Below are 45,295 nucleotides of genomic sequence, written 5' to 3'. Positions count from 1 at the left end.
ACCAAAGCCCTTTTACCCATAGACCAAGGCGAGCCTCACCGCGGGTCGTACTTGTAAGACTTTCGTACGCCTGCCGGCGCCCGAAACCCTTCGACGAAGCCGCCATTCTCCGCTCGTCGCTTGAATGACGGCTTGCGGCAAGAGCAGCCGCTTGAGGCTACTTCGAATATCATTTTTGGTAGACTGAAGTTGGTCTCACTGCCACTAGCGGCACCGCCGACATGGCATCATCCGTGCCGACGCTAAAACGCGCCTCTTCGTCGACCATCATCTGGGGCATGATCCTATAGCCATAGCCGGCAAAGATGCCGCCGACCAAAGAGTCTAGCTCCCTGCCCGAACTTATCGTTGGATGGTCACTAGGCATTCCCTCGTTTGTGCCGCGTCACCCAATAAATGGCCAACAGGCCCACGACAGCCGATGCGAGCGAGGCAAGAAGAATTCCCAGCTTCGCCGCAACCAGCAGCGTCGAAGGATAAGCGAGGTTCGCAATGAAAAAGGACATAGTGAAGCCTATCCCGGTCAATAAGCTGCCGGCTGTGAGGAAAGACCAGTTCAGGCCTGCTCCGAGCGTTGCAAGGTCCGAACGCAGCGCCAGCCAGCTGAAGAGCAGAACGCCTATGGGCTTGCCGAAGACCAGCGCGACAAAGATCGCGACTGTGACAGGTTGGATGTCGGACGTCGAAAACGCGACCCCCGCATTGGCCAGGGCGAAGAGAGGCATGATCGCGAACCCCACCCAGGGGTGCAGCATCATTTCCAACCGCTCCAACGGCGATAGGGACTCGCTGATAGCTCGGCCCGCTTCTACAAGTTCGCGGCGATCTGATGTGTCGCCACTCCACTCATGATCGCGCGGTTCCAGGACGTTCCCGAGGATGGCGCGCAGACGCGGCACACCCACCCAGATTCGCGCCGGGGTCATTAGCCCGAGTATGACACCGGCGATCGTCGCGTGGATGCCGGAGGCGTCAAGGCACAGCCAAAACGCGGCTCCGAAGAAAAAGTATATCGGGATGCTTCGGATGCCCAGACGAGCGGCGATGACGATTACACTCAGGACCATAAACGCAAGACCGATTGCGACGAAATTCAAGGCGTTTCCGTAACCAATCGCCACGACCAGGATGGCGCCGATGTCATCAAAGATCGCCAAGGCTATGAGAAACAGGCGCAAGCTGTGGGGAACGCGCGAACCAAAGAGCGCAAGTCCCCCGATGACGAACGCCGTATCGGTCGCCATCACCGTTCCCCAGCCGTGCGTGCCGGCTTTTCCGGCCAGAATCGCAATGTAGATCGAAGCAGGCACTATCATGCCGCCCAGCGCAGCTGCGAAAGGAAGGGCCGCCGTTCGCAGGTTTCGCAATTCGCCCAGAGCGAACTCGCGCTTCATCTCCAGGGACACCACGAAGAAAAAGAAGGTCATCAATCCGTCGTTGATCCAGTGCCCCGTTGAACGGGTAAAGTCCAACGAGCCGATCTGCAGGCCGATCTGCATCTCCCAGAAGGCCAGGAATTGCCCAGACCAAGTCGTATTCGCGAGGCTCAATGCGACTATCGTAGCGACCAGCAACAATCCCCCGGCTGCGGCCTCGACCCTGAGGAACTGCGTGAACGGCTTTGTTATTCGGTCGGCAAACTCGTGCGGCAGGCCTGGATTTGCGGGATCGATCATCTCGCTCTCTTCACACTGCGGCCTAAGGGTTGTAGTATCCAGGAACGGCATGCCTGCATGCCGTGATGGCCGGGCACAGGATGCTAACGTACAAGCGATAGATCTCCTCCGATTTTTGGTGGCTCAATTCAGCGGCTTTCGAACCCCCTGTCCGGGTTTTCGCTGAGCAGCCTGTCCTCTTCGCTGGGTATCCTCTCATTTTGAAGAGCGGCCATGTCCGCAATGATGCGCGTTCGTTCGCGACAAGCTTCGCGTTGTTCGGCGGCAAGGGCCACGGCGCCCCATGCGTTGGCCGCTTTCTCGGCCACGCGGCGGATGTTCTCCAACACCGCATTGGTCGCGCGATCGCGCTGGACATTCTCCTGCATCCGGCAAAAGGTCGATGAAAGCTCCATGGAACGTCCTTTCAAAAGCTTCGATGCCTTGGTGGCCAAGATCAGGAGGGCTTCCCGTCACGTCTGGCCTGAGCAATTGCGTCGCTCAGCTTCGAGTAGCGATAATCCTTGTAACGATACTGATCGACCGGAACGCGAGTGATCTCGTAATGAGCCATCTGCTCGGCCGCAGCGACTCCCTCCAGTTCAGAAGGATCGTTCATCCTGGTTGCTCCTGCGACTGAACACTGGCCCACCCTGCTTCAAGCTTGGCCTTTTGCTGGCGAAGGACGCGTGAGCGATGTGCATAGGTGTTGTAACGCGTCCCTACCCGCCCATCGGCAAAATCGCTGGCCAGCTTGCTTTCCATGCAACGAACCTGAGCTTCGAGCGTCTCGACATCGCTGGCGGAAAGCGCGGGGGTTGCGGTCGGGAACTTCGCTCCGGCGACGTGACCGCCCTCATTCTCCCAATTGTCCTCACGCAGGGATCGCGCGGCGTCACCCTGCGCACCACTGGATTGCGGGATCATGGGAAGATTGAGTGGAAGTTCCGCTCTGTCCGTACTCGTTATGCTACTGGATAAAAAGGACATCGTTCGTCTCCGTCAATGAGCGGGAGCGCGAACTGTCTCTCGGCCGCATTCGAGCCCTGGGCATTTGGAGTGCGGTAAGTTCGATATGGGGTGTGCAAAGGCGAAATACCATAGGTGGAGAGCCCATTTGGCAAGCTACGCTCTTATCCACTGCGCATGGCTGGTCAGCGCAGTTCGACTTCCACGCTCATATGGTCCAGCATTTTCGCTGGCCCCGCATAGCTGCCGCTGACCGGTGCGATCTGGTGCATGGCGCGACCGGTCGCGACAGGCACAAGGTTGAAACCACCAACGCTGCGGTTGGTTGGGTCGAAGGTGATCCAGCCAGCACCGGGTACAAAGACCTCCGCCCAGGCGTGCGTGGACCCGGCCGCATCCTGGCCGACGAGGGTTTCCGCCCGGTTGTCGAGATAGCCCGAGACGATCCGCGCGCCGAAGCCGAGGCTGCGCGCAGCCTCGACGAAAAGCACCGCGAAATCGCGGCAGGATCCCCCGCCGCGATTCAGCGTCTCCACGGGGGACTGGGTGCCTTCATCGTCTCGCGCCTGATAGGCGATCCAGCTGGGAACACCCGCGCTCAGGTCCTTGAGCAGGGCCAGCGTGTCGGTCGGGTTCCCGCGCACGAACCCTTGCGCCCAGTCGTGCAGCCGGTGGTTCGCGTCCGGATACTGCATGACGGCCAGGCTGCCGAGGTCCGTCCATTCGTCGTCGCTGTATCGAAACGGATAGGCGATCGCCGACGCGGAAATGGCGAACACCGGCCACGCCACCGCGCCGACGCGGAGAACCGACCGGCTTTCGATGACCAGGCGGTCGGTGATGGATGGAAAGATCGCCGTCGCAACCGCATTGCCCGCCACGTCACGCGCCCAGGAAATGCCGGCATCGGGCGTGATGTCTAGATCGAAGGACGCAAGGTCGATGTCATGCCCTTCGCGCGGGCGCAACATCAGCCGGTGGGGACCAAGTTGCACCGGCTGCCGGTAATAATAGGACGTGCGATGCCGGATGGTGAGCGTGCTCAAAGGACTTCAACGCCGGCGCCGCATCGCCGCGACAGCCCCATGGATGAGAAGCTCAGCGTAGCGATCCGCGGCGGATCAGGTTGACGATCGCGAGCAGTACGATGGCCCCGGCGAGCGAGACCAGGAACGTCGTGACGGTGAGCGGCGCGTTGTTGATGTCGCCCTTGGCGAAAATCAGGCCGCCGATGAAGGAGCCGACGATGCCCACCACGATATTGAGGATGATGCCCTGCTGGCCGTCCGTGCGCATGATCACGCTGGCGAGCCAGCCGATCACGCCGCCGACGATGAGCCACATGATAATTCCCATAATCATTCTCCTGTGATCCAGAAGACGATCGGGCCTTATCGACATATCGCAACCGGAATTATGCGAACGGTCGATCCGATATAATCGTTCCACAACTCGTTAAATATTTAACATATGAAATATTTATCCTAATATTTGTCGCGGCTGTCAGATGTAAGCAGATATTTCTGAAAATATTGAAGGGATGGATGCAACGATATCCACTTTTGATCGTTGCCAGATAGCTCCAAGCGATACCTGTCCATCTTGGAAGGTGCGTTTCCTGCCAAAGAGCGGGCGTGGCTTTTCTACCGGCATGACTGGTGGGATTGCGCCTGCAAGGAACACTACCATGAAACTGACAATGATCTCCCTCCTGCTCGGCACGGCGATGCTCGCCGTCCCCGCAGTCACCTCCGCCCAGTCCACCACACCTGCCATGACCGGCAGCTATTCCAGCGTGAATGTAGGCGTCGGGCCGGTCCATGGCCTTGATGCTCCGGCCTTCTCGGCTGCCGCATCCGATGCCAACCAGTTTCAGATCGCGGCAAGCCGGCTCAGCCTCGCACGCTCACAGCGCAGCGATGTAAAAGCCTATGCCCAGCGCATCATCTCGGAGTCGCAAACCTCCCAGCAGACGCTGCTCGCCTCGCTGAACAACGATCAGCGCAAGATCGCCAAGCCCACTACGCGCTTGTCGGCCGAGCGCGCCTCGATGCTCAAAATGCTTCGCAGCACGCCGCGCAGCTCGTTCGACAACCTGTACCTCACCCAGTGCGCCCAGGTTCAGCAGGGCAATTGGGCCACGTACAAGGGATATGCCAAAGATGGCGCCGACCAGTCGTTGAAACAGGTCGCCGGCAATGGCGTGCCCATCATCGAGCAGCAGCTGCAGCAGGGCGGCGCGCTGCTGCCTTCGGCGCTCTCGGGAAACTGACCGTCACAACGGGCCGGGAGATGCAGATCTCCCGGCTCCTGACGCTATCGGAAAGGATACGGACATGAACGACCAGCATGACATCTCGGTTCTGAACGGACTGATCACCACGACCCTCGACAGCCTGAAAGGCTTCGAGGACGCCGCCGAAGACGCGAAGAGCACGCGCTTTGCGACGCTGTTCACCAGTTTCGTCCATGATCGCGGACAGATCGTCGCTACCCTGCAGGCGGAAGTGCGCAACCTTGGTGGAGAGCCGGAGGATAGCTCCAGCCTCCTGGGCGCGGCGCATCGCAGCTTCATGGACCTCAAGCAGGCCCTCACCGGCAAGAACGACAAGGCGATCATCGACGAAGTTGAACGCGGCGAGGATCATATCAAGGCGAAGTTCGAAAAGGCGTCGAAGGACGCCGAGCTTCAACCCGCGACGCGTGACGTCATTCGCGACGCTTTCGTGTCGGTGAAGGCCGGGCACGACCAGATGCGCGATTTGAAGCACAGCCTTGCCTGAGAATGCATTTCCGGGGGCGGCGGCCGCATGGGCTTGCCGCCCCTTTTTATTACCGAAAGGAGCCAGGCCATGGCCACCAATGCAGAAGCACCGGCCGCGCCTGTGGGCGCTGTTGTCCTGACCTCCGCCGACGACATTCGCGGCAAGGCCGTCCTGGGCCGCGATGGCGACAAGCTGGGCACGATCGCCAAGCTAATTCTGGATGAACGGACCGGACAGCTCGCCTATGTCATCCTGTCCACCGGGGGATTTCTCGGATTGGGGCAGAGCTATCACCCCATTCCCTGGTCGGCGTTTCACTACAGCGAGACGGAGGGCGGATATGTGGCGGCCATAGACAAGCGCCTGCTGGAAGGCGCGCCCAGCTTCCGGCCGGATTCGGCGCCCGTGTTCGACGAAACCTATGGTCGGCGCGTGACCGACTATTATGGGACAGCGCCGGCAACCAATGGCTGATCCGGACCGGCCTTGTCCGGGTTCAGGGACGGCGACATCTGCCCGGCGTCGAATAGATGCCGGGCTTGCGCGCAATCGTGCTATGATGCGGTTTCGAGTTCATGCGCTCCTCAAAGAAGCGCGCTGTTCGCGATTGCCGGATACAGCCCTCATCACCGCGGGCTTTCTGGTTTCCCCGGAAAGGGGGCCTTCATCATGAATCCGCCCGTCCACCCTGATGTCGCTTACGGCCTCGCGCTGGCAATTCTGACATCTTCCGCCGCGCCCGCGTTGTTGCTCGACGGGGACTTCACCGTCATCGCCGGAAGCACATCCTTTTACCGCGCTTTCGGTCTCGATCCGTCGCGTGTCAGCGGGCAGTCGGTGTTTGCGCTCGGCGCGGGGGAGTGGAACGTACCCCAGCTTCGTTCGCTGCTCGGCACTACCCTCTCGGGCCATGCCAGGATCGAAGCCTACGAAATGGATCTCAAGGGTGAGGCGCCGCCGCGGCGCCTCGTTCTGGGCGCCCAGAAGCTCGACTATGGCGAGGCGGATCATGTCCGCCTGCTCCTGACCATTTCCGACGTCACCGAAGCCCGGCTCAGCGTGAAGCTCAAGGATGACTTGCTCCGCGAGAAGGCGATCCTGCTCCAGGAGCTTCAGCACCGCGTTGCCAACAGCCTCCAGATCATTGCGAGCGTGCTCATGCAGAGCGCGCGCCGGGTGCAATCGGACGAAGCGCGCGGGCATCTCCACGATGCGCACAATCGGGTGATGTCGATCGCGACCTTGCAGCAGCAACTCGCGGCATCAAGGTTGGGCGAGGTAGAACTGCGTGAATATCTGACCCAGTTGTGCAAAAGCCTGGGCGCCTCGATGATCCACGATCATGACAAGGTGTTGATCGTGGTCACCGCCGACGGCACTAGCGTGAATGCCGACATCTCGGTCAGCCTGGGGCTGATCGTCACCGAGCTGGTCATCAATGCACTCAAGCATGCGTTTCCCGGAGGGCGCGATGGCAGGATTCTCGTCGATTATCACATGCACGATGTCGGCTGGACCTTGTCGGTCAGCGACAACGGCATTGGCACGCCCGAGACGCTGGCCGATGCGAAGCCGGGCCTGGGCACCAGCATCGTCGAAGCTTTGGCCAGTCAGTTGCATGCGACCGTTGAGACCGAGGGTGGATACCCAGGGACGACCGTTTCGGTTACGCATACAAAATCTCCATCGTCCTAAGACAGCCCTCGCAACGCAGGTTGAGATCGCACAACATGAGATCACCTACGGCAAGCCGGCCCTGTTCGATGACACGTTGACGTCCCCCGGTTGGAGGTGAAGCCGCGCGGGTGTCGACCGCCGGTCCGACTTGTCAGCGTCGGAAACTCGGACGATTCTTCGCAACCGGACTGAAAGAAGTACTTGGGTGCCTTGCATCAATGGCCTGACACCCCATTCATTGTGCGGTGCGGCAAGATGGTCATAACCACGCCTTCGCAGGCTATCTTCATCCAAGGTGATTATCATGCGCAAACTCTCCGACACTATAGCACGGCTTGCTTCACTGCGTAATGCGGCCGATATGAGTGCAGTGCCCCGCGGCCGCCTCGAAAGCCTTCCGAATTTCGGCTCGAACCCTGGGGCTCTCCAAGCCCATATCTATGTACCGCCAACTCTCTGCGATGGAGCAGCCCTCGTCGTCGTCATGCATGGTTGTACCCAGACGGCGGCTGGCTACGACGTGGGGGCGGGCTGGTCCGAGATGGCCGATCGGTACGGCTTTGCCCTCCTGTTTCCTGAGCAGCAGCGGCGTAACAACCCGAATCTGTGTTTCAACTGGTTCTCGCCGGAGGACAGCCGCCGTGGTTCCGGCGAGGCGCTTTCGATCCGTAAGATGATCGACGCCGTCGCCGGTGCCCACCCGATCGATCCGGCGCGCATCTTCGTCACAGGCCTCTCCGCGGGAGGGGCGATGGCCTCGGTCATGCTGGCGACCTATCCGGAGGTGTTCGCCGGCGGCGCGATCATCGCCGGCCTGCCCTACGGCTGCGCGAGCACGATCCCGCAAGCTTTTGATCGCATGCGCGGGCACAGCGTCCCGCGTGAGGCGGAGCTTGCGGCGCTGGTTCGCGGCGCCTCCGATCATCCGGGTCCATGGCCTACCCTCTCGATCTGGCATGGCAGCGGCGACCCAACGGTGAACCCCAACAACGCCGACGCCATCATAGCCCAGTGGCGTGCTCTGCATGGGGTCGGTGTCGATCCCGCGCGGACCGAGGCCGTCGATGGATATCCCAGGCGCGTCTGGTGCAACGCCACTGGCCATGAGGTAATCGAGGAATACACCATCACCGGCATGGGCCATGGTACGCCGCTCGACACAGCGGGCGAGAACGGCTGCGGCAAGAGCGGTGCCTACATGCTCGAAGCCAGCATTTGCTCCACACGACACATCTGCCGATTCTGGGGCTTAGTGGGTAGCGATAAGCATGCTGTTCATGTTAGACCTGCCGAAGCGGCACCTACGAGACAAAGCCTTGCTCTCACATTTGGATCGAACGCGGTGAATGAGACCCCAGGTGCCGGTGTCCCGACGGCGCGCCCGCTGATCGACGTGCCCGCAATCGGCGGAGTGGGCAAAGTAATTGAGGATGCACTTCGGGCAGCCGGGCTCATGCGTTAGCGGCTCGCAAAACTCAACGCACGCCATGACCCACTGGATCTGTGACGGTTTCGTGCCGGTCATCCACTCAAGCGGGAACGGGAACGGCTTCAGGGGGGCGCTAGGCGCCGTGGGTCTTCCTGTTTATCGAGCGCCAAAGCGTTCTTCGAGCGGCCACTGTGGCCATCGGAGAACGATCATGGAATCGCCTGAAACTGAACTCACCGCCACCAAGCGCCAGGTCTGGAATGCCGGAAGGGCCGTTGGCGCTAAGCGTGCACTGAAACCGAAGCAGATTTGGGAGATCCGATTTTACTTAAATCAGCGCCGCCGTTTGCGAGATCGAGCGCTGTTCGATCTGGCGATCGACAGCAAACTCAGGGGCTGCGACTTGGTGCAGATGAAGATCGGCGACCTTGTCAGCGGCGGACAAATTCGAACGCGTGCGATCGTGATGCAGCAGAAAACAGGTCGGCCTGTTCAATTCGAGCTGCTTCCAGACGCTAGGGCCAGTCTACTGGCCTGGCTTGAGCGGCGGGGCGGCACGGTGGACGACTATGTCTTTCCGAGCAGGGTTGATCATAATGGGCATCTCAGCACCCGACAGTATGCCAGGCTCGTCGATGAATGGGTGACAGGGGTCGGTCTGATGCGAAACGAGTACGGCACGCACTCACTTCGCCGGACGAAGGCATCAATAATCTACCGGGCAACCGGCAACCTTCGCGCCGTCCAGATCCTCCTCGGTCATAGCAAGATCGAGAATACGGTGCGCTATCTCGGGATCGACGTGGAAGACGCGCTCACCTTAGCCGAAAACACCGAAATCTGACTCGATGGCTCCTCGCGTCCCGCGAGGGGCCATTTTAACGCGCTTGGGAAAATTGCTGCCCTTCCCAAGCCGCTTATCGAACGGCAGAGTTGGTCAAAAGCCGTCCTCACTGGAAGATCTGCGGAAGTCCGACTTTGGTCGCGAGCCGCCGATTTGAGCGTCGCCTTGCTGCCTGCCGCGATCGCCGCAAACCCGGACGTTCCTACCCGCTTTTGAGATCATCGATTCTGCCGTTCATTCACCCGCTGCGGCAAGGGACGAAAAATTTGACCGGGGACGTTTCTTCCCTGCCCACGTGGACCGATGAACGTCGGCTCGAGGCAGAAGCCGACGTTCACGCGTTCGGCGTCGCTATGCCTTGGAACAAGTTAGGTTGAGCCGATTGTGGAGCGGCAGGTTCCAAGTTCAAAATTGGGCTAGGCTGCCGTTCAGCCGGCCCACCGTCGGCGCCATCTTGCCTCGTCACCATGACAGGCGGACGCTCAGGGTCCCGTTTATGCCCTCGCCAATGTTGGTCTGGGTCCAGTATTTGGCGTTGAACAGATTGTTGACGTTGCCGGTGAAAGTCACCTTGCGTCCATCGAGCAGCGTGTCGAACTGGAAGCCCGCGTTCGCCGTAGTATAGGCGGGAACGTAGAGGCTGTTGCTGTCATTGGTGGGTGCTTTGCCGGTATGGCGGACATTGCCGTGCAGGCTGAGGCCGGGAATGGCGGGAACATGATATTCGGCATTGCTGGTGAGTTGCCATCTGGCCGCGCCTGCCGGCACGTTGCCGCGCAGATCCTCGTTGCCGGCTGACACATTACGAATGCTCGAATCGAGATAAACCACGCCCGCCCCCAGCTTGAGATCGTCGCTGAGCCGATAGCTCCCGATCGCCTCGCCCCCCTTGTACAGCGTCAGGCCGTCCTGCGTCAGCCGGCGCGCGCCATCGACGATGCGATCGATCGTGGCGGCGCGCTCGATCCGAAAACCTGCCAACGTCAGGCTCAACCGCTGATGCTCATATTTGGCACCGACTTCATATTGACGGCTGAGCGTCGCTTTCAGCACCTCGCCCGCATTGGCATATTCGCCCCCGACCCGGCTGCCCGGCTCCATCGCCTCGACATAGCTGCCATAGACCGAGACATAGGGCGCGGGTTTGTAGATCAGTGCGAGCGTCGGCGTCACCGCCGTTGTCCGATAACCGGAATCGACCGACGGATCCCCGTCCAGATCAAACAGCCTGTATTGCGTATGGCGCACACCGAGCATCGCCTGGAGATTCTCGCCAATATGCAGCGTGTCACTCAGGAACAAGGCCTCCTGCCGCTCCCGTGTCGGCCAGCCATCGGTTCCGAAGCTGATCGGACGCGTCACACGAAACGGTTGATCCTGGTAGATGTTACCATTGAAGTCGTTGCCCCAGTAATAATCCTTGTCGCTATAGCCAAAGGCGCTGTCCATGAGCTGGAAGGATGCCCCAGCCACGATCTCATGCCGGATCGGGCCCGTCACGACGTTGCCCTGCATTATCGCTTGCACGAAATGGTTCTTGTCCAGCTCGGCAAAATTATAGGCATAGCCATCATAGTCGCCAGCTTGATTGCGCATATAGACGAACATCTTGTTCGAGCGATGGAATTTGCTCGTGTAGCCATAGGTCAGCCGTGCGGACCAGCCATCGGCAAACGCCCAGTCGAACCCGGTGGCTGTGGCCAGCGTCCGCGCCTTGTAATAGCTATTGTCGACGTTGAGCTTAGAATAATCATAGGTCGGGCGGGGCAATTCGCTCCCGACATAGTCTGCCCAGTAGAACTGGAACGGCTCGTGCTGAAGATTGCTGTCCTCATATGTCGCGGTAGCGTGCCATTTGAGGTTGGGATTGATCGCATAGTCCAGCGCCAGCGACCCGACCAGCCGGTTCACCCCGGCCTGGTTATATGCGGTCCCCTTTTCTCCGCCCAAATTGACCCGATAGCCAAGTCTGCCGTCGCGGGTGAGCGGGCCACCCACATCAGCCCGGGCATAAAAGACGCTGTTGGTGCGATAGCCGATCTCGGTCGTCAGCATCGGCTCGCTGGTCGGCCGCTTGGTGCGATAGCTGATCACACCGCCCGGGGCGCCGAAGCCGTACATGAAGCCGGTCAGGCCCTTCAACGCAGTGACGCTTTCGATCGGCTCCAGCGGGAAGTCGCCGCCCCAGTACAGCAGCAACGGTACATCATCGATATAATAGTTGCGCACGCCTAGCCCGCGAATCTGAGTACCCCACCAGTTGGTCGATCCCGCCGGTGCCGAGGAGAAAACAGACGGATCGTTGGCAAAGATCTGCGCGATGCTGTTGGCCTGCCGCCGGGCAATGTCCTCTGCATCGACGACGGTCAGGGAATAGGGCGTGTCAAGTAAGACTTTCGAGCCCATCGCGCCATTCTCGCCGATCCTGTTCTGGCCCTCATCGGGCTTGAGGCCGGCGACGATGATCTCCTCATCGACACGCCTCTTATCCGCTGTCTGTTCGACCTCCTGCGCAGAGGCAACAGAACAAGCAGCACCTCCTGTCAGCATCGTAGCGGACAAGAACGGCAGGAAGAATTTATGCGTCATGGAACCCCCTCTTCATCACGGCGGGGCCTCCTATGCAAAAACGATATTGCGAGTCAATCGCATTTTAGGTGTGGAGAGGAGTTATACCACACCGCGCGGTGACTGACTCACGGAGGATGCCCAAGACCGCGGAAATCTGACTCAATGGCGCCGGCAGATTGGAGATCGGCACCATGGGGACAGCGATTGGTTTACGGGACGATTTTGACGGTGCGTCACTGCGCCGATTGGCGCGGACGACCAAGCACGCGAACCCAGCGCGCCGCCTTCTGGCTCTATCGGTGGTGTCGGACTTCAGTTTGGCGGGGCTGGGTGCTCCGGTTCAATGCCCGTGGTCCCGACGGCTTGCTTGATGGAAAGGCACTCGGGGCCCGTTCACGACTTAACAATGCTCAGCGCCAGGCATTAGTCGATATTGTCGAGCGCGGCCCGTTCCCGGCAGTCCATGGCGTCGTGCGTTGGCACCTGATCGATCTGGTCCAGTGGCTCCATGGTCGAGAAGGACCCTGGTGTCTGACGCCATGAGCAGTGTGACACAGTAGATCTCCACGAGCTTGTTGTGGGCGTCCTCGTCGGCACGCGGTTCCTGCGTCAGGTGGACTGCGCTGTGCGCGAGCGTCTTCAGGTGGGGGATAGCCGCCATGCTTGGTGCCCCTGTCGTCGTGGTGGCAGGAGGATAAAACTCGGTCCACGCATCGCCGCGTTTGCGGGTGGATTAGGCGGCGTGGGCAAATTCGCTGTTGCGCGGGATTAGGATTTTCTTTGGGCCGCCTCCAGTCGGGCCATCAGATCAGCCGGAGATAGATCATATCCTGTTGCGCGTGCGCCGGTCCAATTAAGCCCACAATAGAGGCCGTCCTTTTGCAAGCCGGGTAGCCACCGTTCGACGAACGTCGGTAACGAGATCGGCTCCGGGGTGAAGTCGCAGTACGCGGGGACGCTTTTGATGATCGACATGGCCCGATTTTCCGACGACCAAAAGGGCATTGCGGTTTCGCCGGACGCGTTTGTCGAGGTCGGGAAGCCATCCCTATCCTTGATGCCCCATACTTGTGCGCTGTTCAGTACTTCGGAGACGAAGACATCGGCGTTGATTGCAGAAATGCTCATGGTTCAAAATTGAGCATCAAACCCTGATTCCCGCAAGTAGGCGGACTTCGAGCGTCATGTGCGCGGAGGAAGCTTGACGCGAGCCGAGCGGGTTGATTCAAGGCTGCTTTTTGGAGGCAGGCTTGAGCAGGGGTGACCTGAGTGAGGCGGAATGGCGCATTTTGAAAGGCTTGCTGCCGATTGAACCTGAGAACCGTGGTCGCGGCAGGCCGCCCGAGCAGAACCGTTCAATCATCAACGGCATCCTCTGGCGGCTCCGCTGCGGCGCTCCGTGGCGCGACGTGCCGCCAAAATATGGTAGCTGGAACACCATCTGTCGCAGGTTCAGGCGATGGAGCGAAGCCGGGGTCTGGGAGACCGTGGCAGTCACGCTGGCTGAGATCATGGCGGACAGCGGTCACTACAGCATCGACAGTACCACCGTTCGCGCCCACGTCTCGGCAGCGGGCGGAAAAGGGGGACTCATCGACGCGCTCTTGGTCGCTCGCGGGGCGGGTTCACCAGTAAACTTCACTGCTTGGCTGATGCGCTCGGACGACCGCTCGCCTTCCATCTGACAGTCGGTGAGGCGGCAGATTGCAAGGCCTATGACGCCTTGATCGGCCTACCCGAGCGCGCACCCGACGCTTTGCTCGCCGACAAGGGCTACGACGCCGACGCAATCCGTGCCGACCTTGCCAAACGGGAAATCGAGGCCGTCATCCCTGGCCGGTCAAACCGCCGCGTGAAAATCGGGCATGATCGGACGCTCTACAAGCTGCGCAACCGCATCGAGCGCATGTTCGGACAACTCAAGATCAACCGCGCCATCGCAACCCGCTACGACCAGCTTGCCAATAGTTTCCTCGGAATGGTCTATCTCGCCACCGCCAGATACTGGCTCAAATTTGTCCACGCCGCCTAGGCTGCTTCAGTCTGCGGATGGCCGCTGTGCATTTCGACCGCCGCGGCGAAGCTCTGCCTGCGCATGCCAGGGCCGGCGCACTTTCCACGACTCTCCCTCAACCTTGGATAGCGACAGCACCGAAAGATCTTCGAAAAGCTGCTTGGGCGAGCGTGAAGTCTGTTAGTCTGCTCTCCTCGACCGCTCCCAGCCTTCCTCGGACTGGTTCAAAACTGCTCCGCCGCCCCCGGATTTTCGATTGCGAGACCTTGGAGCTATGACCGAAGCCGCCCAGTGTAACGGACTTTCCACCAAGGGCGCGGCTGACCGGCTCGCGGAGGAGGGCGCCAACGAGTTCCCCCGCCCCGATCGGCGCTCGGCGCTGCGAATTGCGCTGGAGGTACTGCGCGAACCCATGCTCGCGCTGCTGCTTCTCGGCGGGATTGCCTATTTGCTTCTCGGCAATCGCACCGAGGCAGTGATCCTGCTGGCATTTGCCACCTTCTCTATCGTCGTCACCGTGATCCAAGAGGCGCGCACCGAACATGTACTCGAGGCGCTGCGAGGTCTCGCCGCGCCGCGGGCGCTGGTGATCCGCGACGGAGCGCGCCAACACATTCCGGGGCGGGAGGTGGTGCGCGACGATCTGCTGGTGCTGGAACAAGGCGATCGGATCGCCGCCGATGCGGTGCTGGTCGAAGCCGCTGATCTCCAGGCCGACGAGTCGCTGCTGACCGGAGAATCTCTGCCCGTCGGCAAGGTAGTCGCGCGTGAACCTGGCGCCGAAGCGCCCGCCAGTGCAGGCGGCGAGGACCAGCCCTTTGTCTACGCCGGCACGCTCGTCGCCCGAGGGAGCGGCATCGCACGCGTGACGGCCACCGGGCCGCACAGTGCGATGGGCCGCATCGGACAGTCTCTCGCGACGATGGATACCCAGACGCCGCGCCTCCAACGCGAAACAACCCGGATCGTCACCTGGTGCGGGATCGGCGGCGGCGCAGTCGCGCTGCTGGTCGTGCTGCTCTACGGCGTGCTGCGCGGTGGCTGGATCGAGGCGGTGTTGGCGGGAATCGCCATCGGCATGTCGATGCTGCCCGAAGAATTTCCCGTCGTGCTGACGGTGTTCCTGGCGATGGGCGCATGGCGGATCGGCAAGGCCGGGGTACTGACCCGGCGCTCGACAGCCATTGAAACGCTTGGCTCGGCGACGATTTTGTGCACCGACAAGACGGGCACGCTGACCGAGAACCGCATGGCACTCGCCACGCTCTGGCTGCCGTCGGGCGATACGTTCGCGCTGGCACCGGACGTGCCGCTTCCCGATGCATATCACCCTCTGTTGACCACGGCGGCGCTCGCCAGCGCGGTCGAACCGTCCGATCCGATGGAGATCGCGATCCACCAGGCTCGGTCGGCGGTGGCTGCCATCCCGGTGCCGACCGGGTCTGTCACGCACGCCTATGCCCTGCGGCCCGAGTTGCTGGCGATGTCGAATGTCTGGGAAAATGGAGACGCTCTCACCCTTTCGGCGAAGGGCGCGCCGGAAGCGATTGCCCGCCTCTGTCGATTACCCTCCGACCAAAGCGCCGCGCTCACCGCTGCCGTCGAGGCGATGGCGGTGCGCGGCATGCGCGTGCTGGCCGTCGCAACGGCAACCCCGCCGGACCGTAACTGGGCAGAAACGCAGCAGGACTATGCCTATGCGCTAACCGGGCTCGTAGGGTTGGCCGATCCTCTTCGCGCCAGCGTGCCGGCTGCCGTCGCCGAATGCCGGCGCGCGGGCATTCGCGTGGTGATGATCACCGGCGATTATGCCGCAACCGCCCGCTCGATCGCGACGCAGGCAGGGATCGCCGCGGGCGCCGTGCTCACCGGGGACGAACTGGCACAGCTCGACGATGCCGCGCTGGCAGCGCGCCTACCAACCATCACCGTCTTCGCCCGGATCATGCCCGAACAGAAGCTGCGCATCGTCCAGGCGCTGAAGGCAACGGGCGAGGTCGTCGCGATGACAGGCGACGGCGTGAACGACGCCCCGTCGCTCAAGGCGGCTGATATCGGCGTCGCGATGGGCAAGCGCGGCACCGATGTCGCGCGCGAGGCCGCCGCGATTGTGCTGATCGACGATAATTTCGGCTCGATCGTGCAGGCGGTTCGGCTCGGGCGGCGGATCTACGACAATATCCGCAAGGCGATGGCCTTCATCTTCGCGGTCCATGTGCCGATCGCGGGACTGGCGCTGCTGCCGCTGTTCCTGGGGTTGCCGATCCTGTTCGGGCCGATCCACATCGCGCTCCTCGAAATGGTGATCGATCCGGTCTGTGCGCTGGTGTTCGAAGCCGAACGCGAGGAGGCAGACACCATGCGACGTCCGCCGCGCGATCCGGCCGAGGCGCTGTTCTCGCTACCGATGATCGTCTGGAGTGTATTCCAGGGCGGGCTTGCCTTCGGGATGGTCGCGATCATGCTGCTCGTGGAGCATCACTCGGGGATGCCCGAGCCCGAGTTGCGCGCGCTGGTCTTCTTTGCGCTGGTCGCCGAGATCGTTGCGCTGATCCTCGTGAACCGGTCGTTCAATGCCTCGCTGCGCGATGCGCTGGTTCGCCACAACGCGGCGCTGCGGTACGTCGTCGCCGCGATCGTTGCGGTGGCGGCAGCGATCCTGTTCCTGCCATGGGCGCAGTCGCTGCTGACGTTCGGATCGATCGCCTGGGATGACATGGGGCTGGCGGCAGGCCTGGGCGTCGTGCTGCTCGTCCTGCTCGAAGGGTGCAAGCCGCTGGTCCGACGGGCGATCGCCGGCAAGGCGCCGGCCTTCGCCCCCACGCCCGAACGCGCGCAATGACGGCACCTTTGCATCCCGGCGCCGCCCCCTCGCGGTTCTTCCTCATCGCGTTGGTCGGCGCGATCACACTCATCTTCTTCTGGCTCATCGCCCCGTTTTCCGGTGCAATTCTATGGGCGATCATCGCCGCGGTGCTGTTCGATCCGCTAAACCGCCGCCTGTTGCGGGCAATGCCGCAACGCCAAAATCTAGCCGCCCTCGCAACGCTGTGCGTCATCACCCTCGTTGTTGTCGGCCCGGCGCTGCTGCTCGGCGGCGCACTGCTCCGCGAGGCGACAGCTTTCTACGCGCGACTGCATAGCGGCGAGATCGATCTGGCGCGGATGTTCGTCGAAACAGAGGCGCGCCTGCCGGCATGGGTGCAGACATGGCTGGCTGATCTGGGACTGAGCGATGTGGTCGGGATCCAGACGAGAATCGGACAAGGCCTGGCGAACAGCATCAAGCCCGTCGCGGCGCAGATGCTGGGTATCGGCCAGGATGCCTTCGCCTTCTTCCTGTCGCTGGGCGTGATGCTCTACATTACCTTCTTCCTGCTGCGCGACGGGCGCAGGCTGGCCCCGCGGATTGAAAGCGCGATCCCGCTGGCGCCGGACCAGCGAGCGATGCTTGCCGCCAAGTTCCTTGCGGTGATCCGCGCGACGATCAAGGGCAGCCTGATCGTCGCCATCCTGCAGGGCGCGACGGGTGGGCTGGTGTTCTGGGCGCTGGGTCTTCCCGGTGCCTTGCTGTGGGGCGTGGCGATGGGCGTGTTCTCGTTGTTCCCGGCGATCGGCACGGGGCTGATCTGGGTACCGGTAACCCTCTACCTGTTCGCGACCGGCGCGATCTGGCAGGGCGCGGTCCTGTTCCTTTGCGGGTTCTTCATCGTCAGCAGCGTCGACAACGTGGTCCGCCCGATCCTGGTCGGTCGCGAGGCGCGGATGCCGGACTATCTGGTGCTGGTGGCGACGCTGGGTGGGTTCGAGTTGATGGGCTTCAACGGTTTCGTCGTCGGCCCGGTGATCGCCGCGTTGTTCCTGACTCTGTGGCAGATCCAGAGCCTCGCAGCACCTTCTGCGGCGATCGACCGCGCCGAATAGGTGCTGCTGCGATTGCAGCGGCGCCTCCGGCAGGCTTGTTCGGCCCCGCGATACTTTGCCGGCGGCGCGTGGGGTCTGGCCTGAAAGACCGAAAGATGCGCACTGCTGCCGAACCGCTGAATTGGATGGCTTTGGCGGCTTCCGGGAGGAATGCCGTTCACGCACGCCGGGAAACGGCTTCAGTTGGTCGGGATCTGCCGGTGCCGAACTTCGCATTCTGGTCGTGTGCTGTCCCCTGGGCTTTTGCGTATCCGAATGGCGGCTATCCTGTTTCGCGCGCTTCAAGCTGCCGTTCCGGACCGTCCGCCGCCCTGGGCATCCTGGCGCCGATGTTTGAGCCGATGAACGAAGGTCGGTTCGGGTCAATCCGCGTCCCAGAGGGGACTTTCCGGATCGTCCGCAACATCTGCCGTTGGGACTTACGCCCGAAAGGGTTTCAGCAAGGGTAATCTGGGGCAGACTCCCGTGCTAAGCGCAACCGGAGCAGGACAGCCGCTATGAAGCGGAATGGACTTTAACTGCCGCAGACTCGACGCCCGTCTGCCCCCCGCCGCCATCCGCGATCGCCATCGCGGCCATGAGGTCATCTACAAGGCGATCTTCCGCCGCAATCCTGGCAGTCGTTGTGGCGGAGGCGAGCGCCTCGCGCTGCTCATCGCTGATTTCCGCGACGATCGCGGTCAGCAAAGCCCGCAGCAAGATGGGATGGATGCTCATAGCCGACCTCCTTCTCGAGCATCGGCAATCAGCCGCTTCAGGCTCTCGAAGGGGATAAGCGTCATGCCGCCGACCTTGACGATCTCGATGCTGCCGTCGGTAATGAGCTCGTAGAGCTTCGAACGGCCGATGCCGGTGAGGCGGCACGCCTCGGGAATTCGGACCGTCAGCGGCTCGGTTCTGTAGGGCTCGGGCTTGGCCTGCCCGAAGGGAATGCTCATGGCTCGTTCTCCTGGCTGTCGGATGGGGCGGCCTCGGCCTTCGGTTTGGCCTTTCGCGCAGCCAATTGGCCTGCCGTCCGGACGAACTGGTCGTAGCGGCGCTGGCCCAGGCGCTGGGTCTCGGCATCGAAGGCGGGATGGTGCGCGGTCAGCGTCAGCTGGTGCCGCACGAACAGGCCCAGCACTTCGGTCAGGTAATCGAGCCGTTGCTCGAGCCGCTCGACGGCGCGCACCTGCCGGGAAAGCGCCTTGCCGAATTGTGCGCCGGTCTGTTCATCGTCGGCTCGCTGGAACCACGCGCCGAGCGCCGCGCTCAGGATCGTTGTCTTCGACGCCCCTGGCTCTGCCGCCATGGCATCGAGCCGCGCCGAAAGATGGTCGGGCAAGTAGAACTGGTGGCGGGTCTTGCGGGTTTGCATGCCGCCGATGATGCGCGGCGAATGGACTTGGCAACAGAGCCTCTCCGGTATCCCCGGCGTGCTTTGGTTGCGTCACCCGATCTGCGGCCCCGACCGGTGCCGTCCGAAGGTCCAGTCGATGCCGCCGCCGCGCTCGATGGTCCCGGTGACCTGACGGCCCAGTTGCTTCTCCAGTACCGGCCGCCACGGGACCAGCGTGAACTCGCGTGATTTGGCGATCACGGCATACTTCGCGCCGGCCACGTCGACGGCGCGACGATAGGTGCCTTCGACATGGTTGCCCCGCACGAGCGTGAACTCCAGCCCAAGCTCCTGCGAGAGCTGGGCTCCGACGCGGTTCAGTTCGCGCTGGCGGAGCGTCGCCAGCAAGTTGGCGCGATAGCGGATCGTATCCCCTTCTTGGGCCGCGAGGCCCTGCTCAATCAGCCATTGCCGTCGCTGCTGCAGCGACTGGCCCATCGTGGTGCCGATGCGCCCCTGCAACCGCTCCGGGTTGGTCGCGACGCACTGGCGGTCGAGCCAGGTCTCGCCATCGTGATGGACCAGCTGTTCGAGCGGCCGATCGGTCAGCACCGCGATGGTGGCCGGGCGCCGGAGCGCTTGCCGCTCTTCATGGTGCAGCGCTTCGCTGAGGTAATCCGGGCCAACCATCCATGTGCCATTGGGTTCGCGCTGCACAGCCGCGCCATCGCGGCGCAGGGCTTCGAGACGGCGCACGTGGGCCTGGGCAAAGCGATCGGTAGCGGAAGGATCATGCGCCAGGTGAAGGTCCACGCTGTAACGCCCACCGTTCGCGCCCGCGACGTCGGCGATGGCCTTGTCGGCAGGCCGCACCTCCACCGCTGCTGGAGAAACCCGGACCAGCCGATCCTTCATCGCCCCATCTGCCAGATCGTGCCCGAGATCGACGAAGTGCGTGCGTCCATCGGTCGCCTCGACGATCAGGTAATGGCGATCGCCATGCTCGTCGGCGAGCCCCCGGTCGAGCACGCGACCAACGATGGCTTGACGCGCGGCAGGGGCGTAGACCGCATAGTCCTGCGGCAACACCTCGGGATGGCTGCGCAGCCGCTCGTGCATGGTGGCGATGATGTCGCCCCGCTTGCCCATGGCGCGTAGCGTGGCTTCCAGGTTGTCATCGAGGCGGTAGAGGCCTTTGCCTTCCTTCTCCGCCAGGCCCATCGCGTGCAGCATGCCAAGACGCGCCGCGCGCAAGGCTTGCTCGGCCGGGTCGGCATGCCAGGCCGAAGCCAGACCCTGCTCGTCGATGTCGCGCAACAGGCGGCGGTCGATGCGGGTGAATCGTTCCTGCGTCACCTCACGCGCGTTGGCGGTGGCGATCTCGAGCTCGGTACGGGGCCCGAGATCGCGGCTGACAATTTCCGAGGCACGCGCAGCGATGCCCTGGCTGATGTAGTCGCGGGCGATGACGAGGTTTTTGCCGTCCTTATCGACGCCGCGCACGACGATATGGGTATGGGGATGGCCGGTATTGAAGTGATCGACCGCCACCCAGTCGAGGCGGGTGCCAAGGTCCTTCTCCATCTGCTCCATCAGCCGCCGCGTCACCGGCTTCAGATCCGCATATTGCTCGCCGTCCTCGGGCGCGACAATGAAGCGGAACTGGTGGCGGTCACCAGCCCCGCGTTCGAGGAAGGCCTTGCCGTCGGCGTGGTCGCTATCAGGGCCGTACAGCGTGCCGCGCTCGCCTTCGCGGGCGGTGCCGTCGCGCTTCAGGTAGGCCAGGTGTGCACTTGCCGCTTTCAGCCCCTTGCCGGCAAGCTTCACGAAGCGGGCTTTCACCACCACGCGGCGGGTGCCCGCGCCCACCTGACGCGGCGCACCCGCAAGCATCCGTCCGGCAGCGACGCCGCGCCCGGTCCGGGCGCCAGTGAAGCGGGGCTTGGTCTGCCCCTTCGCCAGCCGCGACTCGCCGGCCTGGTTGACCGCCCGGCGCAGGTCATGGCGCATGGGCCGTTCCTTGCCGATGTGACCCAGCCAAACGTCGAACCCGTCGTCCATTGCCGCTTCCTCGATGCTGGATATTCCTGCCGGAACCAGCAATCAGGGGTGGCGCGCGCGAGGCTGCAAGGGCCTCCACGCCTGTCTCGCGGCAAGTGCCTGCAACGACACACTTTCTTGGCCATGCATCTCGCAACCGGAGGCGGTCGGATGGCGCAAGCCCAGCCTATCTCCAAACAAAACGACGTGCAGACAACAGCTTAGACCCCATCGCGAGATAGGGGCCTTTATCTTGCCATAGCCCTTTTTCCTGCCGACCTCTCTCCGCCACACTCTCTTCGACCATCATCGCGCTTCCCGATGTTCGCGACACGTTCTATGCAAGCCTGGTTAGATGAGTCGCCATGAGGACCGGTCTATGGCCATCCGGATCGAAGCCAAAGCGGGACACCGCCTGCAATTGTCGGGGGACATCGAGACGGTCTTGGACGTGTCGGCAAGCAGGATTGTTGCAGGGTTTTCGCTGGCGTTTTCAGATGGAACATTGGTGCTTGGGCGCTGGATTCCGGGCAGCCATGCGTGCCATTTCGGCATCGTCAGCGAGGGTGCGGTGACGATCAGGATCGCCCCTTACGGGTTGGGCGAAGCACTCGATCTGGACGGGCACATCGCTTGGATCACGCTATCCTGCGAGACGCAAACTCTGCAGCTGGGTGCCCAGGCTGAAGACGAGCAACCACCGCAAGTGACGCTCTTCGCTGAGGCGCATGAGCACGCGTAATGAGTCCCCGACAACGCAGCGGAGGATCACTCCCCCGCGTAACGATTTAGCCGGCTTGGCGGACCTCAGACGCGAGCAGCGCCAACCGCTCCTGGCAAACTTCCTGCACGAGTTGTCCCAGCTTCTCGACCCGGCCTGCGAGCCACAGCAAATCTTCTTTCGAGATGCTGTAGTGCTTGGAGTAGCGGGCCTTGACGTAGGCGTCTTTGAGCTTCTCGAACAATGCCCGCTCGCGCCGTGTATCGCGCGGCCAAGCATCAACGAGGCGTATGTCCAACCCCTCGGCCTGCGCGCGCAGGAAGGCAAGATTGTGGTTGTGTGGGGTATAGAAGGTGCGGACTAGCAAGACGCAATGATAGAGGAATTCCGCCGACTGATGCAGGTCGAATGCTGCCTCTTTTAGATAGCCCTGCTCAATATCGAACCGCGCGATGTTGAAACGCTTGTTTGCTGCCGGCGACCACTCATCGAAGTATTCCTGCGCCATGGCAAGGGCCTGTTCGGGTGTCTTGGGCTTGGGCTCGGGCAAGGGCCTGTCATCGGCCTCGAACAGCAGGACGCCATCGCGGGCAATGTCCATGAAGAAGTAGCGCCCATGGGCGAGGCCATCACCCACTTCCTGCCAGGTATGGACCACGAAATTGGCGGGCGTGCGCAGCGTTCCCGCGATCTTCTCCTCGATAAGTCGCTGGTCGGCAGCGGTCCAGTGGGCGGCGCGGTCGGTCAGTTCCTTCTGGTTGACGATCACCAGCAGATCGAAGTCCGAGACATAGCCTTTGGCGGTATGGGGCTCATCCACCCAGCCGCCGCGTGCATGGCTGCCGCAGAGAATGACCTTGAGAATACGCCCCCGGCGCCGCCGTGCGGTGGCATTCTCGTGTGCGGCGGCGAACTCCTCGAACAGGATCTGGACCACGCGGTCCAGGTCGCGCTGCTTGCTCGCAGGCAGATGATCGAGGTCGGTCTTCATGGGTACAGAATCGCGGGAAAACGCCGCTTTGCCAAGCACAAAACGCAGGCAGCTGCCGAACAAGCGCCCCTCCCGCCAGCGCAAAACAACGACGACAACTGGCGGAACGGCGCAGTTCTGGGGCAGTAATTTCGGGGGCTGTGCAAACGAGAAGGACGAAACAGCACCCGCGCCGCACCTGCACGCAGGGTCATCGCAAATTCTCGAGATGCACCTGCCCCCCGCTCCACCACGCGCCGGTCATTGCCCCTGCGACAGGGCGACAAAGAGCGCAGATTGGGACGGTGTCGCGGCGCCCCTGGCAGGCAGCGATGCCGCGAGCCGGCGGATGGCGAAGAGGCTGTCCGAAGGCCGTGCCGTTGCCGAGCCCTGCCCCATCCCTTGCGTGTGTGGTGCGACAGTGGCGAGATAGCCGATGGTTTCGGGCGGCAAGCGCGTACCGCCCGCCAGATAGGCGGCATAGCGCGCCGGTCCCGCATTGTAGGCCGCGAAGAGCCCGGGATAGCCGAAGCGGTCGTAGAGCAGGTGAAGAAAGAACGTACCGGCAAGGATGTTGTCGCGCGGGTCGTCGGGATCGGGGCCAAGCCCGAGCCGCGCGCGCATGGCGGACCAGGTGGCGGGCATCAGTTGCATGAGCCCGATGGCCCCGGCCCGCGAGCGGATCGGGCGGCCGCCCTGGACGGTGCGGCCCCGGCTTTCCGCCTGTATCACCCGCTCGATCCAGGCCAGGGGCACCCCGAAACGCCGCGAGGCTTCGCGCGTGTAGGGCCGCCAGGCGAGGACGGTGGGCGCGACCTCCTGGCCGACTGGCTCGGCGTCTACCCAGCTCGGCGGCGTCAATGCCAGAACGGCCAGGGCCCATCTTAGCGCCGCCACAGCAGCCACGCCTTACCGATGAGATCGACGCCCTGGCTCACCCCGAAATAGCGCCCGTCGAACGAATCCGCGCTGTCCATCACCAGCAAGACCTGCTCACGCCGCAGCATGCGACAGCCCTGCCACCATGGCAGAACCCGGCCCAAGGCATCGCGTTGCCGGCGCGTGGCGACCGGCCTGCCATTGACGAAGACTTGGTCACCGCGCGCGCAGACCCTATCGCCCGCCTCGGCCGCGACACGCTTCACGAGCGGGACGTTGCGGGGCAGATAGCGCCGGGTCGCAGCGAGCGTGCGGAACGGTTCGGGCACGCGCGCCACCACCATGTCGCCGGTTGCAGCGGGGGTACCGGGACTGACCCAGTAGAGCCCGACCGGAGCGCTCGCGCTGGTGTTCCAGACGAGACGCGGCACGGGCGGGAGCAGGGCCGATCCCACGACCAGTCCGCTCCCCAGACCCAGCACAAACAGGCGGCGGCAAAGCCGCCGGCGCGCTTGCTTGCGCGCGCGAAGCGCCTCGCCCCAGGCGAGCAGGGGGGCATCCGGCGCCGCGTTGCGACGCCCGCTCACTGCGACAGTCCCCGCGAGCTCTGCGCGCGCGACCAGGCATCGAGATCGTCGATGTGGTACTGGACGTAGCGGCAATGGCGGCGAAACACCGGCCCGGTGCCGTTGCGGCGCATGCGCCGCAGCAGCAGCGCGGAAATCTTGAGGTAGGCCGCCGCCTGCTCGGTGTTGAGGAACGGCGAGCCGCGCTTGGCGCGCGCTGCCCGGGCGATCTGGTCGTCTTCTGTCATGGGTCGCAATCCTTCGATCGATGCGAGCCGGAACAGCCGGTTCGCGATATCGAGGATGCGGGGACCGACACCGCGCGGGGAGTGTCGCAATCGGCCCCTGCGTTTTCGACACAGGGGCCGCCGCATCCCCGCGCCGCGTCCGGCGCGGGGACCGCTGGGCTCAGCGCGACCAGATGAGCCTGAAAGCGCCGCCTTCGCCTGGGGTCAGCGTCGCGTAGATTGGCGCGGGAAGCGAAGGGTCGTCGAGCTTGAGGCTGAGATAGTCGGTGCCCGTCTCGCGCGCGGTCTTGGTCCAGCCCGCCCCGAATTCGACGCCACCGGCGCTGACGCGGTGGTCGGGGGCCTTGTCGTGGTCGCGCTCGACCGGCCGAATCGTGGCCTTGGCGCGCAGGGTCAGGGTGCGGATTTCCCCGTTGTAGACGCCGTCCTCGGTGCGGGTGAAGCTGCCGATCTGTGCCATGGTATGTCTCCTTTTTCGCGTATCCGAGTGCCGCCCGATGCGGCCTCGATGGCGGTCGATCGGGCGGCGTCGCGCCGCCGTGCACCGGGACGGCCGCAGCGCCAGCGCAGGACGGCAAAGCCCCTGTTTCTTGGCCCGCGAGGAGCCCGACAGGGCGGGGAAGAAACCGGGGCGAAGCCGTTGCACGGACAAGGCGCGCACGCCGCCAGACCAGCCATGAGGAGAGGCCCGGGGCGGCATTGGCCAGGCGAAAAGGGACCCGCCTGCTGGCACGATCGCGCAGCCCATCCCTGTGCAGGACAGGCCCGTCGGGGAACGCTGCCCGGCGCTGCGTGCGGCCGGTTTCGGTAGCCTAGCGCGCGACAATCTCCCGGTGCAGCACGGGGACGGTGGCGCAAGCGGGGCTGCCATCCTTGCCGGTGCCACAGACGGTGGAAACGATGATCCCGCCTTGCTCCGCGCGCGCGAGCAGTTCCGGCGCGATATCGTGGATGTCGATCTTCATCCGGCGCGACCAGGGCGAGGCAGGATCGCCGGCCGCCTGGCCCACGCGCACATAGACGAAGCGTCGGATGGGCCCTTCGGCGCGCACCTGATCGCCAAAGAACCTGGGGCCGGGTCCGACGCGCACGGCGAAGTCGAACGCAAGCGCTTCTCCATCGCTGGACTGTGCGGCGTCCAGCGGATGGCCATCTTTGGATTGCAGACTGTGCAGCACGCCGGGCACGGGCCGGTCGATCACGATCCGCATCGCGATTTCCGTGGTGTCCGTCCGCTTCATCGCCGCTCTCCCGTGCCCTCGCGCGCGCCCGTCGCCAGCGCCGTCGGTCCAGCATAAGGCGCCGGCACCGGCTGATCCAGCGCGGGTGCGAACACATCATAGCCGCGCGGCCGAGCCCTCTGGGCGAGGCCGCGCGGCGCAAATTTCCGGTAGGGGAAAGGCGGGCGGGATGCCTCCCGCCCGCACCTATCACGCCGCTTCGGGCAGCGGCTGTTTTCCATCCGCCTCCGGCTCTGCCGAACCATCGCCGTGGTCCATGCAGCGCGCGGCGACGACCCGGGCATGGGCGGCCAAGGTGCCGACGCCGCCCCGCTCGGTATAGGCCGAAGGCGGGAACTGCATCCAGCGCGGCACCCAGCGCGCGACTTTGTCCCGGCCTTGCGCGCCGATGAGATGGTCGGCGATGATCTGCCTGAGCGTCTTTGCCTGCTCGCGCGCGTTGGCAGCGGCAACCACCTCGCCGGACACTTCTGCCGTGATCCGGCCCAAGACGTCCCGGTCGCGCAGCAGCGCGAAGAAGGCGTCATCGGCCTGCCACCAGTCGGCCATGGCGATGCCGAGCTCGCCGCCCACGGCCTCGACCGCCGCCGAACCGGCCGCGAGGGTTTCGCCCATGACGATGGGCAGGACGCGCATCACCGCCGCGTCCGGCAGGGCGACCAGACGCAGGAACAGCCCGGCCACGCCATAGTCATCGCCGTTCCCGCCGGTGACGGTCGGTTCTTCGGCGGCAAGGCCCAGCGTGTCGAGAACCACCCGCCGCTCGGCGCCAAACACCGCTTCGGCGCGAGCGCTTGCAATGCTTTCGCGCACGGCATCATGGCGCGTTGCCTGCGGCTCGGGCCGAACGCTCCACAGCGGCGAACCGACGATGGCGTGGGCGACCATGAGGCGCAGGGCCAGGCCGGGCTGGCCGATGAGCGCGGCCCGCACCGCCGCATGGCGGTGCAGGTCGACATAAGTCTGGAGCGTGGAGGTCAGTTCGGGACGGGACGGCTTGGGCGCCTCGGGCGAGAGGGCCGCTCCGCCACGCGCGATCCGGCGGGCTTCGGCCCGGGTCAAATAGCCCTCGTGGAACGTGACTTCGCCGGTGGCGCGCACATCGATGTAGACCCGCCCGCCCTTGCGCTTCGCGGCCTTCTCGTATTCCCAGGCGTGGAAGTGCTCGGTGGGCGGGATCACGACGACATCGGCCCAGCCTGCGGCGCGATAGGCATCGCGCGCGGCAGCAATCGCCGCATGCTGCGCGGCCCAGAACGCATCGGGGTCGGTGAAGTAGCGATCCTCACCGAACAGATCGGCAATGGTCGCGCCGCCGAAATCAGCCAGGTCGAACAACGCGAAGCGCACCGGAATCGACTGGCCGCCGAACAGCCAGGCTTTCACCTGATGGCCTATGGGCACATGGGCATGCGCATCGTCGAACAGCGCCAACCAGGCCTTTTGCTGGCTCTTGCTGGCCAGCGTCAGGTGTCGCACCGTGACGCGGTCGATACGCTCGGCGCGGTAGAGCTCGCGGATGCGCGGGAGCAGGTTGCCGAGCGCGAGGACGCGCCGGACGGAGAGTTCGGGCAAGCCGAACGTCAGGGCAATCTCGGCGGCACTCCGCCCTTCCCTGACCAGCCGGGCGAAGCTTTCCCATTGCTGCACTTCGTCGGCATCGAGCCGGGCCATGTTCTCGATCATCGAGGCCTCGATGGCGGCGGCATCATCGCCTTCCTCGAGAATCGCGCACGGCAGGAGCAGTGCATCGGGATCGATGTCACCGGCTTCCCGCCGTTCGTCCGCGACGATGCGGCTGGCGTGAAAGCGGCGGCTGCCGGCAACGATGCCGCAGCGGCCATCCGGATCGGGCGGGCGGACCAGCAGCGTCTGGATGACGCCGCGCGCGCGGATGGTCGGCAGGAGGTCGGAGACATCGGGGGCCTTGCGGCCAAAGCGCATGTTGGTCTTGTCGACGTAGAGCTTGTCGAGCGGGATATGGTCGAGTTTCATGGGTCATCACCTTTCTTGCACAAGGTGCTGGTCACGCGATTTGCCAAGTTTGTGGCGGGACCGGCACGGGGATGGCGGCGCGGTGCGCCGCCGTGGGTCATCCCCCGTCAGGACGGGGGAAGCTCGGGCGCCGCCGGTGCCTCGTCCGCATCCGGGCCGAGGCGCCAGAGCATCGCCTGGGCGCCAAGGATCGAGCCGGAACGGCGCGCCCAGGCGGCCCACACCGAGAGCGGGTGCGCGGTCGCAAATGCGCAATCGCGTTCGATGGCGAGGCCAAAGGGCAGCCGCACGGATGCGATTTCCGCAAGGCTGAAGGAACCGAGTTCCGGGCAACCGAAGCCGAGATCGGCAAGGCCGAACAGCGTATCGCCATCCTCGTCCAGTTCGGTCGCCAGCCATGTCGCTGCGCCCATCGGGTTGAACAGCTTGAGCACGGGCCGGAAATCGGGTTCGGCAAGCCCGTCGCGCAGGGCGGCGTCATGGCACATGGCGTTGGCGCGCAGCACCGCGCGCAGATCATCGGGCAGCAGGATCATGCCGCGATCCTTTCGTCTTCCCGGGCGCGCGCGGCGGCATGATGGCGGGACAACAGCCAGTCGGCCGCCTTGGAAGCGGCGCTGGCGGCGCGGAAGATGGCGCGGTTGTCCTCGCGCAGGACGTCGAGCCAGGCGCCGAGATAATCGGCATGCCGGACCGTCGGGACAATGCCGAGCGCCGCGCAGAGGAACGCCGAACCCATTTCGGCAATGAGTTCCTCGCGGGCATAGTCCTTGCTGCCGAAGCGGTTGGTCAGGTCGCGGTTCAGCCGCTTGGCATGCCCGGTCGCGTGGCACAGTTCGTGAAAGGCGGTCCTGTGCCAGTTGACCGGCTCGAAGAAGGCGGCCTGCGGCGGCACGACGACGAGGTCGGCATCGGGCGCATAGAAGGCTGTGTCCCCACCCACCCGGAAATCGACGCCCGATGCCGCGATCACCGATTGGGCCAGGGGCGGGATGTCGCACTCGGGCAATGGCAGGGGATCGCCGCCAAGGCCGGCGGGAAGGCCATCGCACTGGGCGACGTTGAACACGGTAAAGCGCTTGAGGAAGGGAACCGCCTGGGCCTCGTCGCCATCGCGCGCCGCGCGTTCGGCTTCGGCCTTGGGGGTGAAGCGGTCGGCATAGACCACGCTCACGCCGCGCTCGCCCTTGCGCACGCAGCCCCCCGCCTCGCGCGCCTGCCGAAAGGTCAGCCAGCCTTGCGAAGGCCAGCCGCTGGCGATGACGGCGCACCACAGGATGAGAATGTTGACGCCAGAATAGGGCCGGGCCGTCACGGCATTGCGCGGCAAGCCGGGCCCGATGCCCAGCCCCGCCTGTTCGGCCTTGGCCCAGGGCTGGACCCACGGAAAGCGCCCCGCCTCCAGTTCCGCGACAATGCGCGCGGTCACTTCGTCATAGAGGCTGGCGCGTTCGTCCCTGTTGTCGCTGCGATCCTTGCGGGCCGCATTGTGGTGCGATGATCTCGGCATGACCGTTCCTTTCCAACCACCCTGAAAAAGGCACGAAGCCTCCCCGCGAAGGCGGGGGTGGGCGGCGAAACGCGACCAAGAGGCCCGGCTGCAGCGGACAGGGACACCGTCAGGGCGGAACGGACGTGGAGCACCCCGCGCAAAGCGCAGCGGGCGGGGTTGTCCCTGGCCGCGACGGGCCTAGGCGGGAGCGCCGGCCACCTCCGCCGCGCCTGGAGAGGCAAAGCGAACAACGCCGCCGCGCGGATCGCGCGGCGTCCATGATCGTGCGCCAGCGATCGCCACCGTACGGCCGAGACCCGCCAGGGGGCTCGGGGGCGAACCCGGTGAGCCCTGGAGCGCGGTCGCGGCCATGCCGCGAGGCGCCCCCGCCCCTGTGGATGTGGCCCTGCTGATTTGGCCCCGTTGACGCGGCCCTGTTGATGCCGCCTTGCCGATGTACCCCCGCCAAAGAAGCCCGGCGGCCTTGCACTCTGCCTTCCCGCGACAAACGAAGGCATGGCCCTGGCCTTTTCCCGACGCAGGCCTGCCAAGCGCCCCGGCACATGGCGTGCGTCAGGTTGCTGCCTACCCGTCATGGGCTTCCCTCAGGCCAGGATTGCAGGATCACGGCTGGCCCGCCGGCACAGAGAGCAGACCCGGCCGCCACCAGCCGGCGGGCCAGCGACTTGCGGTGCTCGCCGGCCCCGGGCCAGTCGCCCGGCCCCAGGACTAGCTCGGCAATCTCGCGCAGGCTCGCACCCGAAGCACGGGCATCGGCGGCGAGCAGCGCCAGGTGCTGGCGGCGCAGGCGCTGCGGCTGCGGGCAGGCTCTGGCCGGAAGATAGATACGGCGCAGGGCGGCGAGCTGCCGCCCAAGCCGGGCGTCGGCGACGATCTCGAAACCAAGCAACACGGGGCGCGTGGGCAGGTGTCCCGCGACGAGATCGATGCGGGCGACATCGCCTTCACAGTCGAAAGCGATGTGCTCCCCTGCCGCGTCCGCAACGCGCCGCGCGCTGCGGGCCCGGGCGTCGAACAGCAACGACGCGCTCGACTCCTGTGACACGATCCGAGCGCGCAGGACGCAAGGGTCCGCCTCGACCGACCAGACCGGCACGACCTGGGTAGAATCCGCCCCCGGATCAGCAGCAAAAGTGCAGCCCCCAGCGACGGGCCAGGGTGGTCCCGGGCGCAGCGACCGATCGGTCGATCCCACCGGCCAAGCCACGCGACGGCCCCATCGCACTGTGCCAGGCGGCGCGATACGCCGGGTCGCGTCGCAAGACTTCCCAGGCAAGCCCGGCGCGCCCGCGACGTGACAAAGCCGCGATGCGCTGCGCCAAGACGCTGCCGCTCATGGTCGTGGGCCAGGCAGAGCCCGCGACCGCGCAATCAGGCGCGCGCGAGACGCGCAGGGCGGCGGTACCGGCAGGACGCCGGCATCCATCGCGAAGAACAGGCTTGCAGCCAGCCCGAGCATGCGCCCCCCTTTGCCGTGATGACGCGCACAAGGTCCGCCATGGATGCCGGTCGCATCGCCCAGCACGCCCCGCGCCGCATGCGCTCATCGTCCCTGAGGCCCGCGTGCGTCACCCCCCGAAGATCGTGGGGCATTTCCCCACGGGCTGGCTGCGGCGGCCGATCACGGCGATACCGACCGCGCTCCCGTCGCATGCCGGGGGCTAAGCAAATGACAGTGCAATCCGTCCCGATCCCATGACTCGCGCGTCCGGGCCGCCATGTCGCTACGGAGCGGTTCGAGCCGACCGACCGCGCCCGAATCATCCACAGCGTTGGAAGGGGAAGAGTCCTCGGCTCATCTCATCCCGAGCTTGCCACTTTTTGGCGCGCGACTTTGACTGTCGGGTGCTGCTGGCCTTGCGCGGCGGCGGAAGCGGGTTGGAAAAGGGCAATTCCCCGATCCGTCATCGGCTCGCGATGGTGTTCGTCCTTCGCGGCAAGGGATTGGTTTGGTTGCCAAAGATACCGCAAACCGCTTGCGCGCAGACGGGCGGGAGGAGGTGCAAAGCAGGTGCGAACGACATCTGACAAGACGCCTGGAAGGCGCATCGCCGCGCCTGCGCAGACCCTCGCTTGTCATCGTCTCCGGCCGGACATGCCAAGGCCGCCGCAATGACGGACGCCGTGGACACGCTCGCACTTCGCCTTTCTCCACGGCACCGCGAATGCCTGTGGCATGTCTTTCACCTGCGGACGTCCAAGGAAATCGCCATCGCGCTGGGCATCGGCGTCGGCACGGTGGATTCCTACATCGCCGAAGCGGTGGCGATCCTGGGGGCGCCGAACCGCCGTCGTGCCGCCGAACTGCTCTACGGCGGCCGCGATGGGACGACCCCCGGGAAAATCGAGGGCGAAACTCCGGGGGTAGCAGCCAGCCTGGACGATCCCCCACTGCCCGACCCAGGGTTGCAGGTCGGCGAATGGCAAGTCCTGCTGCCCTTCCGCTACAAGGGAGCACAGCGCAATGACCTCGGACCTATCCACCGCTTGTTCTGGTTCATCCTCATCGTCCTCGCCGGCGCCGCAAGTTTCGGCATGCTCGCCGTCGGGCTCGAAGTCCTCTCCCGGCTTCTTGCGGAAGCCTGAGGCCGGCCAGTGCAAACCGGCACCGGGCCCGGCACCGAGCATTGCCGCCCTGGCAGGCGACCTTCACGCCTATGAGAAGCTGCTCCAGGCGCTGTTCGCGAAAGGCGGCGAACTGTCGACCTCGGCCATCCTCGCGCAAGTCGGGGGCAATCTGTCTCCCCTCGCCGGCCATCAGGTTCTCACCGCCATCAGCCATGCCCAGCTGCAGACCTCGAATGCGCTCGGGCATATTGCCGAAGCCCACCGCATGCTGGAAGCGCTGGGGCGCAAGCTGGGAATCGACGTGAATGCGTTTGGCGACGTCCTCAAGCCCCCCGCGCGTGCGACGCTCGGGATGCCATCGGGGGGAAGCGGATGAGCGAGCGTGGTGCCGACCTTGCGAGCCCCCGATGACCGAGATCATCGCGTTCCTCCTCCTGATCGCGGCGGTCACGATCCATGCCGCCTGGCGTGGCGGCGCGCCCGAACGCTGTGCGGCGGTGGCCATGCTGCTGGCAGCCATCGCGACAAGCCTGACGGACCTGAAGGCGCCGCTGCCGTTCCGCACCGTGCAGTGGCAGCTGGTCTGGATCGACACGGCGCTCTTTGCCGTGTTGTTCTTCATCGCGCTCACCGCGAACCGCTTCTGGCCACTATGGATCGCGGCGATCCAGTGCCTGGCGCTTGGCGCCCACGCATCGCGCGCCTTCGCGACCGATATCCTGCCGCTCGCCTATTGGTTCATCCTCGGCAAGCTCGCCTACCCGATGCTGTTGCTGCTCGTCATCGGGACGGAGCGCCACCATCGGCGCAGCCGTCGTGGCACAGTCGATCCGCAAGCGACCACGGATGCGGGATGGCAGGGCTCGTCGTCCTTGGACGCTACCGCGCCGCGACAGTGAAGCGCGGATTGCACAACCGCGTCCGATCCGATCCGGTAGCGTCCGGGGACGGGACGCAACCTGGCCGGCCAAGGCACGAGGCGTGGACATGGCCGCGTTGAGCGGATCGTCGGGCGCAGCCAGACGGGCCGAGGCATGTCGCATCCTTGCCAGGATGCGCGAGGCCACCGGTGCCTGCTTTGGGAACGGGTTCGCCGCGACCCTGCGCCTCGACATGCTGGCGGAGCTCTATCTCGCCGAATGCGAAGATCGTGCGCTCCACGCCTGGACCCTGTGCCTCGCGTTGCAGGCCGCGCCGTCGACAGCACATCGCAAGATCGGCGAATTGGAGCGATGCGGCCTGGTGAGCAGCCGTCGCGGCGCGGCCCCGGACAGCGATGGCAGCGCGACCCGGCGCGACAACCGCTACCGGCGCGTCCGCCTGACACCGGAAGGCCGGGAGAAGACATGCCGGCTGCTCGACCAGTTGCTGCAGATCTGGAGCGGAATCGGCCGACAGGACCCGACCGGTATGACGCCGTAGCACGCGGTCGCAATTCCATGCCGGCAAATCAGCGGCGCAGCAGGCATGACCGGAAGAACCTGGGCGCGAGACGGTGGCAGGCGCCCGCCAGGTGGCAGCCTGATCGCGAGACAGAACACCGATGCATCGTGATCCGCAAAGGAGCAGCATGATGGCCCCCGAGTCTGCGACGGCCGATCACGTCTATCGGCGTGTGCGACACGAGATCGTCGAAGGCACATTGCTGCCCGGCCAGGTGCTCAAGCTCGGCCAGCTCACCGACGCATTCGGCACCAGCGCGACCCCTGTCCGCGATGCTCTCAATCGGCTGGTTGGAGAGCGGTTCGTCGACCTGCTGCCAGGGGGTGGCTTCCGCGTTCGGCCGCTCGGCGCCGCGCGGCTGGCAACCCTTTACCAATGGCATGGCCAACTGGTGCAGCTTGGGCTGGGCACCGGCATCTCCCAGCCGGCAAAGGCGCGTATCGGCGCGCTCCGGCGCGACCTGGGTCGGCCTGACCAGCTCGCCAGCGCGACCAGCGCCCTCTTCGCCATTCTGGCATCGGACGCCGGCAATACGGAACTCGAGGACGCGCTCACCGCCGCGTCGCAAGCCCTCGCCCGCGCCTGGGCGCTGGAGCATCACCTGCTGCCCGGTCTTCGCGACGAGCTGTCGCAGCTCATGGTCACGATCGAAGGCGAGGCTGTGAGCGCGGCGCACCGGGCGATGGCGCGCTATCACCGCAAGCGCATTCGGCTGAGCCCAACACTGCACAAGATGATACCATCAGGACATGTTTAGCGATCGTATCGCGGGCAAAGCGCGAGATAGGGCGGCACCGATCGGCAATAGTACCTCCCATTTCCGCCGACCGACTCTCAATCTGGGACAATATAAGTTCGCGCCTGAACCGGCGTCATCATACTTTTCCTGAGCTGCATCAGGGCAGCAAAAAGGAGAAGACGAAATGGAACGTACCAGCAAAGAGCGTCATGACGACGTGGTCGAACTCGGCGCCGTGAGCGTCGAAACCAAGGGCATCGCCGGTGGCCAGGTGGATCTGCCCGCCGGTCAGGGCCATGCCGGCATCCTCGACGACTGAGCGACCGCTTGGCGCATCCCTCACCGGATGCGCCAAGCCTTGTCCCACTGCGCATGACGCGGCCGGCCACCGCCGACGCCCGCCTGCCGGAAGCGAGAATGCCCCATGGCCCGTCCGGAGATTGCCTGGTGCCAGGTCGGCGCGCGGGTCGTCGTCATCGACATTGCGCGCGACACCTATCTGCACTTGTCACCGCCTCTGGTCGAGGCCTTGCACGTTCTTCGAAGCGGCAGCGCCCATGGCGACGGACCGGCTGATCGGTTCGAGAGGCTCGCCAGGATCGGCCTTTGCGATGCGGATTTCAGCCGCCCGGTGGCGCCAACCATCCTTGGCGTGCCCGAACGCGACCTGCCGCCGCGCGGCATCAACGCGCGACGTCGCGCGCCATGGGCCATGGGGACGGCGCTGGCCCGGATCGTCATCGCGCGGCTCGCGGTCCGCATGATTCCCCTGCGTGTGCTGGTGGCGTGGATCCGGCGCCTCCAGGCCCGACCATCGCCATACCGACCGCCAGACAGCGAAGCGATCCAGACCGCCCTGTTCGTCCGGGCGCGGCAGCTTATACCCGCCCAAGGAACCTGCCTGCCCGATTCGATCGCGCTGCTGCACTTCCTGCGCGCGCGCGGGATCGCCTGCCGCATGGTGCTCGGCGTTCGGCTCGATCCGTTCGAAGCGCATTGCTGGGTGCAGAGCGCCGATGCCATTCTCGGCGATACCCACGAGCGCGTCGCCTGCTTCACCCCGATCCTGCAGCTATGAGCTTCGCGCGCTATCTGGGCGTGGTCCTGCTCGGACAGGACCGGCCAGGTCCGGCCCGAGCGGCGTCACGCAACGTCGCATCGCAACTGGGCCTGTCACCTTGTGCCGCAGCGACCAGGCACGTCCTCTACGCTGCCGGTCCAGCCGAAACCCTCAACGGCTTTCCCGCAGCAACCCACGTGGTGGGACCCACTTTCTCCCGCGCGCCCAGCGGCTCCCCGTTCGTCGGGACCATCGATCGCAACGCCGCTCCCGCTCACTTTCTCGAGGCGATCGAAGCGCGCTGGGGCGCTTTCGTGGCCTGGACCAGCAGCGCAGCAACCGGCGAGGTCTTTGTCTATCGCGATCCGTCGGCGCGCTGTCCCTGCTACTACCGGCGCTGGGGCGACGAATTGGTCATCGCCTCGCACGTGCCGTTCATCGAGGCCCTGACCGGCCGGGCCGAGGCCATCAACTGGGCGGTCGTTGCCGACGAGCTGCTCTACCCGGACCTGGTGGGGCGGGCGAGCGCGCTGCGCGATATCGCGGAGGTCCTGCCAGGTGAGATCCTGCGCATCGGACCGCCAGGAATCTCCCAGCACGCGCTGTGGAGCCCGGCCAAGTTCATCGACGCGGCAGCCGTGCCCTCGTCCGAAGTGGCGCAGGACGAGGTCACGCGGGCGGTGGACAATGCGTGCCAGGCATGGTCGCACCATAGCGGGCCTCTGGCCCTGACACTGAGCGGCGGGCTCGACTCCTCGGTGCTCGCCGCCACGCTCCCCGGCCTGCGCCATGCCGTCACGATGATCAGCGGCAGCGGCAGTGGCGACGAGCGCGCCTTTGCCGGCGACGTATGCCGGCATTTTGATCTTCAATTGCATGCACTGCAACTTTCTCCGACCGACGTCAGCTTGTCCGTCTCGGAAGCCGCGGAGCGCCCGCGACCGTCGGCGCGCGCCTTCACGCAGAGCCTGGTCAGGCATGCCCTGGCACTTGCCGACGATGTCGGCGCCAGGGCGTTCGCCTATGGCAGTGGCGGCGACAATGTCTTCTGCTTCCTGCGCTCGGCCACGCCCGCCAGCGACCGGCTGGCTGCGCAAGGCCTTGGCGCGGGATATTGGCGCACGGTGATGGACGTCGCTGCCGTGACCGAATGCTCGCCGTTCCTGATCGCGCGGCGATCGCTGGCGAAACTTTTGCGCCGCCGCCAGGCCTGGACCTGGCTACGCGACGAGCGCCTGCTTGCCCCCGCACTGCTCGAGACGCACAGATCGCATCCGGCCCACCCATGGTTTGCCGAATTCGCCGACCTGCCCGTTGGTAAGCGCGAGCATGTCGCAGCGATCATGCGCGGCCTCGCTCTGGTCGATTATCTCGACAGTGCAGGCGGTTTGCCGATCGTCTATCCGCTCCTGGCGCAGCCGGTGCTGGAAGCCTGCCTGCGCCAGCCGACCTGGCTCTGGTATGAGGGCGGCATCAACCGCGCGATCATCCGTCGCGCCTATGCTAAAACGCTCCCCGCAAGGATTGTCGAGCGCGCGTCGAAAGGCGGGTTTACCGGTCTGGTGCGCAGCCTCTATCTCGACAATCTGGCCCAGATCCGGTCCATGCTGCTCGACGGCGAACTCTGCGCGCAGGGAATCGTCGACCGCCAGGCGCTCGAGGCCGCTCTGGCCAGGCCGCCGGTGGCAGCGGATCACACTTATGTGCGGATCATGCGGCTCGTCGATGTCGAGGCGTGGTTGGCGGCGCGGCGGAGCTGACGCCGCGCAAAGTCATGGCGCTGCCGCTCCATCTGGTTTGAGCCAGCGCTCGAACCAGGCGAGGTTGCGCTCATAGACCGCGAGCCGGTGCGCAGGCTGGACCTTCACATGGGCTTCCCCGGGAAAAACGTACATCTCGGCCGGCCAGCCGGCATTCTTCACGGCCGCATAGGTCGGCAAAGCCAGGCGAAACTCCTCTTCCCCCGCCTGGATCAGCAAGGGGATGGGCGGCATTTCGCCAAGATTGGGCGCCAGGGATCCCTGCTTCCAGAAGTCGGGCCGATCCGCGTTGAACCTGGGATAGCCCGATTTGGCGTACCAGTCCTCGAACCCCGGCCCAAGACTGGCCATCATCGCCGGGTCCTCGCAGCAGGTGCTGAGCGCGGCAGCCTTGAACAGCCGCGAATGGATGAGGGCGAACGTCGCGGTCGAGGCGCCGTCGCTTTGTCCGGTGATGCCGATGCGGGCAGGATCGGCGATGCCGCGCGCGATCAGGCCCTCGACGACGATCTGCAGCGAGGACTGGACACTGCGGCGGTCCGACCAGTCCTTCTGATTGGCCTGGAGGAAGCCGAACAAGTCGCGCGGTTTGTCGCGCAGGGCATACCACGGTGGCCGGGTGAAACTGAGGACAGCGAACCCCCTGGCTGCGAACAGCTGGATCGGAAATTCGTCGGCGGTCCCGCCGCGCAGGAAGCCGCGCGAATCATACTGCACGACGATGAGCGGCACGGGATGGCCCGGACGATATGCGGCGGGAAGGACCAGGTCGGCAAACGTGTCGATCCCGAAGGCGTTGCGCCAGACCAGCCGCTCTGGCTGGCCAAGCCGGATCGCCGCGAATTCGGGATTGGGATCGTAGATCATGCGGACCTGGCCGGTTTCCGGATCGATGCCGATCACTTGGCGGGGCACCGTGGCAGCTTCCGCCGTGCAGACCAATTCGCGCGGGCCGAGCTGACAACCGAGCCATGGGTCGGTGGTCTGGTGCAGCAGCTGCGGCGCGCCTTTGCCCAGATCCCAGCGCAGCAGCGCCGTCTCGCTGCGCGCGACGCCTTGGCGGCGCAGGAAAAGGATCGTGTGGGCATCGCGTTTCCACAGCGCGACGACGTCGGTGCAAAGCGCTTGCGGACAAGGCAATTCATGGCCGTCGACCATGACATGCAGGGCGTCGGGCGTGAAAAAGGCGTTGGGCTCGACAGGCGCCAGCCAGGCACGATCGTCCCCCGTGCCGAGCAGCACGACTTGCGTGGCGCCATCGGGCCAGCCGGGGGTGCCCGCCGGGTCGAGCATCAGGCGCTCGCGCTCCGTCGCCGGGCGCAGGCTGCGCTCGGCCAGCCCGATCACCTCGATGCGGCTGGGAACCGGCGATGGCGGGTGCGGCCGGCCCCCGGCCAGCGGCCAGAAGCGTCCGTCATAGCGCCAACCGTGCAGTCCCTCGGCGTCGATCTGCCTTTCCGCGGCGAGCAGGGCGTCGCGGCTGCGATAGACGATCGCTTCGCCGCCGGGCAGCCACTGGAAATCGTCGATCGACACGCCGGAATGGGTCACCTGCGTTTCGTCCGCCCCATCGGCTCCGATCACGAACAGCTGCATCACGCCGCCGATCGCCTTGGTGAAAGCGAGCCGGCCACCATCGGGCGACCAGCGCAGCACCGGGGGCACGGGTGCTCCCGTCACCAGTCCGGCAAAGCCATACTTGTCGAAGGACAGCTTGAGCACTTCGCCGCCATCGGCAATGCGCCGCGCCGGCGCAGGGCTGTCCATGTCCTTGACCAGGATGCCGGTGCAATAGCGATTGGCGACGGGATCGCCACGGCGGAGTTGCAGCGCGATATGCCGGCCATCGGGTGACAGCGCGGCTGGGGGGCCAGGATAGGCATCGAACTGCATGCCCCCGAAATCGCGCAGCCGCACGAGGTCGAGCGCAGTGATGGCCCGCTGCGTCCCGGCGGGCGTCGAAGTCGGCGCGGGCGGCATCAGGTCACAGGGTGCCTGGCTGGCCCAGCAGGGTCGCGGGACCAGTGCGAGACCAAGCGCAAGGCCGCCCAGCGCCGCGTGCAGCGTGGCCCTTCTTTCATGGGACTGCGCCCGCTGGCCCAAAGCTGGGCCGCGGAAACGGTCTGATCCCTCGCGCAAAGGAGAAGGGTCGGTCATCGCCTACCAGTCCTTGGTCAGCGAAACGCTGATGAAGCGCCCGATCGCGGACTGGTTGGTGGAATCGTAGCTGACATAATAGTCGGCCACGGCCCGGGCATAGGCGGGCTTGGCGTTGAACAGGTTGCGCACCGCGAGCGCAAAGCCCAGTCCCGGGATCGGCCCTTGCGGGGATGCGCGATAGACCAGCGCGAGATCGAACGTCGTCTGCGATGCGACTGCGACAGACGGACTGCTGCGGGTATCCTGGACAGGGCCGGTGTAATTGGCGAAGGCCGACGCGCTCAGCGAGTGGCGCGTCCATGTCGCGCCGGCGCGCCCCCGCCAGTGCGGTGGGTTGAAGATCGTCCCGGCCAGTTCGGTCACCGGTAGCGACGGGTCGAGCTGCTGGCGCGATTGCAGCCAGGACGCCGAACCGTTGAACACCAGCTTTTCATCCGCGCCAAGGTCCGCCTCGTAGCGCGCCGTGACATCGACACCCCGGATCTTCTGGCGGGCGACATTGAAGAAGGCGTTGTAGACAGAAGCGACGACAGCGCTGGGTTCATAGGCGAGACCGGAGTAGTTGTAGAGCGGCACCGGCGCTGCCGCGATCAGCGCGGCCTGCTCGGCAGCTGAAGGATAGGGATCGACGAAGCGGGCGAGCGTCTGACCACTGAGCGCCGTGTAGAAGTCGGTCCCCTGGAACGGCTGGGCCACCCTGTCGCGATAGGATATCTCGAAATAGCTGCCTTCCACCTGCAGCCCGGGCACGGCGCGCGGATGCGCCGTTGCGGTCACCGACCAGGAGGTGGCGCGCTCGGGCTTGAGTGCACGATTGCCGCCGTTGATGAGCAGCACCGTGGCATCGGCAGGGTAGCCCGTGCCGCCGAGCGTCGTTGCGGCATAGAGAAAGGCATATTGCGGCTGGTATTGCTGGTAGAGCGTGGCCGCCTTGAAGGACTTGCCCCAGGATGCCTTGACATCGATATCCGGGCTCGGCGCGTAGATCGCACCCAGCTTGGGCGTCAGCACCGCGTCGATCCCCGGATATCTCTCGTAGCGCAGGGCACCGCTCAGCGACAGGCGGTGGATGGCAGTGATCGCTTGCCCGGGCGCCACCAGCGGGACGTAGATCTCGCCAAAGCCATAGTAGCTGTCCTGATGGGCGTCGATCGGGGCAGGCAAGCTGACGGAGCGGTTGAGGTAACCGTTACCGCGATAACCGGCCCCGGCAGCAAAGCGGATTGCGCCCGCCGGGAGGTCGAAAAGGTCGCCCTGCGCGCTTGCTTCCAGCGACTTCACCGAATTGCAGTAACAGTAGGGGTAGGCGCTGACCGCACCGGCCGCCGTGATGGTGAACTGCCTGGTGTCGGTATGATCCTCGCCGTAGACACCGCTCAGGGCAAAGGTAAGCGAAGGCGATGCGGCGAACGTCAGCGACGGCGCGATCGAGAACGACTGGTTGGTCGGCTCGGTTGTATAGCGCGAGCTGCCGGGGACCTGCAGGACCGTGGCCGAGCGCCGCCAGTTGTAGAGTCCATCGATGCTGAATGTCAGGTCGGGCGCCAGGGCCTGGTGGAGGCTCAGCACGGCACTGTGCCGCGTCAGGCCGGGCAGCAGCGTGGTATTGCCCGGCATGTACTGGGTAAAGCTGCGCTGTCGCGCCGTAATCGCGGTATCCTTCTCGAAGTCGTACGTCGCGATGAGACCGCCGCCGTTCCAGGTGGTTCCGGCCACGAGGCTGTACTGCTGCTGCGTGTCGCCGCCATCGGTCGCGCCGCCAACCCGCGCCGTGGTGGAAACCCCGTCATAGTCCTTGCGCAAGATGATGTTGGCAACGCCGCCGACCGCGTCCGAACCATAGATTGCCGAGGCGCCGTCGGCGACGATCTCGATGCGCTCGACCGCGGCCAGCGGGATCGCGTTGACGTCGATCGCCTGGGTGAACGAACCATAGGCCAAGCGATGGCCGTTGAGCAGAGTCAGCGTGGCATCGGGTCCGAGCCCGCGCAGATTGATGCTCGAGGCCGAGTTCTGGTTGTTGTTGCTCCCCGGCGCGCCCGGCGCGACCCCCGGATTCTGTCCTCCGGCAAAGCTTTGCGGCAGGGTGCGAACCGCTTCGCCGAGATCGCTCTGGCCGGCCTGGGCGATGTCGGTGCTGCTGAGCGTGATGACCGGCGAGGCCGGCGGGGCGCCCCGGATGCGCGAGCCGGTCACCACGATTGCGCCAACCTCCCCCGCGTGGTCCGCTACCGCTTGCGGCGCCTGCGATCGCCCCACGACAAGGACACTCCCGTCGCGTTCCACGGTGACAAGGCCACTGCCCGCGAGCAGGAGGTCGAGCGCCTCGCGGAACGTGTAGGCACCATCGATCGGGCTGGACGTCTTGCCGGCGACGACCTCGGGCGTAAAAATGATCTCGCGCCGGGATGCGCTGCCCAGCGCGCGCAACGCATCGCCGAGGCTTTGCGCGGGCACGTGCAGCTGCTGGCGCGCTTCCTGGGCCGCGGCAGGAACGGCCAGCGCCCACAGGCTCGCCGCAAGCAAGAATGCATTCGATCTCTGGTGTTTCATGGATACCCCCCTGGTGCCATTACAGGCCGTTCGGGGGTATCCATGCCGGCCCGGCGGAATTTATGAGGGTGGGCAGGAATTTTTTGCGCCGCGCGTGCACCGGTGGGCGAGCACAATGGCGGACGGGCTTTCCTCGAGCGACAGATCGAGCAGGGCGGCAAGGTTGCCGGCGAGCCGGTCCGGCTCGCGGATGCGGAACGTACCCGAGACGCGCAGATCGCCCAGCGCTGGGTCGGCCAGGTCGATCGGCCTGGCGGCGTAGCGATTGGCTTCCGCGATAAGCTCGCGCAAGGGCACGTCGGTGAAATCGCGCAACGCGCTCGGCCAATCCGTGCGGGCCAGAGGCGTAACGTGCGGCGCGCTGTCACCAACGCCGCCGATCGCGAGGCCATGGCCGGCGCTGAGCCGGATGACCGCACCGCCGCTCCGGGACGATGCGGCCGTGGTGCCGACGGCAGGCGGCTGGCGAACGTCGACCACGCCTTCGATGAGATCGACACTGGCACCGGCCGCGCCGCGCAGTGCCACGTCGAAGATCGTGCCGCGGGCGAGGATCGAACCTCCGCCGGCGGTCACGACGAAAGGACGCGGCTCGTGCGCGACAAAGAAGCGCGCGCGCCCGCGGAGCAGAGCCAGATCGCGCCGCTGCGCCGAGAGGGCCACCTGCACGCGGCTGTCGGCATCGAGGATCACCCGCGACCCGTCGGCAAGACGGAATTCGCGCACATCGCCAGGTGCCGTAACGAGACTGGTCGCCTCACTGCCCGGCGCTGCAGGCCCGCTCGCCGCGATCAACGGATGGCGCGGCCCGATGGCGCGCATGGCGCTGGTGGTCAGCGCGATCACCATGGGCACGGCAATGACGCAGAGGACCAGCACGAGGAGCGGGCTGCCGATGATCCGCCCCAGCTTCGCCGTGCCGAGACGCCGGGCGGCCTTGCCAGGATCGGGCGCAGCGGATGATGGCTTGAGCCCTTTTCCGAGGCTGAACACTTCGCTGACATGGTTGTAGGCCTGGCGATGCGCCGGATCGGCCAGGAGCCAGGTCTCGAAATGCGCACGCTGCGCTTCGGCCTCGGGTCCGCGCATGAGCGCGAACCACATGGCCGCATCTTCGCGCAATTCGCGCATCCGCAGTCGATCGATCTGGGTCATTCGCTTTCAAGAGCCGTGGAGATGTGGGCCAGCGCCCGCCCGACATGATACTGGACGGTCGGAATGCTGATGCCGAGCCGCTCGGCGATTTCGCGATAGGTCAGCTCTTCGAGGCGGTGAAGCAGAAAGGCCGCGCGGGTTCGCTCGGGCAGGCTCTGCACCGCCGCCGCGTAGCGCGCCATGACATCGGCGTGGGCAAGATCGTCCTCCTGCGACGCTGGCACGGCGATCTCGCCAGCCGCCTCGATGGGAATGTGGGAAGCCGCCATGCGGCGCGCGCAGCGCCGGCTTCGCTCGAACAGCAGGTTGCGGGCAATGCGCTGCAGATAGGGCGCGGGATGGGCAAGGGTTTCGCGCGCCATGAAAGCGGCAAGCCGGGTGAAAGCCTCCTGGACCAGATCGGGCGCCTCGTCCCCCTCGCCCAGCCGGCGGCGAAAGAAGCGCGCGAGGCGCGGCGCTTCGGTGCGGTAAAGCCCGTCGATCCGGCCGGCATCGCCCCCCTGCTCTGCATCCGGAGCGGTCCCGGAGTCCGGCTCGGCGGCCGGCGCCGCAAGTCGGCGTTCGCCGGCAAGCGCCCGGGCATGTCGCATTGGCATGGAAACGCGAGACCTCGACGGGCCAGCAGGCATCGCGCCCCGGGACAATCCGGAGTTGGCGATAGCTGAGCGACGCGCGAGGTCTTCGAAAGAACCCCTGCCATCCGACCACCGGGTCAGATGTAGTGATGCCTGGCAGAACAGGAGGAAGGCGGGTGCCGGCGATCAACGCCTCCGCTGCCCATGATACGCAATCATCTGCGCCACGCAAGTCTTGGCGCACCCCTCGCCGATGGCGACGCCGCACCCAGGTCGCGACGGACATCGGCGAGCAGGCTCGCGACCCCAGCCAGCATCTCACCCTGGCAGCCGACCCGTGTGATCCTCAGCCCTGACCGCGCCCTTGAGAATCTCGGGTGCGGTCGGAGGCACGCATGACCCCGACCAAACTGCTCATCGGCCAGATTCTTGTCGTCTTCGCGATCGTCGTCGCGAGCATGTGGACGGCCACGCAATGGGCCGCCGCCCGGCTGCTCTACCAATCCGAACTCGGGCATCCCTGGTTCGAGCTGCTCGGCACACCGATCTATCACCCCTGGTCGATCTTCCCATGGTGGTTTTCCTACGACGCCTACGCCCCGGCGATCTTCGACAAGGCGGGGGCCTTGGCGGCCACGGGCGGATTCCTCGGCTGCGGCGCAGCCGTGTTCGGGTCGCTGTGGCGCGCGCGCCAGTCGGGCAGCGTCACGACCTATGGCTCGGCGCGCTGGGCCGGCCTCAAGGATATTGCCAAGGCCGGGCTGCTGGGCGGCAAGGGCGTGGCGCTCGGCCGCGTCGGTGACCACTACCTGCGCCACGATGGCCCCGAACATGTGATGGCGTTCGCCCCCACCCGCTCGGGCAAGGGCGTGGGCCTGGTCGTGCCGACCCTGCTGTCGTGGACCGGCTCGGCCATTGTCCACGACATCAAGGGCGAGAACTGGGAGCTCACGGCCGGCTGGCGGTCGCGTTTCTCCCATTGCCTGCTGTTCAACCCGACCGATGCGCGCTCGGCGCGCTACAACCCGCTCCTGGAAGTGCGCCGCGGCCGAGACGAAGTGCGCGACGTCCAGAATATCGCGGATATTCTGGTCGATCCGGAAGGCGCGCTCGAACGGCGCAGCCATTGGGAGAAGACCAGCCATGCCCTGCTGGTCGGTGCGATCCTTCACGTCCTTTATGCCGAGGAAGAAAAGACGCTGGCGCGGGTGGCGACGTTCCTGTCCGATCCCCAGCGTCCGTTTAAAGCAACTCTTCGCCGTATGATGACCACCAATCACCTGGGCAGCGAAGAGGCGCCTGCGGTTCATCCGGTCGTGGCCTCCGCCGCGCGCGAACTGCTCAACAAGAGCGAGAACGAGCGCTCGGGTGTGCTCTCGACCGCCATGTCGTTCCTCGGCCTCTACCGCGATCCCACCATCGCCGCGGTCACGTCGGCCAGCGACTGGCGGATCGCCGATCTGACGCAAGCGCCCCATCCCGTCTCGCTCTACCTCGTCGTGCCCCCGTCCGACATCAGCCGGACCAAGCCGCTCATCCGCCTGATCCTCAACCAGATCGGGCGACGTCTGACGGAGACGCTGCACGCCTGCGAGCCGAACCACTGCGGCGATACCAAGCGGCACCGCCTGCTGATGATGCTCGACGAATTCCCTGCATTGGGCCGCCTCGATTTCTTCGAGACCAGCCTGGCTTTTCTCGCCGGCTATGGCGTCCGCGCGTTCCTGATCGCCCAGAGCCTCAACCAGATCGAGAAGGCCTATGGCGAGCACAACGCCATTCTCGACAACTGCCATGTCCGCATCGCCTTTGCCAGCAACGACGAGCGCACTGCCAAGCGCATTTCGGACGCGCTCGGGACGGCGACCGAACAGCGCGCGATGCGCAATTATGCCGGCCATCGCCTTGCCCCCTGGCTGGCCCATGTCATGGTCAGCCGCCAG

The 45,295-nt window shown here is 65.2% G+C and carries 47 protein-coding genes and 1 pseudogene (1 of these 48 cut by a window edge); 20 read left to right on the top strand and 28 right to left on the bottom strand.

Annotation, left to right across the window (positions count from 1 at the left end):
- Window positions 1-169: 169 nt before the first annotated feature.
- The 7 genes from ABIC78_RS19150 to ABIC78_RS19120 all read right to left on the bottom strand — a co-directional run bounded on the left by ABIC78_RS19150 (window position 170) and on the right by ABIC78_RS19120 (window position 3,980).
- The gene (locus ABIC78_RS19150; protein WP_354491436.1) at window positions 170-319 is read right to left on the bottom strand and encodes a hypothetical protein; all 150 of its coding nucleotides are present in this window, start codon (window positions 317-319) and stop codon (window positions 170-172) included.
- Window positions 320-359: 40 nt separating this feature from the next.
- Window positions 360-1,676, bottom strand: a complete 1,317-nt coding sequence (gene nhaA, locus ABIC78_RS19145) for a Na+/H+ antiporter NhaA (protein WP_354491434.1) — start codon at window positions 1,674-1,676, stop codon at window positions 360-362.
- Window positions 1,677-1,804: 128 nt separating this feature from the next.
- The gene (locus tag ABIC78_RS19140; RefSeq protein ID WP_148291587.1) at window positions 1,805-2,110 is read right to left on the bottom strand and encodes a nucleoside/nucleotide kinase family protein; all 306 of its coding nucleotides are present in this window, start codon (window positions 2,108-2,110) and stop codon (window positions 1,805-1,807) included.
- Window positions 2,111-2,112: 2 nt separating this feature from the next.
- On the bottom strand, window positions 2,113-2,274 hold the full coding sequence (locus ABIC78_RS19135; RefSeq protein ID WP_354491432.1) for a hypothetical protein: 162 nt from the start codon (window positions 2,272-2,274) through the stop codon (window positions 2,113-2,115).
- Entirely contained in the window at window positions 2,271-2,582 is a 312-nt protein-coding gene (locus tag ABIC78_RS19130; protein ID WP_354491430.1) for a hypothetical protein, read from the bottom strand. Before ABIC78_RS19130 ends, ABIC78_RS19135 begins: the two co-directional genes overlap by 4 nt.
- A 227-nt stretch (window positions 2,583-2,809) precedes the next feature.
- Window positions 2,810-3,670, bottom strand: coding sequence for a transglutaminase family protein (locus ABIC78_RS19125; RefSeq protein WP_054132795.1), 861 nt, complete (start codon window positions 3,668-3,670; stop codon window positions 2,810-2,812).
- A gap of 52 nt (window positions 3,671-3,722) precedes the next feature.
- Entirely contained in the window at window positions 3,723-3,980 is a 258-nt protein-coding gene (locus ABIC78_RS19120; protein ID WP_028657400.1) for a GlsB/YeaQ/YmgE family stress response membrane protein, read from the bottom strand.
- A gap of 331 nt (window positions 3,981-4,311) precedes the next feature.
- Between ABIC78_RS19120 and ABIC78_RS19115 the strand changes: the two genes are divergently transcribed.
- The 6 genes from ABIC78_RS19115 (at window position 4,312) to ABIC78_RS19090 (ending at window position 9,339) form a co-directional block, all read left to right on the top strand.
- Window positions 4,312-4,896: a DUF4142 domain-containing protein gene (locus ABIC78_RS19115; RefSeq protein ID WP_354491427.1), complete on the top strand. Its 585-nt coding sequence runs from the start codon at window positions 4,312-4,314 to the stop codon at window positions 4,894-4,896.
- A gap of 64 nt (window positions 4,897-4,960) precedes the next feature.
- Entirely contained in the window at window positions 4,961-5,407 is a 447-nt protein-coding gene (locus tag ABIC78_RS19110; protein ID WP_022674602.1) for a ferritin-like domain-containing protein, read from the top strand.
- Window positions 5,408-5,476: 69 nt separating this feature from the next.
- Window positions 5,477-5,863 carry a PRC-barrel domain-containing protein gene (locus ABIC78_RS19105; protein WP_022674603.1) on the top strand — a complete coding sequence of 129 codons (387 nt, stop codon included), beginning with the start codon at window positions 5,477-5,479 and terminating at the stop codon, window positions 5,861-5,863.
- Between the two features lie 195 nt (window positions 5,864-6,058).
- The gene (locus tag ABIC78_RS19100) at window positions 6,059-7,084 is read left to right on the top strand and encodes a sensor histidine kinase (RefSeq protein WP_354491424.1); all 1,026 of its coding nucleotides are present in this window, start codon (window positions 6,059-6,061) and stop codon (window positions 7,082-7,084) included.
- Between the two features lie 286 nt (window positions 7,085-7,370).
- Window positions 7,371-8,528, top strand: a complete 1,158-nt coding sequence (locus ABIC78_RS19095; protein WP_354491422.1) for an extracellular catalytic domain type 1 short-chain-length polyhydroxyalkanoate depolymerase — start codon at window positions 7,371-7,373, stop codon at window positions 8,526-8,528.
- 178 nt (window positions 8,529-8,706) lie between these two features.
- On the top strand, window positions 8,707-9,339 hold the full coding sequence (locus ABIC78_RS19090) for a tyrosine-type recombinase/integrase (protein ID WP_354491420.1): 633 nt from the start codon (window positions 8,707-8,709) through the stop codon (window positions 9,337-9,339).
- A gap of 462 nt (window positions 9,340-9,801) precedes the next feature.
- On the opposite strand, the gene ABIC78_RS19085 is transcribed toward ABIC78_RS19090, so the two are convergent.
- A complete protein-coding gene (locus ABIC78_RS19085; RefSeq protein WP_354491418.1) occupies window positions 9,802-11,928 on the bottom strand; it encodes a TonB-dependent siderophore receptor in 2,127 nt (708 codons plus the stop codon).
- Window positions 11,929-12,072: 144 nt separating this feature from the next.
- On the opposite strand from ABIC78_RS19085, the gene ABIC78_RS19080 reads away from it, so the two are divergent.
- Window positions 12,073-12,453, top strand: a complete 381-nt coding sequence (locus ABIC78_RS19080; RefSeq protein ID WP_148291695.1) for a helix-turn-helix domain-containing protein — start codon at window positions 12,073-12,075, stop codon at window positions 12,451-12,453.
- Window positions 12,454-12,678: 225 nt separating this feature from the next.
- Here ABIC78_RS19080 and ABIC78_RS19075 read toward each other — a convergent pair whose 3' ends face one another.
- Window positions 12,679-13,038, bottom strand: a complete 360-nt coding sequence (locus ABIC78_RS19075) for a DUF2750 domain-containing protein (RefSeq protein ID WP_028657806.1) — start codon at window positions 13,036-13,038, stop codon at window positions 12,679-12,681.
- 92 nt (window positions 13,039-13,130) lie between these two features.
- Between ABIC78_RS19075 and ABIC78_RS19070 the strand changes: the two are divergent.
- The 3 genes and pseudogenes from ABIC78_RS19070 to ABIC78_RS19060 all read left to right on the top strand — a co-directional run bounded on the left by ABIC78_RS19070 (window position 13,131) and on the right by ABIC78_RS19060 (window position 17,848).
- Window positions 13,131-13,942 (top strand): annotated as a pseudogene (locus ABIC78_RS19070) (IS5 family transposase).
- A 256-nt stretch (window positions 13,943-14,198) separates the two neighbouring features.
- On the top strand, window positions 14,199-16,766 hold the full coding sequence (locus ABIC78_RS19065; protein WP_168558015.1) for a cation-translocating P-type ATPase: 2,568 nt from the start codon (window positions 14,199-14,201) through the stop codon (window positions 16,764-16,766).
- Complete coding sequence (locus ABIC78_RS19060; RefSeq protein ID WP_022676098.1) at window positions 16,763-17,848, top strand: AI-2E family transporter; 1,086 nt, start codon at window positions 16,763-16,765, stop codon at window positions 17,846-17,848. The genes ABIC78_RS19065 and ABIC78_RS19060 overlap by 4 nt, the downstream gene beginning before the upstream one ends.
- A 495-nt stretch (window positions 17,849-18,343) precedes the next feature.
- Here the strand turns inward: ABIC78_RS19060 and ABIC78_RS19055 are convergent, their stop codons facing one another.
- From ABIC78_RS19055 to rlxS, 4 genes are all read right to left on the bottom strand, one after another.
- Entirely contained in the window at window positions 18,344-18,565 is a 222-nt protein-coding gene (locus ABIC78_RS19055; RefSeq protein ID WP_354491415.1) for a hypothetical protein, read from the bottom strand.
- Complete coding sequence (locus tag ABIC78_RS19050; RefSeq protein ID WP_354491413.1) at window positions 18,562-18,786, bottom strand: helix-turn-helix domain-containing protein; 225 nt, start codon at window positions 18,784-18,786, stop codon at window positions 18,562-18,564. The genes ABIC78_RS19055 and ABIC78_RS19050 overlap by 4 nt, the downstream gene beginning before the upstream one ends.
- Entirely contained in the window at window positions 18,783-19,205 is a 423-nt protein-coding gene (locus ABIC78_RS19045; protein WP_354491411.1) for a CopG family transcriptional regulator, read from the bottom strand. Before ABIC78_RS19045 ends, ABIC78_RS19050 begins: the two co-directional genes overlap by 4 nt.
- A 72-nt stretch (window positions 19,206-19,277) precedes the next feature.
- Window positions 19,278-21,227, bottom strand: a complete 1,950-nt coding sequence (gene rlxS / locus ABIC78_RS19040) for a relaxase/mobilization nuclease RlxS (protein WP_354491409.1) — start codon at window positions 21,225-21,227, stop codon at window positions 19,278-19,280.
- Between the two features lie 358 nt (window positions 21,228-21,585).
- Between rlxS and ABIC78_RS19035 the strand changes: the two genes are divergently transcribed.
- The gene (locus ABIC78_RS19035; RefSeq protein ID WP_354491407.1) at window positions 21,586-21,948 is read left to right on the top strand and encodes a hypothetical protein; all 363 of its coding nucleotides are present in this window, start codon (window positions 21,586-21,588) and stop codon (window positions 21,946-21,948) included.
- 46 nt (window positions 21,949-21,994) lie between these two features.
- Here the strand turns inward: ABIC78_RS19035 and ABIC78_RS19030 are convergent, their stop codons facing one another.
- From ABIC78_RS19030 to ABIC78_RS18980, 11 genes are all read right to left on the bottom strand, one after another.
- The gene (locus ABIC78_RS19030; protein ID WP_354491405.1) at window positions 21,995-22,918 is read right to left on the bottom strand and encodes a nucleotidyltransferase and HEPN domain-containing protein; all 924 of its coding nucleotides are present in this window, start codon (window positions 22,916-22,918) and stop codon (window positions 21,995-21,997) included.
- 240 nt (window positions 22,919-23,158) lie between these two features.
- Complete coding sequence (locus tag ABIC78_RS19025; protein WP_502915704.1) at window positions 23,159-23,794, bottom strand: lytic transglycosylase domain-containing protein; 636 nt, start codon at window positions 23,792-23,794, stop codon at window positions 23,159-23,161.
- Window positions 23,782-24,363 (bottom strand): S26 family signal peptidase, encoded by a 582-nt coding sequence (locus ABIC78_RS19020; RefSeq protein ID WP_354491403.1) that lies wholly within the window; start codon window positions 24,361-24,363, stop codon window positions 23,782-23,784. Before ABIC78_RS19020 ends, ABIC78_RS19025 begins: the two co-directional genes overlap by 13 nt.
- Window positions 24,360-24,590, bottom strand: coding sequence for a helix-turn-helix domain-containing protein (locus ABIC78_RS19015; protein WP_179506246.1), 231 nt, complete (start codon window positions 24,588-24,590; stop codon window positions 24,360-24,362). Before ABIC78_RS19015 ends, ABIC78_RS19020 begins: the two co-directional genes overlap by 4 nt.
- A gap of 160 nt (window positions 24,591-24,750) precedes the next feature.
- Window positions 24,751-25,050: a DUF736 domain-containing protein gene (locus tag ABIC78_RS19010; RefSeq protein ID WP_354491401.1), complete on the bottom strand. Its 300-nt coding sequence runs from the start codon at window positions 25,048-25,050 to the stop codon at window positions 24,751-24,753.
- Window positions 25,051-25,402: 352 nt separating this feature from the next.
- Window positions 25,403-25,831: a DUF5990 family protein gene (locus tag ABIC78_RS19005; protein WP_354491399.1), complete on the bottom strand. Its 429-nt coding sequence runs from the start codon at window positions 25,829-25,831 to the stop codon at window positions 25,403-25,405.
- A gap of 189 nt (window positions 25,832-26,020) precedes the next feature.
- A complete protein-coding gene (locus ABIC78_RS19000) occupies window positions 26,021-27,826 on the bottom strand; it encodes a ParB/RepB/Spo0J family partition protein (protein WP_354491397.1) in 1,806 nt (601 codons plus the stop codon).
- A 107-nt stretch (window positions 27,827-27,933) separates the two neighbouring features.
- Window positions 27,934-28,362, bottom strand: a complete 429-nt coding sequence (locus ABIC78_RS18995; protein ID WP_354491395.1) for a DUF2958 domain-containing protein — start codon at window positions 28,360-28,362, stop codon at window positions 27,934-27,936.
- Window positions 28,359-29,336: an ArdC family protein gene (locus tag ABIC78_RS18990; RefSeq protein WP_354491393.1), complete on the bottom strand. Its 978-nt coding sequence runs from the start codon at window positions 29,334-29,336 to the stop codon at window positions 28,359-28,361. Before ABIC78_RS18990 ends, ABIC78_RS18995 begins: the two co-directional genes overlap by 4 nt.
- A gap of 574 nt (window positions 29,337-29,910) precedes the next feature.
- Window positions 29,911-30,360: a DNA -binding domain-containing protein gene (locus tag ABIC78_RS18985; RefSeq protein ID WP_354491391.1), complete on the bottom strand. Its 450-nt coding sequence runs from the start codon at window positions 30,358-30,360 to the stop codon at window positions 29,911-29,913.
- A gap of 100 nt (window positions 30,361-30,460) precedes the next feature.
- The gene (locus ABIC78_RS18980; RefSeq protein WP_354491389.1) at window positions 30,461-30,676 is read right to left on the bottom strand and encodes a transcriptional regulator domain-containing protein; all 216 of its coding nucleotides are present in this window, start codon (window positions 30,674-30,676) and stop codon (window positions 30,461-30,463) included.
- A gap of 775 nt (window positions 30,677-31,451) precedes the next feature.
- Here ABIC78_RS18980 and ABIC78_RS18975 point away from each other — a divergent pair.
- The 8 genes from ABIC78_RS18975 to ABIC78_RS18940 all read left to right on the top strand — a co-directional run bounded on the left by ABIC78_RS18975 (window position 31,452) and on the right by ABIC78_RS18940 (window position 36,909).
- On the top strand, window positions 31,452-31,925 hold the full coding sequence (locus ABIC78_RS18975; RefSeq protein WP_354491387.1) for a sigma factor-like helix-turn-helix DNA-binding protein: 474 nt from the start codon (window positions 31,452-31,454) through the stop codon (window positions 31,923-31,925).
- Entirely contained in the window at window positions 31,912-32,283 is a 372-nt protein-coding gene (locus tag ABIC78_RS18970) for a hypothetical protein (RefSeq protein ID WP_354491385.1), read from the top strand. The genes ABIC78_RS18975 and ABIC78_RS18970 overlap by 14 nt, the downstream gene beginning before the upstream one ends.
- 31 nt (window positions 32,284-32,314) lie before the next feature.
- Window positions 32,315-32,806, top strand: a complete 492-nt coding sequence (locus tag ABIC78_RS18965; protein WP_354491383.1) for a hypothetical protein — start codon at window positions 32,315-32,317, stop codon at window positions 32,804-32,806.
- A gap of 88 nt (window positions 32,807-32,894) precedes the next feature.
- Window positions 32,895-33,329 carry a MarR family transcriptional regulator gene (locus ABIC78_RS18960; protein WP_354491438.1) on the top strand — a complete coding sequence of 145 codons (435 nt, stop codon included), beginning with the start codon at window positions 32,895-32,897 and terminating at the stop codon, window positions 33,327-33,329.
- Between the two features lie 148 nt (window positions 33,330-33,477).
- The gene (locus ABIC78_RS18955) at window positions 33,478-34,107 is read left to right on the top strand and encodes a GntR family transcriptional regulator (protein WP_354491381.1); all 630 of its coding nucleotides are present in this window, start codon (window positions 33,478-33,480) and stop codon (window positions 34,105-34,107) included.
- A 166-nt stretch (window positions 34,108-34,273) separates the two neighbouring features.
- On the top strand, window positions 34,274-34,408 hold the full coding sequence (locus tag ABIC78_RS18950) for a benenodin family lasso peptide (RefSeq protein ID WP_354491379.1): 135 nt from the start codon (window positions 34,274-34,276) through the stop codon (window positions 34,406-34,408).
- A 105-nt stretch (window positions 34,409-34,513) separates the two neighbouring features.
- The gene (locus ABIC78_RS18945; RefSeq protein WP_354491377.1) at window positions 34,514-35,167 is read left to right on the top strand and encodes a lasso peptide biosynthesis B2 protein; all 654 of its coding nucleotides are present in this window, start codon (window positions 34,514-34,516) and stop codon (window positions 35,165-35,167) included.
- Complete coding sequence (locus ABIC78_RS18940; RefSeq protein ID WP_354491375.1) at window positions 35,164-36,909, top strand: asparagine synthase-related protein; 1,746 nt, start codon at window positions 35,164-35,166, stop codon at window positions 36,907-36,909. Before ABIC78_RS18945 ends, ABIC78_RS18940 begins: the two co-directional genes overlap by 4 nt.
- A 12-nt stretch (window positions 36,910-36,921) precedes the next feature.
- On the opposite strand, the gene ABIC78_RS18935 is transcribed toward ABIC78_RS18940, so the two are convergent.
- The 4 genes from ABIC78_RS18935 to ABIC78_RS18920 all read right to left on the bottom strand — a co-directional run bounded on the left by ABIC78_RS18935 (window position 36,922) and on the right by ABIC78_RS18920 (window position 43,373).
- Entirely contained in the window at window positions 36,922-38,889 is a 1,968-nt protein-coding gene (locus ABIC78_RS18935) for an Atxe2 family lasso peptide isopeptidase (protein WP_354491373.1), read from the bottom strand.
- 180 nt (window positions 38,890-39,069) lie between these two features.
- Entirely contained in the window at window positions 39,070-41,622 is a 2,553-nt protein-coding gene (locus ABIC78_RS18930) for a TonB-dependent receptor domain-containing protein (RefSeq protein ID WP_354491371.1), read from the bottom strand.
- A 60-nt stretch (window positions 41,623-41,682) separates the two neighbouring features.
- The gene (locus tag ABIC78_RS18925; protein ID WP_354491369.1) at window positions 41,683-42,777 is read right to left on the bottom strand and encodes a FecR family protein; all 1,095 of its coding nucleotides are present in this window, start codon (window positions 42,775-42,777) and stop codon (window positions 41,683-41,685) included.
- Window positions 42,774-43,373: a sigma-70 family RNA polymerase sigma factor gene (locus ABIC78_RS18920; protein ID WP_354491367.1), complete on the bottom strand. Its 600-nt coding sequence runs from the start codon at window positions 43,371-43,373 to the stop codon at window positions 42,774-42,776. Before ABIC78_RS18920 ends, ABIC78_RS18925 begins: the two co-directional genes overlap by 4 nt.
- Window positions 43,374-43,747: 374 nt before the next feature.
- Between ABIC78_RS18920 and ABIC78_RS18915 the strand changes: the two genes are divergently transcribed.
- Window positions 43,748-45,295, top strand: the 5' portion of a protein-coding gene (locus ABIC78_RS18915) for a conjugal transfer protein TraG (protein ID WP_354491365.1). Its footprint extends 495 nt past the window's final position; 1,548 of the gene's 2,043 nt are visible here — the first part of the coding sequence; the start codon lies at window positions 43,748-43,750; its stop codon lies beyond the right edge, outside the window.

The sequence above is a fragment of the Novosphingobium sp. 1529 genome (assembly GCF_040544855.1).
Lineage (GTDB): Bacteria > Pseudomonadota > Alphaproteobacteria > Sphingomonadales > Sphingomonadaceae > Novosphingobium > Novosphingobium capsulatum.
Note: the sequence above shows the minus strand (reverse complement) of the source record. Positions and strands in the feature narration are given on the sequence as shown.

What these genes read in the sequence shown, in the direction of transcription:
- nhaA (WP_354491434.1), bottom strand. Translation starts at nt 1,676, where the DNA reads ATGATCGATCCCGCAAATCCAGGCCTGCCGCACGAGTTTGCCGACCGA.
- ABIC78_RS19135 (WP_354491432.1), bottom strand. Translation starts at nt 2,274, where the DNA reads ATGAACGATCCTTCTGAACTGGAGGGAGTCGCTGCGGCCGAGCAGATG.
- ABIC78_RS19130 (WP_354491430.1), bottom strand. Translation starts at nt 2,582, where the DNA reads ATGATCCCGCAATCCAGTGGTGCGCAGGGTGACGCCGCGCGATCCCTG.
- ABIC78_RS19120 (WP_028657400.1), bottom strand. Translation starts at nt 3,980, where the DNA reads ATGGGAATTATCATGTGGCTCATCGTCGGCGGCGTGATCGGCTGGCTC.
- ABIC78_RS19115 (WP_354491427.1), top strand. Translation starts at nt 4,312, where the DNA reads ATGAAACTGACAATGATCTCCCTCCTGCTCGGCACGGCGATGCTCGCC.
- ABIC78_RS19110 (WP_022674602.1), top strand. Translation starts at nt 4,961, where the DNA reads ATGAACGACCAGCATGACATCTCGGTTCTGAACGGACTGATCACCACG.
- ABIC78_RS19105 (WP_022674603.1), top strand. Translation starts at nt 5,477, where the DNA reads ATGGCCACCAATGCAGAAGCACCGGCCGCGCCTGTGGGCGCTGTTGTC.
- ABIC78_RS19100 (WP_354491424.1), top strand. Translation starts at nt 6,059, where the DNA reads ATGAATCCGCCCGTCCACCCTGATGTCGCTTACGGCCTCGCGCTGGCA.
- ABIC78_RS19095 (WP_354491422.1), top strand. Translation starts at nt 7,371, where the DNA reads ATGCGCAAACTCTCCGACACTATAGCACGGCTTGCTTCACTGCGTAAT.
- ABIC78_RS19090 (WP_354491420.1), top strand. Translation starts at nt 8,707, where the DNA reads ATGGAATCGCCTGAAACTGAACTCACCGCCACCAAGCGCCAGGTCTGG.
- ABIC78_RS19085 (WP_354491418.1), bottom strand. Translation starts at nt 11,928, where the DNA reads ATGACGCATAAATTCTTCCTGCCGTTCTTGTCCGCTACGATGCTGACA.
- ABIC78_RS19080 (WP_148291695.1), top strand. Translation starts at nt 12,073, where the DNA reads ATGGCGCCGGCAGATTGGAGATCGGCACCATGGGGACAGCGATTGGTT.
- ABIC78_RS19075 (WP_028657806.1), bottom strand. Translation starts at nt 13,038, where the DNA reads ATGAGCATTTCTGCAATCAACGCCGATGTCTTCGTCTCCGAAGTACTG.
- ABIC78_RS19065 (WP_168558015.1), top strand. Translation starts at nt 14,199, where the DNA reads ATGACCGAAGCCGCCCAGTGTAACGGACTTTCCACCAAGGGCGCGGCT.
- ABIC78_RS19060 (WP_022676098.1), top strand. Translation starts at nt 16,763, where the DNA reads ATGACGGCACCTTTGCATCCCGGCGCCGCCCCCTCGCGGTTCTTCCTC.
- ABIC78_RS19055 (WP_354491415.1), bottom strand. Translation starts at nt 18,565, where the DNA reads ATGAGCATCCATCCCATCTTGCTGCGGGCTTTGCTGACCGCGATCGTC.
- ABIC78_RS19050 (WP_354491413.1), bottom strand. Translation starts at nt 18,786, where the DNA reads ATGAGCATTCCCTTCGGGCAGGCCAAGCCCGAGCCCTACAGAACCGAG.
- ABIC78_RS19045 (WP_354491411.1), bottom strand. Translation starts at nt 19,205, where the DNA reads ATGCAAACCCGCAAGACCCGCCACCAGTTCTACTTGCCCGACCATCTT.
- rlxS (WP_354491409.1), bottom strand. Translation starts at nt 21,227, where the DNA reads ATGGACGACGGGTTCGACGTTTGGCTGGGTCACATCGGCAAGGAACGG.
- ABIC78_RS19035 (WP_354491407.1), top strand. Translation starts at nt 21,586, where the DNA reads ATGGCCATCCGGATCGAAGCCAAAGCGGGACACCGCCTGCAATTGTCG.
- ABIC78_RS19030 (WP_354491405.1), bottom strand. Translation starts at nt 22,918, where the DNA reads ATGAAGACCGACCTCGATCATCTGCCTGCGAGCAAGCAGCGCGACCTG.
- ABIC78_RS19015 (WP_179506246.1), bottom strand. Translation starts at nt 24,590, where the DNA reads ATGACAGAAGACGACCAGATCGCCCGGGCAGCGCGCGCCAAGCGCGGC.
- ABIC78_RS19010 (WP_354491401.1), bottom strand. Translation starts at nt 25,050, where the DNA reads ATGGCACAGATCGGCAGCTTCACCCGCACCGAGGACGGCGTCTACAAC.
- ABIC78_RS19005 (WP_354491399.1), bottom strand. Translation starts at nt 25,831, where the DNA reads ATGAAGCGGACGGACACCACGGAAATCGCGATGCGGATCGTGATCGAC.
- ABIC78_RS19000 (WP_354491397.1), bottom strand. Translation starts at nt 27,826, where the DNA reads ATGAAACTCGACCATATCCCGCTCGACAAGCTCTACGTCGACAAGACC.
- ABIC78_RS18995 (WP_354491395.1), bottom strand. Translation starts at nt 28,362, where the DNA reads ATGATCCTGCTGCCCGATGATCTGCGCGCGGTGCTGCGCGCCAACGCC.
- ABIC78_RS18990 (WP_354491393.1), bottom strand. Translation starts at nt 29,336, where the DNA reads ATGCCGAGATCATCGCACCACAATGCGGCCCGCAAGGATCGCAGCGAC.
- ABIC78_RS18980 (WP_354491389.1), bottom strand. Translation starts at nt 30,676, where the DNA reads ATGAGCGGCAGCGTCTTGGCGCAGCGCATCGCGGCTTTGTCACGTCGC.
- ABIC78_RS18975 (WP_354491387.1), top strand. Translation starts at nt 31,452, where the DNA reads ATGACGGACGCCGTGGACACGCTCGCACTTCGCCTTTCTCCACGGCAC.
- ABIC78_RS18965 (WP_354491383.1), top strand. Translation starts at nt 32,315, where the DNA reads ATGACCGAGATCATCGCGTTCCTCCTCCTGATCGCGGCGGTCACGATC.
- ABIC78_RS18960 (WP_354491438.1), top strand. Translation starts at nt 32,895, where the DNA reads ATGGCCGCGTTGAGCGGATCGTCGGGCGCAGCCAGACGGGCCGAGGCA.
- ABIC78_RS18955 (WP_354491381.1), top strand. Translation starts at nt 33,478, where the DNA reads ATGATGGCCCCCGAGTCTGCGACGGCCGATCACGTCTATCGGCGTGTG.
- ABIC78_RS18950 (WP_354491379.1), top strand. Translation starts at nt 34,274, where the DNA reads ATGGAACGTACCAGCAAAGAGCGTCATGACGACGTGGTCGAACTCGGC.
- ABIC78_RS18945 (WP_354491377.1), top strand. Translation starts at nt 34,514, where the DNA reads ATGGCCCGTCCGGAGATTGCCTGGTGCCAGGTCGGCGCGCGGGTCGTC.
- ABIC78_RS18940 (WP_354491375.1), top strand. Translation starts at nt 35,164, where the DNA reads ATGAGCTTCGCGCGCTATCTGGGCGTGGTCCTGCTCGGACAGGACCGG.
- ABIC78_RS18935 (WP_354491373.1), bottom strand. Translation starts at nt 38,889, where the DNA reads ATGCCGCCCGCGCCGACTTCGACGCCCGCCGGGACGCAGCGGGCCATC.
- ABIC78_RS18930 (WP_354491371.1), bottom strand. Translation starts at nt 41,622, where the DNA reads ATGAAACACCAGAGATCGAATGCATTCTTGCTTGCGGCGAGCCTGTGG.
- ABIC78_RS18925 (WP_354491369.1), bottom strand. Translation starts at nt 42,777, where the DNA reads ATGACCCAGATCGATCGACTGCGGATGCGCGAATTGCGCGAAGATGCG.
- ABIC78_RS18920 (WP_354491367.1), bottom strand. Translation starts at nt 43,373, where the DNA reads ATGCCAATGCGACATGCCCGGGCGCTTGCCGGCGAACGCCGACTTGCG.